Here is a 57,671-nt window from a genome sequence, read left to right as displayed (position 1 = left end):
CCATCCACCCAGCTGCTGCTCACAGAATCAGGAGCATTGCCCGTGAACATCACCGAGGTAAGGGCGGTGCAGTCGCGGAACATACTGCTGCCGATGCTGGTGACATTGTTTCCTACGGTAACCGAGGTCAGAGCGCTGCAGTCACGGAACACACTGCTGCCGATGCTGGTGACGCTGTCCGGGATGATCACCGAAGTAAGGGTGGTGCAGTCGCGGAACGCATGGCTGCCGATTTCGGTGACACTGTTCGGGATGGTTACCGAGGTCAGAACGCTGCAGTCCTGAAACGCACTACTGCCGACGCTGGTGACATTGTTTCCGATGGTCACCGAGGTAAGATAGGTGCAGCCATAGAACGCATAGGTGCCGATGCTGGTGACGCTGTCCGGGATGGTCACCGAAGTAAGGGCGGTGCAGCCGCGGAACGCATAGGTGCCGATGGTGGTGACATTGTTTCCTATGGTCACCGAGGTCAGGGCGTTGCAGCCGTAGAACGCGCTGTCGCCGATGCTGGTGACTCCGCTGCCGATGGTCACTGTTGTCAGTCCGGAGCAGCTTTGGAACGCGTTGTCACCTATGCTGGTGACGCTGTCCGGTGTGGTCGCCGAGGTGATGTTGGTATTGCTCTTAAACGCACTGGCGCTGATGGTTGTAACAGGCATGCCCTTGATCGTGCTCGGTATGACGACATCGCCGACCGGACCAGTGTAACCGGTTATGGTCACCGAGGTGCCGTCGGAGATATAGGTAAAGTTATCGACCGGTTCGACTATGGTGATGTAGTCGGTCTTGACCTCACTGTCGCTGCCCCAGGGGTTGCTGACATTCAGCCTGACCGAGTAGGTACCGGGTACATTATAGGTATAACCGGGGTTCCTCGCCGTGCTGTCCACCGTGCCGTCATTGCCGAAGTCCCAGGCGAACGTGTTCGCTCCCACGCCCGTATAGGTGAACTCTACCGTGAGCGGTGCGCTGCCATAGACGATGTTCGAGCTGAAATTGCCGGTCGCGGCGACGAGAGCAGGGTAGCACGGAACACCATTCCACAGCGGGGTTGTGAAGCCGGTAGCCCCTTCGTAGTAGTAGACTGCTATATTAGGGCAATTATAATTCCAGTACGTGGCTACCGTCGGCGCGTTGCCCTCGAACACCATGACAATCGGGGCACTGCAGTCGAGGAACGCAAGTCTCCCGATACTGGTGACGCTGTCCGGGATGGTTACAGAACCTGTCTGTCCAGAGGGACATTGTATCAGCGTTGTGATGGCCTTGTTGTACAGGATACCATCGATGCTGGCGTACACACTGTTATCGGTATCGACATCGATTGCGGCCAGAGCAGAGCAACCAGAGAACGCATTCTCACCTATGCTGGTGACTCCGCTGCCGATGGTTACTGCTGTCAGTCCGGAGCAGCCACTGAACGCATAGCTTGGGATGCTGGTGACGCTGTCCGGGATGGTCACTGTTGTCAGTCCGGAGCAGTCGCGGAACGCATAGTAGCCGATGCTGGTTACATTGTTTCCGATGGTCACAGAGGCAAGGGCGGTGCAGTCACGGAACGCACTGGCATCAATGGTGGTGACGCTGTCCGGGATGGTCACGGTTGCCAGTCCGGAGCAGCCGTAGAACGCATAGGTGCCGATGCTGGTGACACCGTCCGGAATGGTCACAGAGGTAAGACCGGTGCAGCCAGAGAACGCAGAGACATCAATGGTGGTGACGCTGTCCGGGATGGTTACAGGATCGGTCTTTCCTGGCGGACATCGTATCAAAGTTGTGATGTCCTTGTTGTACAGGATTCCGTCGATGCTGGCGTACACACTGTTATCGGTATCGACATCGATCGCGGTCAGAGCAGAGCAAGAACTGAACGCATAATCGCCTATGCTGGTGATGCTGTCCGGAATAGCCACAGAGGTAAGACCGGTGCAGCCAGAGAACGCAACCCTTTCAATGGTTGTGACGCTGTTCGGGACGGATACTGGACCGGTCTTTCCTAATGGACATCGTATCAAAGTTGTGGCGTCTTTGCTGTACAAGATTCCGTCGATGCTGGCATACGCACTGTTATCGGTATCAACATCGATCGCAATCAGAGTAGGGCAATCAGAGAACACAAAACTGCTGCTGCTCGTAACCCCGCCGATGCTCGTAACACCGCTGCCGATGGTAACTATTGTCAGTCCGGAGCAGCCGCCGAACGCGCTGTCGCCGATGGTTGTGACGCTGTCCGGGATGGTTACAGTTGTCAGAGCGGAGCAATCCTGGAACGCGCTGGTACCGATAGTAGTGACGCCGCTACCGATTGTCACTGTTGCCAGAGCGGAGCAATCCTGGAACGCGCTGGTGCCGATGGTAGTGACGCCACTACCGATTGTCACTGTTGTCAGAGCGGAGCAATCCTGGAATGCATAATTGCCAATGGTTGTGACGCTGTCGGGGATGTTCACAGTTGTCAGAGCGGAGCAGCTCATGAATGCATTATCGCCAATGGTTGTGACGCTGTCGGGGATGCTCACTGTTGTCAGAGCGGAGCAATCTTGGAACGCGCTGTCGCCGATGGTTGTGACGCTGTTCGGGATGGTTACAGTTGTCGGGGCAGAGCAGCCGTAGAACGCGCTGGCACCGATAGTAGTGACAGGCAGTCCCTCGATCTCCGCGGGTATGATGACAATACCATCCGACCCCGTGTATTCAGTGATGGTGATAGAGCTGCCGTCACTGGTATATGTAAAATCACTGGCATGAGAGGCCTGCTCTTTCACGACGATGTAGTCAGTCTTGACTTCGTCACCGCTTCCTGCAGGATTGCTCACCGTCAGATTGACGGTGTATGTTCCCGCGGTCGTATATGTGTAGCTCGGATTCTGCATCGTACTGTCAATTGTACCGTCATTGTTGAAGTCCCACTGCCAGGAGGTCGGAGAGTTCGTAGACAGGTCAGTGAACTGCACGCTGCATCCTATTAAAGTGGCCACAGGATCAGCTGAGAAATCAGCCATCGGTGGCAAATTTTCCACGGAGGTCAGATTGACCCTGGTGACAGTATCCGAAGCCACCAGGTTAGTGGCTGTCATAGTCACTGTATAGTTACCAGCGGCATTATATGTCCAGGAGGGATTCTGCTCGTACGAGTCGATTATGCCATCGGACTCAAAGTCCCAGGCCCAGCTGACCGGTCCGTTGGTGGTAAGGTCAGTGAACTGCACGGTCAGGGGAGCGGAGCCACTGGTCACATCAACGGAGAAATCGGCTACCGGTGAGTCCGGCAGGGCGGCGACGATGTAATCGGCCTTGGTTTCGGTGCTCGATCCGCCTGTGTTGGATACCGTCAGTGAGACAGTGTATGTGCCGGGGGCCTCGTAGGTGAACGAGGGGTTCTGTAAGGTTGAGTCCACAATCCCATCGTTATTGAAGTCCCAGGCATAGTCAAATATTACGCCAGTGCTCTCGTCATTGAAATGTACCGTAAGCGGTGCGGTCCCGGAGGTCACATCGGGGGTGAAGTTCGCCACTGGTGCACTAACCACACCAACGTTTATGACGCCAACCGCCTCCAGGTCCAATCCGCCTGAACCCCAGGTCACCCAGGCATCATAAATGGGATTGCCCCGGGAGTCCTTGAAGTCCCCGCTGCCCGGAATATCCACGATGCGGACGTAGTTGATGGAGTTAAGGTTCACGCTCCCATTCAGCACTTCGGGTGCCTGCGCAAGGGTGCTCAGGTCGAAGGGCGTACCCCAGGAATCTCCATAAGCATTGACGTGCTTCCCTGCCAGGTTGTATACATCGGTGGGATCTATACTTCCATATCCGCCTACCTCTCCGGAAGTCAGGAATATCGAGGGGAAGCGCGCGAAGACGATGCCGTCAGTGGATACCTCCACATAAGCGAGCTCGGCGAATATTTTCTCCGTGCCTGTGGCGATGAAACCATTTTCAAAAACCGCCAGGTCCGGTCCTTCGCCGTTAGCTATGGGTAAATCGAACCCGAGAGTTACGGATCCAGGTAGTTCGCCTGCATTTATCTGATCTTGATCGAGATCTCCCAGGCTGACGATGTTGAAGTTATCGCCGGTCACCGGACCGAGGGCGAGGCTCGGATTAGAAAATCCTGCCGTGATGCTCTGGTTGGCTGGAGAGTAGTCCACGACCGTGCTGGCCCAGGTTATAAATATAGGGTTCACGGTGCCGCAGTCGGTCTTGCCGTCACCGTTCGGACCTACGAAACCTGGTATTCCCGGATCTGGCGCCCCAGGATTGGTGTTCTCCAGTGCAGTAGAATAAATGTTGAGGATGGTCCCGTTGACGGTCACAGTGTTATCACCTATGGTATTTTCCGTCCATGCAAATTCCTCCTCACTTGCAGATTCACCGGCAACATAGCTTGGTCCGTAGTCATAGGTACCGGATACTGTTCCGTCGGGCACTGTGACACTGTAGGTTATGGTGTCAGTGACGCCGGTGAGGTTGGCTGTGCCGTAAAAATCCAGAAATGTATAATCTTCCTCGGAAGTGTTCCAGATGTAACGTCCACTGTCAACTTCAGTAAGATTCCAGTCTGCAGGAAGGGCTTCATGTATTGCGATGGAATCCTCATCGATGTTGAAAGAAACTGTAAGGGTTACATTGTAGGTATCTCCGTCAGATACTTCTGAGGGAGTGATCGTTCTTGTTATTGTTGCTTCACCGATAGCAACAGCTGGCATGGCCAGCATGGCTATGGAAAGTAAAAGCATTATTGTTGTCAGAACAAAAAACCTTTTTTTTTGCATTTCTATTCCTCTTTTTTCATAGGGTTTCAGCCTGCCTGCGCGGAAATGTCCGGACCCCCGAAGATTTGGTATACGGTTTGCTCGGACAGAATATTGTTTTTGGTTCAAGGATTTTCGGACCTTTGAAGAAAGCAGGAAGCGACTGAATTTTGTTATTCTGTTTTTTTATTCTCACGGATTCTGAGGATTCTGGGATCAGCCGGTTTTGGACTATTTAGCTGTAGAAAGTTCCGGTGGCCTAACAGATAATGATAGCATTTCAAAATCCGGAAAAATGCTGAATATGAAAAACACAGCTCAAATTAAAATTCGTCCTCTAGGCAAAAATGCTTCAATACTTGTCACTATTTTTGATGAAGGGCATACCTGACTTTCAGTTCGTTTAAAACAAATTTCAGGCAGAGCCGTGTATAAAAACAAGTGTTTTTTAGTTTCTTTTTTTGAGATCCTCCTATGTTTTTATGGGGTTGGCGGTTGTTCTGGGCGAAAGAATTGGGCCGCATTTTGTGTATTGTGGGGCTGCCAAATCAGGTTTCGGACCTTTTTGAAGCGTCAGATCAACCGAATTATTAAGGAATTTTCGTATCTTAGCTGGTATCTTAGCTGGATACAATTCCAATATATAGAATAACTTTGTCTAAATATTCCAAGTTTTCCTGAAATATTTTATTTAACTATATTAGATACAATTAAACAGATTGATATTTGTTGCTTCTGAAAATAAAAAACTTTGGCTAATTATTCTTACTCTTATGGGTAACATGCTCTTTCAGAACCCTGAAGAAATGAAGAAAATTTTTCAGATTCTATTCCAGATTTTTTTCACTGGGTACCCGTTTCCCTGTTATTGAGCATGCTCCGGTTTCTGCTGTTGTGGGAAAAAATAAATTATAAAAGTTTTCCGTGCGCTCGTGCAGTTAAATGGGCACTAAGTTTTTGCAGGTTGGAATTCAATTCTTTGTTCCGTACTTCTGTTTCAGCTCAACTTACAGGAGTTTTTCATCGATCTTGGAGATGTTATATCAGCAAGGGCAGCAACAGATCAAAATATTGGAATTGTCACATGCATAAAAAAATACTAATGAATATTGTGTAAAAAGAAAATTAGTTGGATAAAAAATCTATGTGGGCACAAATTGTTAATGCTTAATGACATGGCTTTCAGTTCACCTGCATAAGTCCTCAGATACACAATATTCTGATTTATGCAATAATTGAATCGTTCTCGGTCAGGTTGCCTTTTCTCCGATAAAAAGTCCTGAACTTTCATTCAAAAAAGAAAGGAGGAAACAGCTATATTCTGCTGTCTCCACCGGAAGGTTATTGTCTTTTTTGTTTCCGGAACCAGCATAATCAGCTGGTTATGAGAAGGTTATTCTCTATTTAGTCTTCTTTAATTCTTTTTTCTCTACTTCATTATTTTTTTCTTTCTCTTATATCATTCCAAACATGTCCACAACATCATCAAAGTCTATCCTCCCATTCCCGTTGAAGTCGAAGTACTCCACCGGCATATTTTCCTCTATCCAGTCCATGTTATGGAAGTATGCCACTATATCTACGAAACTGAACTCCCCGTTTCCTGTGAGGTCTTCGTAGAGGCCATCTCCGTCAAGGTCCTTAGGGGCATATTCCTGATCAGGCAGGGGCGACAGAAGGGTCACCTCAATTGTCCCTGCCAGGAGAGCTGGTTCGATAGAGTCTCCGGAATCTTCTTCCAGACGTTTAACCCCTATCGAAAGGTTCGCAGATCCTTTCTCCTTTCCAGAAACCGTGAGAGTAGCAAGCACAACATTTGCTGCTCCTTCCTGAACGGCATCTTCCAGGTCAACAGTCTTCATGTAGATAGAAGAGCCTGGAAGGGTAGAGTTCTGAGTAATCAGAGCCCAGGTCGGGTACTCTATATCAACTATCTCGGCAACAGCCGGGTCGTCGATAGCAACAGTCAGGTTGTAGCCTGAAAGACCTGCAGGGAAATTACTGGCAACGATATTTATTTCAGTAAATTCGTTTTCTGAAACTGAGGAACTTTCCGGATCGAAATAGAGAGTAACGGTTGACCCGGAAGCTTCGGAAACTTCTATGTAATCCGATTTTAACTCAAAGTCAGTCCCTGCAGCATTTTCCACAGTCAGATTTACGGTGTAATTTCCGGCTGCATTATAAGTGTAGCCCGGGTTCTGTTCGCTTGAGTCCACGTTTCCGTCGTTGTCAAAGTCCCATGCCCAGGCAGTAGGTGTACCTGAGGACTGGTCGGTAAAGTTAACTGTTAGAGGAGCAGTGCCGCTAGTTACATCCGCAGTGAAAGCAGCAACCGGTTCTGCAGGCGTAGATGGTTCGGATACTGTGATATAATCGGTCTTTACCTCGGAATCTCTTCCTTCTGCATTTGTAACCGTAAGGTTGGCAGTGTAAGTACCGGCTGAAGTATATGTATACGAGGGGTTCTTCTCAGTTGAGTCCACAGTTCCGTCGTTATCAAAGTCCCACGAATAGGACGAAACAGTGCCTGTTGACTGGTCGGTGAAGTTGACTGTCAACGGTGCATTGCCTGATGTTATGTCTGCAGAGAAGTTGGCAATAGGTGAAGAGAGTGAGTCCTTGAAGGCATAGACTTTCTGGTCCGCTCCTATGCTGAAAAGCATACCGTCCGAAAGTGCCGGGGTCGATCCTGCATGGGGGATGTGCCAGACCACTTCTCCCGTAAAGGCGTCCAGGGCATAGAGGTCATTGTAACTGAAATATCCGCCGCCTTCGGTCCCGACGTAGGCAAGCCCGTCAGCTACCGCAACCGAACATGTCCAGCCTCCTATTCCTCCTTCCTCTCCTGTCAGGGAAGGGGTTTCCCAGACTTTTTCTCCCGTACTTGCGTTGAAACAGTAGGTCTGCACATTGGAAAAGCCTTCGCAGCCTCCGCAAACGTAGACATTTCCATAGGCAAAAGCAGGAGTTGAATCCGTACTTTCGATAGTCTGCTGCCAGATTACGCTGCCGTCAGTGGCGTCCAGGGCAAGAAAGTCACTCGTCCCGTAGAAGTTGTAGGTTGTCAGGTAGAGGACGCCGTCTCTGTAGGCAGGAGACCCGCAGAAGTTCTGTTCGAGATTGATATGCCAGATCGGATCCCCTGTTATTGCATCCACGCAGTAAGCATGTCCCTGATTTAAATCCCCATATTCCCAGCTTGCCAGGTAGAACTTTCCGTCCTCGTATGCCGGTACTGACTGCGCATATCCTTCTGCTTCAAAACTCCAGAGCAGGTATCCTGTGTCCTCGTCAAGACAGTAATAATGGCTTCCGTCCCAGTCGCTGAAGACCACCATACCATCTGCGATAGCCGGTCCACTATTAACCGCCCCCTTGCTTCCAACCGTGTTGTTAAAGCTCCAGAGTTTCTCTCCGGTTTCCGCATTGTAACATCCGAGTTCCGGTCCCGTTGCTGTAAATACCATGCCGTTATCGTAAGCAGGGGAGGCCCACGAACCGTATACTGTTGCCGGGATGGTGGCGTTCCATACCAGTTCCCCTGTAAATTCGTCTAGGGCTGCTAACCGGGAAGTGCTGTCCGTACTGTCCTCCATTCCTGAGCCACCACATATCACGAAGACTTTCCCTTCAGCAATTACGCTAGAAGAACTGCTGATAGCGTCAATATCCTCACTTATCCACTCGGTCCGGTTTGTTTTTGGCCCGCTTTCGGAGTAGCCAAGGTGGTCAATCTTTCCGTGGAACTGGTACCAGGAATCTTCAGGAATGGACTCGTTTTGCTCTTCAACATAATTTGAGTACGGCATCACAAGCGGGTACTGATCGGTTCCTGCACCTGCAGCGTAAGCCGTATCCCCTATTCCGTCTCCATCAGAGTCATTTCCTGTGTAGTCATCGTAGTAATTACCCATGTACCCTGTCAGTTTTTCTCCTTCCCAGAGGTATTCTACGGGTTCGGGGCTCTGGAAGGAGGAACCTGAACCTCCTGAAATATGGCTGCTTGATCCTTCATATTCTCCATTGTTATTGAGGAAGGTGTTCTGGTAGATCCGGTTTCCTCCTGCAGCGTCAAGCACGGCTGCAAAGTCCCAGCAGTTAGAGATGTTATTCTGCCGGAGAGTGTTTTCAGTCCCCTGTAACCATACCCCTTCGGCACAGTCATCTATAAGGTTGTCCTCTATCAGTGCGTTCTTTGCATTGACGTTAATTGCAAAGCACATCTCTTCGGTCCCTGTAATTTCAAAGCCGCTGATCTCGACATCGTCAGCGCTTATGGTTATTCCTGAAGAGCCTGTGAAACCCGAAGCATTCAGGACAGGGTCCCTGATGCCTTTTAGGGTCAGATTCTTGTCGATGGTCAGGACTTCGTGGTACTCCCCGGGATAGACCTTGATGATATCTCCTGAATCGGCTGAATTAATAGCTGCCTGGATAGACCCTCCGCTTTTAACCGGCCAGATGGTTGGGACTTTGACTGCGTAAATGTAATCTTCTACAACTTTGGTGTCCTCTCCATGGTTGTTTTCAACGGTAAGGGTTACGGTGTAGCTGCCCGCGGCAGTATATGTGTGGACCGGGTTTACCTCAGTTGAAGTGTTTCCGTCCCCGAAGTCCCAGAGGAATTTGTTTGCATTAAAGGACATATCTTTGAAGGAAACAGTCAGAGGGAAAGACCCTGTCTGTTTGTCCGAACTGAAGTCTGCCGTTGGGGGAAGGGCTTCTCCCTGCCCGATGCAGTATAGGTACCCGTTATCTGTTCCGTAATAGACCTTTTCGTCGGAAAGAGCTGCACCCTGCAGAGTGTATGCGGAATCCTCAGGAGGGTTGTAGTGCCAGGCAAGGGTCCCGTCAGGGTTCAGACAGTAAATCGAGCCATCCACTATGGCTTCTGTGAAATAGATGTACGGGTTGCCATCTTCGACCGAAATAACAGGTGAAGACTTTATTCCTCCGCTGATCGGAGTCTCCCAGATGATTGCCCCGTCGGAATCGTTCAGGCAGAACATTGACCCGGTCTCGCCGTGTTCTCCATGTCCCACATAGACCCTTCCGTTATACACTACGGGAGTCGAGGTTGAAAACCCTATTGAAGCTGTCCAGCCGGTATCCAGGAACTGGCCTGTATCAGGGTTGAACCCTACTTTGAAGCAGTATCCTGTTTCCTGGCCTCTTTCCGAGGATGTATACAATGCACCATCAGCATAGGTTACCGAACTTCTGAACATCCCGGGGTCGGAAAGTGCAAAAGAGACATCCGAACTCTTACTGAAATCAACCTCATCTACAAAGGTTCCGGTATCTTTTTCGAGACAAACCATCTTGCCTTCGAAGACAGGGTAGACCAGGTAATTTCCGACAACTACCGAGCCGCTCCATATAAAGCCGGAACTGTTTGTGTTTTCGTGTTTCCAGATGAAACTACCGTTGTCGTCGTAGCAATAGTAGTATTTGGTTCCGTTTCCTCCTTTAAGGCCGTCTCCGATGTAGAGCTTATGGTCGTAATAGGTAAGGGGACATTCCAGGCTTCCGTCAGTTATGTGTGTGTTCCAGAGCTCGTTTCCGGTTTCCGGGTCAAGGGCGTAGAGGTCTCCTCCAAGGGTCGGGACAAAGAGTTTTCCGTCTCCCAGGGCAGGAGTTGCTGTCTGTGTTAAACTGCCGCCCATTTCTTTTGACCAGATCAGGTCTCCCGTATCTTTATCAAAGGCCCAGACCGAGGCATTTCCGGCAGTTACGAAAACAGTATTTCCTGAAACCACTGGCGGGGCATTTATGCCTCCGCTCCCGCAGGGTTCCTGCTCCGAAGAAGTAAGGTTCTGCCAGAGGACTTCCGGGTCCCGGGTTGGGGCAGAACTGAAGCCGTACCCGGTGTTGGAGCTGTCTTTCTGGAACTGGGACCAGTCGGAATCAGGGATTTTGAGGCCTGCTTCCATAGTCCTGAGTGTCACGGGGTTTTCAGAATCGTCTTTAAAACTCTCCACGCTTACTGTGAGATTCGAAGTCCCGTAGCCCAGGGATTCGAGGCCTATGGTTGCAAGGGTCACGTTCGAAGCCCCGGCTTCTACCTGCTGGTTAAGGTCGGAAGCTTTGATCTCCACAGACGCTGCCGGAATTTCAGTTGAACTGGTTGTGTCCGCCCATGCAGGGAAGGAAACTCCCGAAATCCGGGCGATCTCGGGATCGGTTACACTTATATTCAGTACGTAAGTAGAGAAACCTTCGGGCAGTTCGTCAGCAAGAAGTTCTATTTCAGCAGTATCTCCAGGGCCTGCCATCACGGTATCCGAAGGTTCAAAAAAGAGTTCAGAGGGAGATTCGGTTATTGTATAATTTTCAAAAGGAGCCATGAGAGGATAGTCGTCCTGGCCGCAATCACCGAGGTCATAGGGAGTATCCCCGATCCCGTCTCCATTGGCATCAACTCCCGTATACTTATCCCAGTAATTTCCCATGTAGCCTGTAAAGGTCTTGCCTTTGTAAGTATACGCCAGGGGTTCGGGAGAATGCCAGTAAACGGGATTAGGCATATTTTCCATTCCTTTTTCATAAACATCTTGTGTATTATTCTGGAAATTGTTTAGGTAGATCCTATTATCAGCTATTCCATTGTAAACACCAGCGCTTCCATTGTAGAAACGAATGCCTCTGTCTGCATTATCTTTAATTTGATTGAATACTAAAGTATTGTTCGAACCACCATTATAAAAATCAATAAAAGGACGTGTTTGTTTCCCACTAAATTCACAGTTTTTGATAATGCAATCAGAAGAGTAACGCAGGTTCAGGTCTGCTTTTTTGTCAGCATTCGGTATAAAAGTAATATTACTTATTGTAGAATTATTTGTTATACTTCCGGCAGTCCCCATATAAAATGTATCTCCCAGATCAAAAGTCACAGTAGAGTAATTTTCTCCTTCTAAGACAATATCATCATATCGAAAAGAACAGAAATAAATTCCCAATTCATTCCGTGTATAAGTTCCGGCATGGAAAAAGAGCGTATCTCCAGACTGAGTCTGATTCTGCAGGATATCGTATGCTGTTCCGGAAGGATCATCCGGGTAGAGATCATATGTCGTTGCGGATGCAGGCATAATGAGCAGAAAGCCTGCAAAAAAAAGGAGCAGAAGGTATTTTGTCAAATTCATAGTGTATACCTCAAAAAATAAAAGAAGGGAGTATTAAAGTAAATACAACCCCTGGAAATTTATGCAGTATATACTTCATACAAATAGCCATTGTCATTTCCAAAGAACGCAGAACCACCTGAAATTGCAGGACCCTGCAATGTGTATGTCGCGTCGTCAGGTGTAAAGGTCCACTGGAGATCCGCAGATGTTTGTCCAGTTTCATCTCTCAGACAGTATAAGCTACCGCTTGGTCCGTTATTTGTGAAATAAATATAAACCTCACCATCTCCATTATCATAGTATGTGGAAATTGCGGGAGAACCCTGTATTCCACCTGTGGAGCCGGTATATACCCAGATTTGATCCAGGGTGTCGGCGTTCAGACAGTAGAGTTTGGCTCCTTGCGCCCAGCCTCCGGCTCCGACATATACTCTTCCGTTATAGACCGCCGGGGTGGAGGTGTAGCCTATATTGTTGTAATCTTTATCATCGGGAACGAAGTTACCTGTGGTTGCGTTAAAGCCAACATAACAGGTATGGCTTCCTGATCTTGTTGCGAAGTAGATACGACCTTCTTCTTCGGAGTAGCAGATGGAAGACCTGATTTTACCACTGACACCGTATAAGCCAGAAACGTTTATCTCATCTTGTTTCCAGACAACTCCGTCGGTTACATTGTTCCACTCCACGGAAACTACATGGCCTGCGTCATCACCGTAGATCACATAGTTGCCTGCAACAGCCGCTCCTGCCCAGTAATAACCTGAAGAGGTCTCGCTGGGGCGCTTCCATATAAATTGACCTGTACTTGCATCGAAGCAATAGTAGTCACCTGCGTTAGTAGTGGAGATAGTATCCACGTTGGCGGTTCCGAAGAAGATCCTGTCATTGGAATATGTTATTGGGGTATTTGTCTGGTAGGTCCCGAGACTGGTGTTTGACCATTTTACGGAACCATTACAGGTGTAAAGGGCATGGGTCTCAGTATGCGTGCTTGCATTCCCTCTTGAGAGTGCCACGTAAAGCGTCCCATCGTTGTAAGCTGGAGTTGAAAGTTCAAAGCCCCCGGTTCCTTGAATCTCTTCGTTCTTCCAGGCTAGTGTCCAGTTGTTCAGGTAATAAGCGGAGACGTCCCCGCTTGCGGCGACTTCATAAACCTTTCCATCTCCTGTCACCGGAGCGGCATCAAGTGCCGCATTAATATCAACTGACCGGTTGGCGAGATCCTCTTCTTCAATAGGTGCCGTATCGGCTGTAACCCCACTATTATTTTTATCATTCTGGAACTGTGCCCAGTCCGAGCCCAGCGCCGGCTGAGCAGCCGCCACCAGGAGCAAGGTTAGACAAATCATGAATATTGTCAGTGTGTATTTATTCATATTTTCGTATCTCCTATTTTTCATAAAGATTCGACCGGCCTGCGCGGAAATGTGTGATCCCCTGAAGATTTGAAAAGTTATTTTTATCGAAAGAGGATTTTTTAGTTGAGGATTTTTCGGCCTTTTGAAGAGAGCAGGACCCGGCGAATTTTGTTTTTCTTTTTTATTCATCTGGATTTTAGAGGTCAGCCGGTTTTGAAGCCCATTTTCGGGTGCTTCCGGCGACCAGGTGGAAGATTATAGCATTTCAAAATCCAAAAAATGCCGAATCTGAAAAACACGGCTCTAATTAAAAATTCAAAATATAGTCTTCAAACAAAAGTCTGGCAGTGTACCAATTTTTCTAAATAATTACAAATTTTAGAATTTCATTAAGTCAAAAATTCAAGACCCGTAGATTAGTTCTACATACCGTGTCCAAAAAATCGACTTTAAATTACAGCAAATTCGCGATACTGCCAAAATCTAATAGGACTTACGCAATTGAATTAAAAACCACGAGCGAGAAAGACTTAACTGTATAAACTCAAATAATATTGACGAGTTTGCTTGTGCCTGATTTTGCATTTCAAGTCGTAAGTCCTATCTAATATATTCATCTAGATTTTTGCTGAAAGACATGCCTGACTTTCCGGAATTCAGGAATAAATTCAGGCATAGAACCGTGTAAAGAAAAATAAGTGCTCAGTTTCTGATCTTTTTGAAGACCTCCTGTGTTTTTATAGGGGTTTGTCGGTTGGTCTGAGCGAAAGAGTCTGTCTGCATTTCGAATTCTATATTGCAGTGAGGATAAGGTTTCGGACCTTTTTGAAGTGTCAGAACAACTGGGGTTTTAAAAGTTTATCCGGAACATATGCTGCGGAAATTTTGATATTTCCTGAAATAATTGATTGAACTAATTGTATCTGATTGAACTAATTGATTATTTTGCCTTTTACAGATAAAAATCTTTGGCTAATTATTATTGACCCTTTGGATAACAACTTCCTATTTGAATATTTTTATATAAATCCCGAATTTTAATTCAAAAAAGAAGGGAGGAAAACAGCCCTATTCGGCTGCCTCCGCCCAGAAGGTTATTGTCCCTTTTTTGTTTCCGGAACCGCATAATCAGCTGGTTATGAGAAAGTTTTTCTCTATTTTGCCTTCTTTCATTCCTTTTTCTCTACTTCATTATTTTTTTCTTTTTCTTATATCATTGCAAACATATCCACAACATCATCAAAGTCTATCCTTCCGTTACCATTGAAGTCGAAATACTCCACCGGCATATTTGCCTCTATCCAGTCCATGTTGTGGAAGTACGCCACTATGTCTACGAAACTGAACTCCCCTTTTCCGGTGAGGTCTTCATAGAGTCCGTCTCCGTCAAGGTCTTTTGGAGCATATTCCTGATCTGGCAGGGGCGACAGAAGGGTCACTTCAATTTTTCCGGTCAATAACTCTGGCTCTATAGCTTCTCCCAAATCGTCATCCAGGCGGTCAACTCCTATAGAAAGGTTCGCTGATCCTGATTCTTTTCCAGAAACCGTGAGAGTTGCAAGTACAACATCTGCTGTCCCTTCCTTAACGACGTCTTCCAGGTCAACAGCCTTCAGGTAGATCGAAGTCCCTGGAAGGGTGGAGTTCCCAGTGATCAGAGTCCAGGAGGGATACTCGATATCAATTATCTCGGCAACAGCCGGGTCGTCAAAAGCAACGGTCAGGTTGTAGCCTGAGAACCCTGCAGGGAAATTACTGGCAAGGACACTTATTTCAGTAGATTCGTTTTCTGAAACTGAGGAACTTTCAGGGTCGAAATAGAGAGTAATCGTTGACCCGGAAGCTTCGGAAACTTCTATGTAATCCGTTTTTAACTCAAAGTCAGAACCAGCTTCACTTTCCACAGTCAGATTTACGGTGTAATTTCCGGCTGCATTATAAGTGTAGCTCGGGTTCTGCTCTGTAGAGTCCACGTTTCCGTCGTTGTCAAAGTCCCATGCCCAGGCAGTAGGTGAACCTGTGGACTGGTCCGTGAAATTCACAGTGAGAGGAGCAGTTCCGGCAATTATATTAGCAGTAAAAGCAGCAACGGGTTCTGTAGGCGTGGATGATTCGGATACAGTGATATAGTCTGTTTTTACCTCGGAATCGGTCCCGTTTGCATTTGCAACCGTAAGGTTGACAGTGTAATTTCCGGCTGAAGCATAGGTATGCGAGGGATTCTGCTCTGTTGAATCCACAGTTCCGTCGTTATTAAAGTCCCATTCCCACGTATCCGGCGATCTGGTGGACAGGTCGGTGAAATTCACAATCATAGGTCCGATTCCTGATGTCACGTCGGCCTCGAAGTCCGCCACCGGGGCCGCTGTCAGCGGGTAACAGGCGACGCCGTTCCACGTCGGTGTGGTGAAGCCGGTAGCGCCTTCGTAGTAGTACACCACCAGGTCGGTGCATCCATTTGCCCAGTTGAGGCCGACCGTCGGCGCATTGCCCATGAACTTCATCGAGGTCAGAGCAGTGCAGCCGTAGAACGCACTGGCACCAATGTTGGTGACACTGTCCGGGATGGTCACAGAGGTCAGAGCAGTGCAGCCGTAGAACATACTGGCACTGATGTAGGTAGCGCCGTCCGGAATGGTCACAGAGGTCAGGGCGGTGCAGCCTTTGAAAGCATACGGCTGGATGACTGTCACGTTGCCCATATCGATCGAGGTAAGGGCGCTGCAGTCTTGGAATGCGTACATTCCGATCCTGCGGACGCCGTCGCTGAGGGTGACCGAGTTCAGATTAGTGCAGCCTTCGAAAGCGTTGTTACCTATGGAGTCTACACTGCCCGGTATGGTCACAGAAGTAAGGGAGGTGCATCTGCGGAACGCGTACGCACCGATATTGGTGACGTTGCCCATATCGACTGATGCCAGGTTGGGGCAGTCGTCGAATGCGGATGAGCCTATGGCGATCACACTGTTCGGTATCGTGATCGAGGTCAGGCCATCACATGCATAGAACGCACTGCCGCCTATGCTGGTGACACCGTCGCCGATGGTTACCGAAGTCAGATTGGTGCAGCAGTAGAACGCTTGAAAGCCTATGCTGGTTGCGCCGTTGCCCGATATGTTCACCGAGGTAAGGGCGCTACAGCCACTGAACGAGTTGCTGCCCCAACTGGTCACGCTGTTTGGTATCGTGACCGAAGTCAGGCCGCTGTGCTCGAAGGCGTTGAGTCCGATACTTGTCACGCTGTCCGGTATGGTGACCGATGTCAGGGCGGTGCAGCCGTAGAACGCGTATGCGCCTATGCTGGTTACGCTGTCCGGAATGACGAACGAACCGCTCTTTCCTTCCGGGCAGAACACGAGAGTTGTTCCGGCCTTATCGTACACGACACCGTCTATGCTGGAGTACGCGGTGTTAGTAGCATCGACAGAGACCTCAGTCAGGGCGGTGCAACCGTGGAATGCGATTTTTGCATTGGCGCCGATGCTTGTCACGCCGCTACCGATCATGACCGAGGTCAGGTTGGTGCAGCCGTTGAATGCGCTCTTCCCGATGGTGGTCACGTTATTCGGTATCATGGCGGAGGTCAGATTAGTGCAGCCGTTGAATGCGTTCTCCCCGATGGTGAGGAGCCCGGTTCCGAATGTCGCTGATGTCAGGGCGCTGCAGTCTTGGAAAGCACAGATACCAATTTCGGTGACTCTGTCCGGTATGGTTATAGAGGTCAGGGCAGTGCAGCCGTTGAACGCCTGATCGCCGATGGTGGTGACACTGTTTCCGATGGTCACAGAGGTCAGACCGGCGCAGCCGTAGAACGCATAGCTACTGATGCTGGTTACGCTGTCCGGGATAACCAGTGAACCGGCCTTAGCAGAAGGGAACAGCACCACAGCGGTGACATCTTTATTGTACACAATTCCATCAATGCTGGTATACACAGTATTGTTGGCATCGACGTTTATAGCATTCAAAGCAGTGCAACTCTGGAACACATTGCTGCCTATGCTGGTGAGCCCACTGCCAAATGTCACCGATGTCAGGGCGCTGCAGTCTTGGAACACAAAGTTGCCTATGCTGATCACACTGTTTGGTAGGGTGATCGAAGTCAGATTGGTGCAGCCGGAGAACGCAAAGTCGTTGATGGTGGTGACACTGTCCGGTATGGTCACAGAAGCCAGACCTGTGCAGCCGTTGAACGCACTGCTGCCGATGGTGGTGACATTATTTCCTATGGTCATCGAGGTCAGGTTGGTGCACCAGTGGAATGCGTCGTTGCCGATTTCGGTAACATTGTCCGGTATGGTCACAGAGGCCATGTTGGTGCACTGGTAGAACACACCCACCCCTATGCCGGTGACGCCGCTGCCGATGGTGGCCGAGGTCAGAGCAGTGCAACCGCGGAACGCATACCTGTCTATGCTGGTCACACTGTCCGGTATCGTGATCGAGGTCAGGGCGGTACAGCCTTCGAACGCGTATGCACCTATGCTGGTTATGCTGTCAGGAAGGACCACCGACGTCAGGTTGGTGCAATCGCGGAACGCATACTTGCCTATGCTGGTTACGCTATCAGATATGGTGATCGAGGTCAGGTGATCACACCTGTAGAAGGTCTTGTCAGGGATGCTGCTGGTGCCGTTGCCAATCGTGACCGAAGTCAGACCGGTGCAGTCCTGGAACACGGAGCTGCCCATGCTGGTTACGCTGTCAGGAAGGACCACCGAGGTCAGACCGGTGCTTTGGAACGCACTTGAACCGATTTCGGTGATGCTGTCACCGAAGGTGACCGAGGTCAGATTGGTGCAGCCCTGGAACGCGTTGTTGCCTATGCCGGTCACATTATCGGGTAGGGTGACCGAGGTCATATTGGAATAACCCATGAACACGCTGTCATCGATGGCAGTGACAGGGAGACCTTCAATCTCACCGGGTATGATTACGTCGCCACCAGGCCCGGAATAGCCAGTTATGGTTACGGATGAACCGCTGCCGGTATAGGTATAGTAATTCGCAGCGGGCGTATTCACGGTGATGTATGCTGTCTTGACCCACTCATCGCTTCCTTCACTATATGTGACATTCAGCCTGACAGCATAGGTGCCCGGCGTTTCGTATGTATGCATCGGGTTTTGTTCCGTCGAGTCCACATCTCCGTTGTTATCGAAGTCCCAGGCCCATGAGGTGGTGCCGTCGTTCAGGTCGGTGAACTGCACCGTCAGGGGGGTGTCACCACTCGTAGGAGAGGCGGAGAATCCATCCGACGCTTTCTGCTGGGAGTTGATCACGCCCACGGCATCGAGGTCAAATCCACCGGTACCCCAGGTCAGCCATGCATCATAGATTGGATTGCCCAGAGAGTCCTTGAAGTCCCCGGTGCCGGGGACATCTACTATCCGTACGTAGTTGATGTTATCCAGGTCCACCGCACCGCTGAGCACTTCCGACGACTGGGCAAGGTCGCTCAGGTCGAAGGGGGTGCCCCACATAGCGGCATGCTTCCCCGCCAGATTATATATGTCAGTGGAATAAAAAGTTCCATAACCTCCCGTTGCTTCGCTGGTCAGGGAGACGGACGGGAAGCGTGCGAAGGTGACGCCGTTGGTTGACACTTCAACGTACCCGAGTTCGCCAAAAATCCCGTCGTTTGTACCGAACCCGTTCTCGAAGACTGCAAAGTCGTGACCGTCGCCGTTAACAATCGTCACGTTGAAGCCCAGAGTTATAGAGCCGGGATCAATACCTGAATCTATCATCTCTTGACTAAGATCACCCAGGCATACAACTGCGAAAGTGCCCTCGGGGATGCCGAGGGATGAATTAGGATTGGCGAAACCACCATCAATCTCCTGAGGGCTCGGTGAGTAATCGATCACCTTGGAAGCCCATGTGGTGAACCGGGTGGAATTGGCCGGTATGGCAGGATCAGGCGCCCCGGGATTGGTATTTTCCATTGCTGTAGAATAAATGCTGAGGATGGTCGCGTCGATGGTCACAGTGCCATCACCTGTGGTATTTACCGTCCATGCAAATTCCTCCTCACTTGCAGATTCGCCTGCAACATAGCTTGGTCCGTAGTCATAGGTACCGGATACTGTTCCTTCGGGCACTGTGACACTGTAGGTTATGGTGTCAGTGACTCCGGTGAGGTTGACTGTGCCGTAAAAATCCAGGAATGTATAATCTTCCTCGGAAGTGTTCCAGATGTAGCGTCCACTGTCAACTTCAGTAAGATTCCAGTCTGCAGGAAGGGCTTCACGTATTACGATGGAATCCTCGTCAGTATTGAAGGAAACTGTAAGGGTTACATTGTAGGTATCTCCGTCAGATACTTCTGAGGGAGTAATCGTTCTTGTTATTGTTGCTTCACCGGTAGCAACAGCTGGCATGGCCAGCATTGCTATGGAAAGTAAAAGCATTACTGTTGTCAGAACAAAAAACCTTTTTTTTTGCATTTCTATTCCTCTTTTTTCATAGGGTTTCAGCCTGCCTGCGCGGAAATATCCGGACCCCCGAAGATTTGATCATCGGTTTGCTCGGACAGAAAATTGTTTTTGGTTCAAGGATTTTCGGACCTTTGAAGAAAGCAGGAAATGACTGAATTTTGTTATTCTGTTTTTTTATTCTCCCGGATTTTGAGGATTCTGGGATCAGCCGGTTTTGAACTACTTAGAGCCTATCCGAAAAGTCGATAATGGCATGTTGCAAAGATTACGAGAAGGATATACTATCTGGGTTCCGTTCCGGTTGCTTATTGCCCAATGTAAAAGTTATAGCAAACTGCAGCACTTTTCGGATAGGTTCTTAGTTGTAGAAAGTTCCGGTGACCTAACAGATAATGATAGCATTTCAAAATCCGGAAAAATGCCGAATATGAAAAACACGGCTCGAACCAAAATTCGCCCTTTAAGTAAAAATGCTTCAATACTTGTCAAGATCTTTGATGAAGGGCACACCTAATGGTGAAGGGCATACCTGACTTTCAGTTCGTTTAAAACAAATTTCAGGCAGAGCCGTGTATAAAAACAAGTGTTTTTAGTCTCTTTTTTTGAGATCCTCCTATGTTTTTATGGGGTTGGCGGTTGTTCTGGGCGAAAGAATCGGACCATATTTGGTGTATGGTGGGGTTACCGGATCAGGTTTCGGACCTTTTTGAAGCGTCAGACCAACCGAATTATTAAGGAATTTTCGTATCTTAGCTGGATACAAATTCGCAATATATGGAATGATTTTGTCTAAATGTTCCAAGTTTTTCAGAAATATTTGACTTAACTAATTAGATACAGTTAAACAGATTGATATTTGTTGCTTCTACAAATAAAAATCTTTGGCTAATTATTCTTAGTCAGTTGACTAACAATTCCCCCGTCACCTCTTTTAATATAAATCCTTGATTTTTTTGTCCTGAACTTTATTTCAAAAAACGAAAGGAGGAAAACAGCTCTATTCGGCTTTCTCCTCCCAGAATGTCATTGTCCTTTTTTTTATTCCCACAACCAGCATAATCAGCTGGATATGAGAAAGTTTTTCTCTATTTAGTCTTTTTAATTCCTTTTTCTCTACTTCATTATTTTTTTTCTTTTTTTCTTTTTTTCTTTTTCTTCAGATCATTGCAAACATATCCACCACATCATCAAAGTCTATCCTTCCATTTCCGTTGAAGTCGAAGTACTCCACCGGCATATTTTCCTCTATCCAGTCCATGTTATGGAAGTATGCCACTATATCTACGAAACTGAACTCCCCGTTTCCGGTGAGGTCTTCATAGAGGCCATCTCCGTTAAGGTCCTTAGGGGCATATTCCTGATCAGGCAGGGGCGACAGAAGGGTCACCTCAATTGTCCCTGCCAGGAGAGCTGGTTCGATAGAGTCTCCGGAATCTTCCTCCAGACGTTTAACCCCTATCGAAAGGTTCGCAGATCCTTTCTCCTTTCCAGAAACAGTGAGAGTAGCAAGCACAACATCTGCTGCTCCTTCCTGAATGGCATCTTCCAAGTCAACAGTCTTCATGTAGATAGAAGTCGCTGGCAGGGAAGAGTTTTCAGTAATAAGAGCCCAGGTCGGGTACTCGATATCGACTATCTCGGCAACATCCGGATCGTCGAGAGCAACGGTCAGGTTGTAGCCTGAAAGACCTGCAGGGAAATTACTGGCAACGAGATTTATTTCAGTGGATTCGTTTTCTGCCACAGAGGCACTTTCCGGGTCGAAATAGAGAGTAACGGTTGACCCGGAAGCTTCGGAAACTTCTATGTAATCCGACTTCAACTCAAAGTCAGTCCCGCCAGCATTTTCCACAGTCAGGTTTACGGTGTAAGTACCTGGTGCATTATAGATATGCGAGGGGTTCTGCTCGGTAGAGTTTCCTCCATCCCCGAATTCCCAGAACCACGAGGTCGGTGTGCCTGTGGACTGGTCGGTAAAGTTAACCGTAAGCGGAGTGACACCGGAAGTGATATCTGCGGAAAAGTCTGCAACAGGCATACCCGACTCTTCATCTTTGAAAGCATACAAATATGCCACATCTTCCTGGTCAAGCCCTATCGAAAATACCGTATCATCTGCTATTGCAGGCGAATCACCCGCAGAATCTGAATACCAGATTTCATCGCCGGTTTCAGCATTCAATGCATAGAGGCCTTTATGACCGAAGGAAGAACCTGCGGACTTCCCAACAAAGACTTTGCCGTCAGCAACTGCAATAGAACAAGTCCAGTCTCCTATTCCCTGATCTGCTTTGGGGGTACTCCAGATGAGAGTGCCGTTTAAGGCGTCAAAGCAGTAGGTCTGGCTTTCAGAATAACCTGTACATCCACCGCATACGTATAGATAGCCGTCTGCAATGGCAGGGGTGGAATCGGTTCTCTGGATGGTAGCATTCCATATCTCAGTGCCGTTTTCGAGGTCAAAGGCGAATAGGGCAGGTTTGTCGTCACTGCCAAAATCATATGTTGTCAAGTAGAACATGTCCCCTGCAATCGAAGGAGAACCACAAATGCTTCCAGAAGACGAAGGGTTGGGTTTAGCCCACAGAAGGTTTCCGTCCATGTCGAGGCAGTAGATGTCATCCCAGCTTGTGAGGATTATCGTCCCGTTGCTGACAGCCGGGGTTCCCTGGGTGTAACTGTCACTGCTGTCAACCGTATAGTTCCACAGTTCGGTACCTGTGGTTTCGTCCAGGCAGTAGTAGTGCAGGCCGTCCCAGTCACTGCACAGGACTTTACCCTCTGCAATTACCGGCCCGCCATTGCAGGAAGCACGGCCTGATGGATTTGTGAATGTCCATTCGATGGCACCTGTGGTCGCATTGATACAGGTGGTGTTCGCACCCGTGGAGGTGAAGACAAAACCATTGTCATAGGCAGGAGAAGACCAGGAACCCCATTCGGGTACTGCAATGGTGGTGTTCCAGTATTTTCGGCCATTGTACATGCTGAAAGCAACGAGCTGGCCGATGGCACCTTCTTCCGGATTACCTTCTTCGTCTACCGAGCCGATGATGGCATTGGCAAAGACTTTGCCGTCTGCTATAGCGACAGAAGAGGAGGGTACGAGGGTGAAATCGTCGGTGAGTCTGGCGCTTCTCCAGAGGAGGGTGTTGGTGTCGGGTGCATCCGAGGTGGTGTACCCGGTGTGTTCGGCAGTCTTCCTGAACTGGTACCAGGTGTCTTCATCTGCCGAGGAAGAAGCCGGGGCTTCAAGCACGTTGATGTAGTCTTCTTTGATTACGGCGTCACTGCCACCGGTATTGCTTACGGTGAGGGTGACGGTGTAATTGCCTGGACTGATGTAGGTATACGTCGGGCTCTGCTCAGTGGAGTCTACAACTCCATCACTGTCAAAGTCCCAGGCCCAGCTTTCGGCACGTTCGGAGGTGTCGGTGAAGCTTACGGACAGCGGGACTTCGTCGGAGGTGGTGTCCGAGGTGAAGCTGGCGACGGGGAGATCGGCGGGGTCGCGGAAGGCGTAGAGGACACCGCCAGCGAGGAAATCTCCATGGGTATCGTAAACCGTATCGGTTCCAATGTAAAGAGTCCCGTCGGATCCGATTGCAGGAGTGCAGCCTACCGAAGCTTCCGTAGTGTAGGTCCACTTAATCGTTCCGTTCGGATTTATGGCAGATACTTTCTTGTCGTTGCTGCCAATATAGATGGTACCATCAGCACCCATGACCGGAGAACCGCTAAAACTGGAACCAATGTCACTGCTGCTCCATTTGAGGGTTCCGTTCGGATTCAGAGCGAAGAAATCATTCCATCCGTAAGTTCCGATATAGACCGTACCGTCAGTTCCAACAATGGGGGAACTGTAATCGAACATATAAAAGAACGATAAAGATCCTCCTGCAGTGTAGTTCCACTTCTCAGTCCCATCAGGATTTATTGCAAATACTTTAGCTCCCCTGGTTCCAATATACAGGACATCCTCCGAATCCAGCACGGCACTGCTGTAGATCTGACTACCGGTGCTGAAATTCCACTTCTCGGTCCCGTCGGGATTCAGGGCATATACTGTACCGTCCTGGAAAGGTACATATATGGTTTCATCAGAACCGATGGCAGGACTAACAGAAGCGATAGCAGCATCGCTGTCAGTGTACGACCATTTGAGTGTCCCGTCGGGATTCATGGCATATACGGTCCCGTCGGTGCCATGGCCACTTTGCCCTCCGAAATATATCGTGCCGTCGGAACCTATGGCTGGAGAGGCAGCGAGAGTGCTATCTGTGGTGTACGACCATTTGAGTGTCCCGTCAGGGTTCAGGGCATAGCAATTCTTGTCACTGCTTCCGAAATATATCGTGCCGTCGGAACTGATCGTCGGAGTACCGTAGATCGACTTCCCGACAGTGTAATTCCACTTAAGCGTCCCGTCGGGATTCAGGGCATAGACATTGTAGTCTGAATAGCCGCCACCGAAATATATTGTGCCGTCGGAACCTATCGAAAAAGAACTTGAGGAACTGAATGATGCGTCCGTGGTAATGTTCCATATCGTATTATTGGTCTGGGGGCCTGTGTAGGGCGATATCCCCGAGTTCCTTGCATCCATACGGAATTTTGGCCAGGGTGTATCCGCAAGGATGCCATAAGGCTCGATATAATCCGTTTTCACCAGATATGAGCTGCCGAATTCATTCGTGGCTGTAAGCTTTACCGTGTACTTTCCGCTGTCTGCATATACATGCACTGGGTTTTGCTCCGTTGAAGTGTTGCCGTCGCCAAAGTCCCAGAACCAGCCTGTCGGATTCCCGGTTGAAGCATCGGTGAAATTAACTGTCAGCGGGAAGGCACCGGAAACCGGATCAGCGGTGAAGTCCACAACCGGGCTTCGGGGGTCTTTATATTCCACAGTTATGTACCCTTCCCTCACTTCCGAATCATTGCCGAATTCATTTATGGCTTTCAGGCTGACCGTATAGGTGCCATTGGTAGTGTACTCATGTACCGGGTTTTGCTCCGTTGAAGTGTTGCCGTCGCCGAAGTCCCAGAACCAGGAAGTGGGTCCGCCGGTAGAAGTGTCATTGAACTGCACAGTAAGCGACCCGGAGCCTGTGGTCTCATCCGCTGTGAAATTGGCAGCCGGACGACAATGGATTATATCAACCCCTCCGAACTCAAGACCTCCCGTCCCGTATGTGGGCCATGCATCATATATCGGATTGCCGAGGGAGTCCTTGTAGTACCCGGTTCCCGGAATATCAACTATCTTGACATAATTTATCTCATTCAGGTCGACAGAACCGTTGAGAACGCCGGGGTCGTCTGCAAGGTCGTCCAGGTTAAACGGAGTCCCCCAATAATCACCATACATGTGAACATGCTTTCCGACAAGGTTGTATACGTTTCTTGCATCGACACCTCCATAACCGCCGACCGCTTCAGGAGTATAGGATACACTCGGGAACCGGACAAAGTGTTCACCGTCCGTGGAGACCTCCAGATACCCGAGTTCTGCGAATATTAGGTTAGTGTCGGAGATTATGAAGCCATTTTCATAGGCGGCAAAATCAGCTCCTTCGCCATTACATATCGGGGCTTCAAACCAGACAGTGATCTCCCCGGGAGATGCACCGGCATCGATCTCTTCCTGATACAGGTCACCAAGGGAACGATATGAATTCTGTTCTCTACCTGTTGAGGGTGAATAGTCGACGATTGAAGTATAGGATGCAACGAAGATCGGATTCTTATAATTATTGGGATAATTGGTAGCATCATGCTTCCCGTCTCCGTCTGGGCCTATATATTGGGGTATTCCCGGATCGGGAGCCCCGGGATTCTCATTGGCCACAGCTGTGGAGTACGGCCCGATAACCCAGATATAGTCTTCTTTACTTTCGGTGTCAGAACCAGCCGAGTTGTTTACCGCAAGATTGACGGTATAGTTTCCGGGATAGTATGTATATTGTGGATTCTGCTCTGTGGAGTCCACAATTCCATCACCATTAAAATCCCAAGCCCAGCTTTCAGCATTTGTGGATTGATCTGTGAAATTGATCGTAAGTGGAGCAACGCCACTCGTGACGTTTGCCGTGAAGTCTGCAACAGGAGCATCGCCTCCTGAACTGCCGTCGGTGACTGTGATGTGGTCGGTCTTCACCTCGAAGTCAGAACCGTTAGCATTTTCCACAGTCAGATTTACAGTGTAATTTCCGGCTGGTGTGTACGTATGTGAGGGGTTCTGCTCAGTGCTATCAACAATTCCGTCGTTGTTAAAGTCCCAGGCCCAGACATTTATTCCATCTCCTGTGGAAAGGTCAGTGAACTGGACTGTTAGCGGAGAATCCCCGGAAAGCGGATTTGCACTGAAGTTAGCTACGGGAATTGAGGGGGTTTGTTCTTTCTCGGTTGTAAACCCGAAAAGGTACCTCTTGTCAGTCCCGTAGTATATCCACCCATCCGAGATTACGGCTCCTGCAAGGGTATAAGCTGTTTTGCTGGCATCTGCATAACTCCAGGCAAGCTCAGGGTTCGTACAGCCTGTGTAGTCTTTGAGACAGAACACGCCACCTGTAGCACTGTTTACCGTGAAGTAGATATAGGCCTCTCCATCCCCATCGTCGTAGTATGTAGAGATTGCAGGGGAAGACTGAACCGCCCCTGCCGCGTAGTGCCAGATCTCGTCAGTAAGGTTTTCATCAAGGCAGGAAATTCCGCTTCCCCCTCCGTACATCCCGCCTGCACCAACGTAAACTCGCCCATTATAATAAGCGGGAGTTGAGGTCGAATATCCGATATTTGCTATGTACTTTTCAGATGTGTTAAAAGTCCCATCTTCCACGTTGAAACCAAGAGCATAGCAGTATCCGCCTTTGGATGTGAAGTATATCCTGTTCAGTTCTTCTACATAGAGTACCGAGGATCTTATTTCTTTACAGGTTATCCCGAACTCTTCAGAAACATCTATTTCGGCAATGTCAGTTCCAGTATCCTTATTCACGGAAACCAGGTGCCCGTCATCATCTCCGTATACTAGGCTGTCCCCGATTACGGCAGCTCCTGCCCAGTAGTAGGACCCCTGCCCACTGTTCTGGGTTGTTGCAGTCCGGTTCCAGACTTCGTTGCCGGTCTCATCCAGGCAGTAATACTTGCGTCCGCCCATCGCTTCCCCAAAGTAGATTTTGCCGTCATAATAAAGAATAGGAGTGTCAAGCTGTTTACTGCTTAATGTTTTATTCCACTTCGGACTCCCTGTTTCTGCGTCAAAAGCAAAGATCTTCCCGTCGACGGTTGGCACAAAGACGATGCCATTTCCAACCGCCAGATTTCCCAGCAGGAATCCTCCCCCACTTGTGGATTCTTCCCATAACAGAGTACCTGTAGTTCTGTTAAAGGCACAGAGGTGGTTGTTACTCGCCACAACATACGTCATATCCCCGGCTACTACCGGAGTCACATCGATATTTCCTCCCATGCTGTAATTCCATGAAAGCGAGCAGTTCGTCGGGTCAGTTATAGGGGCTCTGTCTGCAGTTACACCCGTGTTGTGGATATCTTTCTGGAACTGAGCCCAGTCGGAACCCAGTACCGGCTGAGCAGCCGCCACCAGGAACAATATTACACAAATCAGAAATATTTTCAGTGTATGTTTGTTCATATTTTCGTTTCTCCTATTTTTCATAGGGTTTCAGCCTGCCTGCGCGGAAATGTCCGGACCCCCGAATATTTGATAATCGGTTTTCTCGGGCAGGAAATTTTTTTGGTTTAAGGATTTTCGGACCTTTGAAGAAAGCAGGAAATGACTGAATTTTGTTATTCTGTTTTTTATTCTCACGGATTTTGAGGATTCTGGGATCAGCCGGTTTTGAACTACTTAGCTGTAGAAAGTTCCGGTGACCTAACAGATAATGATAGCATTTCAAAATCCGGAAAAATGCCGAATATGAAAAACACGGCTCGAACCAAAATTCGCCCTTTAAGTAAAAATGCTTCAATACTTGTCAAGATCTTTGATGATGGGCATACCTAATGGTGAAGGGCATACCTGACTTTCAGTTCGTTTGAAACAAATTTCAGGCAGAGCCGTGTATAAAAACAAGTGTTTTTAGTCCCTTTTTTTTGAGATCCTCCTATGTTTTTATGGGGTTGGCGGTTGTTCTGGGCGAAAGAATCGGACCATATTTGGTGTATGGTGGGGTTATCGGATCAGGTTTCGGACCTTTTTGAAGCGTCAGACCAACCGAATTATTAAGGAATTTTCGTATCTTAGCTGGATACAAATTCGCAATATATGGAATGATTTTGTCTAAATGTTCCAAGTTTTTCAGAAATATTTGACTTAACTAATTAGATACAGTTAAACAGATTGATATTTGTTGCTTCTACAAATAAAAATCTTTGGCTAATTATTCTTAGTCAGTTGACTAACAATTCCCCCGTCACCTCTTTTAATATAAATCCTTGATTTTTTTGTCCTGAACTTTATTTCAAAAAACGAAAGGAGGAAAACAGCTCTATTCGGCTTTCTCCTCCCAGAATGTCATTGTCCTTTTTTTTATTCCCACAACCAGCATAATCAGCTGGATATGAGAAAGTTTTTCTCTATTTAGTCTTTTTAATTCCTTTTTCTCTACTTCATTATTTTTTTTCTTTTTTCTTTTTCTTCAGATCATTGCAAACATATCCACCACATCATCAAAGTCTATCCTTCCATTTCCGTTGAAGTCGAAGTACTCCACCGGCATATTTTCCTCTATCCAGTCCATGTTATGGAAGTATGCCACTATATCTACGAAACTGAACTCCCCGTTTCCTGTGAGGTCTTCGTAGAGGCCATCTCCGTCAAGGTCCTTAGGGGCATATTCCTGATCAGGCAGGGGCGACAGAGGGGTCACCTCAATTGTCCCTGCCAGGAGAGCTGGTTCGATAGAGTCTCCGGAATCTTCTTCCAGACGTTTAACCCCTATCGAAAGGTTCGCAGATCCTTTCTCCTTTCCAGAAACCGTGAGAGTAGCAAGCACAACATTTGCTGCTCCTTCCTGAACGGCATCTTCCAGGTCAACAGTCTTCATGTAGATAGAAGAGCCTGGAAGGGTAGAGTTCTGAGTAATCAGAGCCCAGGTCGGGTACTCTATATCAACTATCTCGGCAACAGCCGGGTCGTCGATAGCAACAGTCAGGTTGTAGCCTGAAAGACCTGCAGGGAAATTACTGGCAAGGATATTTATTTCAGTAAATTCGTTTTCTGAAACTGAGGAACTTTCCGGATCGAAATAGAGAGTAACGGTTGACCCGGAAGCTTCGGAAACTTCTATGTAATCCGATTTTAACTCAAAGTCAGTCCCTGCAGCATTTTCCACAGTCAGATTTACGGTGTAATTTCCGGCTGCATTATAAGTGTAGCCCGGGTTCTGTTCGCTTGAGTCCACGTTTCCGTCGTTGTCAAAGTCCCATGCCCAGGCAGTAGGTGTACCTGAGGACTGGTCGGTAAAGTTAACTGTTAGAGGAGCAGTGCCGCTAGTTACATCCGCAGTGAAAGCAGCAACCGGTTCTGCAGGCGTAGATGGTTCGGATACTGTGATATAATCGGTCTTTACCTCGGAATCGGTCCCGTTTGCATTTGCAACCGTAAGGTTGACAGTGAAAGTACCGGCTGAAATATATGTATACGATGGGTTCTGCTCAGTTGAGTCCACAGTTCCGTCGGAATCAAAGTCCCATGCATAGGATGAAACAATGCCTGTTGACTGGTCGGTGAAATTCACAATCATAGGTCCGATTCCTGATGTCACGTCGGCCTCGAAGTCCGCCACCGGTGCCGCTGTCAGCGGGTAACAGGCGACGCCGTTCCAAGTCGGCGTGGTGAAACCGGTAGCGTCTTCGTAGTAGTACGCCACCAGGTCGGGACATCCATCCACCCAGCTGCTGCTCACCGAAGAAGGAGCATCGCCCGTGAACACCATCGAGGTAAGAGCGGTGCAGTCGCGGAACGCACTGCTGCCAATGGTTGTGACATTGTTTCCTATGGTCACCGAGGTCAGGGCGGTTTTGCGGAACGCATTGATACCTATCTCGGTGACGTTGTCCGGTATGGTTACTGATGTCAGGGCGCTGCAGCCGTAGAACATATAAGAGGGGATCTCATCGAGGCCAATCCCTATGGTCACCGAGGTCAGGCCGGTGCAGCCGTAGAACAGCCTTGATTCGACGTTAGTGACACTGTCAGGTATAGTTACCGAGGTCAGTGCAGTGCAGTCACGGAACGCATAGCTGTCGATGGTGGTGACGCTGTCAGGTATGGTCACCGAAGCCAGGTTACTGCACTGGTAGAACGCGCTGTCGCCGATGCTGGTGACGCTGTCAGGAATGACCACCGAGATCAGGGCGGTGCAGCCGTAGAACACTCTATCGTCAATTTTAGTGACATTATTTCCTATGGTCACCGAGGTCAGGCCGGTGCAGCCGTTGAACGCATTGTTGCCGATGGTAGTCACGCTGTTCGGTATGGTCACCGAGGTCAGGCCGGTGCAGCCGTAGAAAGCACTGGAGCCGATGGTGGTGACGCTGTCAGGTATGGTTACCGAGTTGATGTTGGTATTGCTCTTGAACACACTGCCGCTGATAGCGGTGACCGGCAGGTCCCCTATCGTGCTCGGTATGACGACATCGCCGCCCGGCCCGGAGTAACCGGTTATGGTCACCGAGGTGCCATCGGAGGTATAGGTAAAGTTATCGACCTGTTCGGCTACGGTGACATAGGCTGTCTTTACTTCACTGTCACTGCCCCAGGGGTTGCTGACATTCAGTTTGATCGAGTAGGTACCCGGCACATCATAGGTGTAACCGGGGTTCCTCGCCGTGCTGTCCACAGTTCCGTCGTTGCCAAAGTCCCAGGCCATCGCGTTAGCGCCCACGCCCGTATAGGTGAACTGTACCGTGAGCGGTGCGCTGCCATAGACGCTGTTCGAAGTGAACTCGGCGGTCGCGGCGGTGAGTGCTGGGTAGCACGGGACTTCGTTCCATTCAGGGGTTGTGAAGTTAGTAGCGCCTTCGGAGTAATATGCCACCAGGTTGGTGCCCGATGCCCAGTTGCTGCCGACCGTCGTCGGCGCATTGCCATTGAACATCATGACAGTAAGGTTGGTGCAGCCATAGAATGCACTGGTGTCGATGGTGGTGACGCTGTTCGGTATGGTCACCGAGGTCAGGCCGGTGCAGCCGTAGAACGCACTGGAGCCGATGGTGGTGACGCCATTGCCAATGGTGAGGGAATCCAGACCGGTGCAGCCACGGAACGCGCTGTTGTCGATATTGGTGACACTGTCCGGTATGGTCACCGAGATCAGGCCGGTGCAGCCGTAGAACGCACTGGAGCCGATATTGGTGACGCTGTCCGGTATAGTCACCGAGGTCAGGTTGGTGCAGCCGTAGAACGCACTGGCGTCGATATTGGTGACACTGTCCGGTATGGTCACCGAGGTCAGGGAGGTGAGGGCCTTGCACGCGCTGGCACCGATAGTGGTCACCGGCAGGCCATCGATCTCACCGGGTATGGTCACGTCGCTGTCCGATCCGGAGTAGCCGGTTACGGTCACCGAGGTGCCGTCGCTGGTGTAAGCCCAACCGTCAGCGCGGGCCTCGGTCACGGTAATATAGTTTGTACTGAGCTTACTGTCGCTTCCCCAGGGGTTGCTGACATACAGAGTGGCCGAGTAGGTACCCGGTGTATCGTAGGTATAACTGGGGTTCCTCGCCGTGCTGTCCACAGTAGCGTCGCCGTCGAAGTACCAGGACAGCGCGTTCGCACCCACACCCGAATAGGTGAACTGTACCGTGAGCGGTGCGCTGCCGGAAATGGCGTTGGTCGAAAAGTCAGCGGTTGGAGAGCCTATTGGATAACACGGCTTGCCAGCCCAACTCGGTGTGGTGAAGCTGGTAGCGTTCTCACAGTAGTACACCACCAGATTGGGACAATTATAGTTCCAGTTGCCACTGGCACTCGGTGCGTCGCCCTCGGCCTCAAACACCATGGCGTCCAGGGAGGGGCAGTCACGGATCGAGTAGCTGGTAATAGAAGAAAGCCTGTGGCCAACAGTTATCGTTTCTAAGGAGGGGCAGTTCCGGATATTGTTCGTTGAAATAGATGGTACTCCGCCCGTGTAGATCGAGATAAGGTCCTCGCAGTTCTGGAACTGGTAGAGTCCAATGTTGGTGACGCTGTCAGGGATGACCACCGATGTCAATGGTGTTCCTTGAAACACCCTGTCGGCGATTTTTGTGACAGGAAGACCATCTATCTCATCCGGTATGACCAGATCGCCGGCAGGGCCGGTGTAGCCGGTGATTGTTATCGAACTGCTATCGCTGGTATATGTCAAATAATCTTCCAGAGGCTTCGCTTCGATCACGGTGATGTAGTCGGTCTTGAGTTCCTGAACGCTGCCTGTCGACTTGTTAATCGTCAGATTGACGGAGTAGTTACCTGCCGCACTGTACGTATATATGGGGTTCCGCTCCGTGCTGTCCACGTTCCCGTCGTTGTCAAAGTCCCACTGCCATGCGGTCGATCCGACGCTATAGTCGGTGAACTGAACCGTCAGCGGCGCGGAGCCGTATGTCGTGTTGGCAGTGAAGTGTATTTCAGGATCCGCAAGAGCGAACAGGTAACCTGCATCATTGCCATAGTAGACCATGCCGTCGGAGATCGCCGCACCCTGCAGGCTATACTGCTTCATACTGCCCGGCGGGAAGAACTCGAACCGCACGATGGGTTCGGTGTTGCCCGGTATGTCCTTGAGGCAGTACATACCGCAAGAGGCATCGTTTGTTGTGAAATAGATGTAAATCTCCCCGTTGCCATCATCATAGTAGGTCGAGATGGCAGGAGATGATTGCACCTGGGCGCCTACAGTATAAAACCATATTGTTTCCAGGGTATCGGCGTCAAGGCAGTACAGAGACCCTCCGCAGCCCACATATGCACGGTCGTTGTACACGGCTGGGGTGGAGGTAGAGGAACCCGTCATCGTCCCGGAGCCCTTCACGCTCTTCACGAATGTGCCGGTGCCGGAGTCGAACCCAACATAGTAGCAGGAGGAACCGGCAGCGAAGTACAGCCTCCCGGTTGATTGGTCATAGCTCATGGAGGAACGGATATTGCCGGTGCCGGAGCTGAAGATGGTGCCGGTGCTCACATCTTCCATGGTCATCCCGGTGTACTTGTTGACCGAGACCAGGTGGCCGTCATCGCCACCGTATACGAGATAGTCGCCTACCACGCAAGCACCGGCCCAGTAGTATCCCGCACTGCTGGTGCAGGCCCGCTCCCATACGAACGAGCCGTCAGTGGCGTTCAGGCAGTAGTATGAGCCGGGATTGCCGGAGGAAAACCAGGTTCCGAAGTAGATGTTACCGGCGTCGTAGACTATAGGTGTGTTCACCTGCGCCTTCTCGCCGCCTAGCCCGGTAGAGTTGATCCAAACCTCTGCGCCGGTAGAGATGTTGAGTGCGGCGATGATGCCGTTGTTGGAGCCGGCGAAGAGCTTGCCGTCGGCGACCACAGGCGTGGCCAGAGTGAACCCGCCACCTACAGAGTGATTCCATATTTGATCCCCTGTGGTCTTGTTGAAGGCTAAAGCTACACCCTGAGCGACGGTGTAAACGACATCGTCGACGACCACAGGCGTTGTATCTATCCCGCTCATTCCACTGGATTTTGTAAGGACAGCGAAAGCATAACTGCCGTTATTGCTTATCGGGCCAGCCTCATTGGTTATTCCGGAGTTGTATGTGTCTTTCTGGAACTGAGCCCAGTCGGAACCCAGTACCGGCTGAGCAGCCGCCACCAGGAGCAATGTTACACAAATTAGAAATATTTTCAGTGTATGTTTGTTCATATTTTCGTTTCTCCTATTTTTTCATAGGGTTTCAGCCTACCTGCGCGGAAATGTCCGGATCCCCGAATATTTGATAATCGGTTTGCTCGGGCAGGAAATTTTTTTGGTTAAAGGATTTTCGGACCTTTGAAGAAAGCAGGAAGCGACTGAATTTTGTTAATCTGTTTTTTTATTCTCACGGATTTTGAGTTCCTGGGATCAGCCGGTTTTGAACTACTTAGCTGTAGAAAGTTCCGGTGACCTAACAGATAATGATAGTATTTCAAAATCCGGAAAAATGCTGAATATGAAAAACACAGCTCAAATTAAAATTCGCCCTTTAGGCAAAAATGCTTCAATACTTGTCAAGATCTTTGATGAAAGGCATACCTGATGGTGAAGGGCATACCTGACTTTCAGTTCGTTTAAAACAAATTTCAAGCAAGAGCCGTGTATAAAAACAAGTGTTTTTAGTCTCTTTTTTTGAGTTCCTCCTATGTTTTTATGGGGTTGGCGGTTGTTCTGGGCGAAAGAATCGGACCATATTTTGTGTATGGTGGGGCTACCGACTCAGGTTTCGGACCTTTTTGAAGCGTCAGACCAACCAAGTTATTCAGGAATTTTCGTATCTTAGCTGGATACAAATTAGCAATATATGGAATGATTTTGTCTAAATGTTCCAAGTTTTTCAGAAATATTTGACTTAACTAATATAGATACAATTAAACAGATTGATATTTGTAGCTTCTACAAATAAAAATCTTTGGCTAATTATTCTTACTCTTATGGGTAACACGCTCCTTCAGGACCCTGAAAAAATGAAGAAAATTTTTCAGATTCTATTCCAGATTTTTTTCACTGGGTACCCGTTTCCCTGTTATTGAGCATGCTCCGGTTTCTGCTGTTGTGGGAAGAAATAAATTATAAAAGTTTTCCGTGTGCTCATGCAGTTAAATGAGCACTAAGTTTTTTGCAGGTTGGAATTCAATTCGTTGTTCTGTACTTCTGTTTCAGCTCGACTTTTCAGGAGTTTTTCATCGATATTGGAGGTGTTATATCAGCAGGGGCAGCAATAGAGCAAAATATTTGTATTCTCACATATATTAAAAAATACTACTGAATATTGTGTAAAAAGAAAATAAGTTGGATAAAAAATCTATGTGGGTACAATTGTTAATGCTTAATGACATTGCTTTTAGTTTTCCTTCATAAGTCCTCAGGCACACAATATTCTTATATACACAATAATTGAACTGTTCGTAGGGTTGCCCTTTCTCCAATAAAAAATCTGAGCTTTCATTCAAAAAAGAAAGGAGGATAACAGCCTTATTCGGCTGCCTCCGCCCAGAAGGTTATTGTCCCTTTTTTGTTTCCGGAACCGGCATAATCAGCCGGAACCTGCAGAGCTACTGAAGTGTTTTCCTGACTGTTCTTTCCTACTACTTTCCAGTAATTATTCCATAGCTGAGAGTCCAGTAGCAGTCCCTGGCTGAAAAGCTCATCTTCAGCAGAGCAGTCGCAGACTACGGCTGTAACATTTATGTCACAGCTCCCTCTGTTTTTGAGAGTTAGATACTGGAGCTCACTGGTTTTTCCAGGGTACAGTTCCCCGAAATCCAGGGCTGAAGGAGAGACCTCAAGGGAAATCACCGGAACAATGGTTACATTCAGGGACACACTTGATGACCCGTTCTGGCTCCCTGAAGAAGCTTCCTCAACCGTGATATACTCAGTCTTCACTTCGGAATTGCTTCCCTCTGCGTTTGTAACTGTGAGGTTCACGGTGTAGCTGCCTGCATCGGAATAAGTGTAGCTCGGGTTCTGCTCTGTGGAATCCACATTTCCGTCGTTGTCAAAGTCCCATTCCCATGAAGTAGGTGAACCTGTGGACTGGTCCGTGAAATTAACGGTTAGAGGAGCAGTGCCACTAGTCACATTTGCAATGAAAGCAGCAACTGGTTCAGGCTCTCCAGGTGTTGAGGACTCAGAAACATTGATATAGTCCATCTTTACTTCAGAGTCGATTCCCTCTGCACTGGTCACGGTGAGGTTGACAGTGTAACTGCCTGCATTGTCATAAGTATGGATCGGGTTCTGCTCAGTGGAATCCACGGTTCCGTCGTTGTCAAAGTCCCATTCCCAGGCTGTGATGCCTTCTCCAGTTGATTCGTCGGTGAAGCCGACAGTCAGGGGTGCTTCTCCTGAACTTACATTGGAGCTGAATTTTGCTTCAGGGAGAAGTACTTCTGCTTCCTTGAAAGCGTAAAGTTTTCCGCTTCCTGTACTGAATACCATATCGTCTGCAACTGCCGGTGAGCCTCCACAGCCTTTATAACTCCAGACCACTGCTCCTGTTTCTGCATCAAAAGCATAGAGTGTTGAAGAGCCAGTAAAGAGTCCTTCAGCTGCCCCTCCTGTAAAGACTTTTCCATCCGCAACAGCAGGTGAACATACCCAGTCTCCTATATTCTCAGAAGAATCAGTTACCCATATTGTTTTCCCGTCAGAGGCATTAAGGCAATAGGTATTGAGGTCACTGTATCCCGCCGTACCCGCCGACAAATAGACTTTTCCATTTACCACAGCTGGTGTTGAATCCGTAGGGGGTATATCGGGTCTTCCCCATATTTCATGTCCGTCGGTCAGGTCAAGCTTGTAGAACCCATCCTCTGTCCCGAAACTGTAAATAGAAAGGTAGAGCCCTTCCTCGGTAACTGTTATGGACCCGCACGGGTTGCTTGATAACTCTTCATTTTCCCATATCAGTTCTCCAGTGGTTGCATTTACGCAGTAGACTGCATTTACGGTAGTCCATCCTGAAAGATATACCCTGTCATCTTTGTAAGCAGGAGTAGACTGTGCATAGAGCCCATCTATCTTGAAAGTCCACAGAAGTTCTCCCGTGTTTTCATCAAGACAGTAATAATTTCCTCCGTCCCAGTCGCTGGCAAATACCTTTCCATCTCCTATTGAAGGGCCGCCGTTACATGATGCAAGTTCACTCGGGTTCTGGAATGTCCAGATGATATCTCCGGTAGAAGCATTTACACAGTAAGTGTTTTTCCCTGCAGATGCGAAAACCTTTCCATCATCGTAAGCAGGACATGACCATGAACCCCATTCTGGCGCCATTACGGTTACATTCCAGATTTCTTCTCCTGTTTCCTCGTCAAAGGCAACAAGCTGGCCTTCTGAAGTCAGAGGGTTACCATATTCGTCGACAGGGCCGTTGCAGAGTCCGAAGACCATTCCTTCGGCAATAACCACGCTTGAACTCGGAACAAGGGAATACGTATCATTAAGAGGCTCGGCAATCCAGGCAAGGTTAGCGCTGTCAGGAGCATCAGAGCTACTATATCCGCTGTGCTGTGCGTCTTTGTGGAACTGGTACCAGGCATCCTCGGAAACTACAGTTTCTTTAACTGTGATCATTTCCAGAATTTCCAGGACATCACTACCGTTTTCGTTGCTGACAGTCAGTTTAACGGTATAGATGCCTGCATCGGAATAAGTGTAACTCGGGTTCTGCTCGGTAGAGTCCACATTTCCATCGTTGTCAAAGTCCCATTCCCATGAAGTAGGTGAACCTGTGGACTGGTCCGTGAAATTAACGGTTAGAGGAGCAGTGCCACTAGTTACATCCGCAGCGAAAGCAGCAACCGGTTCAGGTTCTGTAGGTGTGGAAGATTCGGATACTGTAATATAATCAGTTTCCACAGCACTGTTGCTTCCAGCTTCGTTCGTGACTGTTAGGTTTACGGTATAGCTACCTGCATCGGAATAAGTGTAGCTCGGGTTCTGTTCGCTTGAGTCCACGTTTCCGTCGTTGTCAAAGTCCCATGCCCAGGCAATAGGTGAACCTGTGGATTGGTCCGTGAAATTAACGGTCAGAGGAGCAGTGCCGCTAGTTACATCCGCAGCGAAAGCAGCAACCGGTTCTACAGGCGCAGATGATTCGGATACACTGATGTAGTCAGCTTTTTCTTCAGAGTCGCTTCCGCCTTCCCCGGTAACCGTGAGGCTAACGGTGTAGGTTCCTGCATCGGAATAAGTGTAGCTCGGGTTCTGCTCTGTAGAGTCCACATTTCCGTCGTTTTCAAAGTCCCATGCCCAGGTGGTAATTCCATCGCCCGTGGAAAGATCGGCGAAGCTGACAGTTAGAGGTGCGTCTCCAGAAACGGGTGTCGCGCTGAAGTCAGCGGTAGGTGCTTCAGGTACCTGCGAATCAGGAGTTGTGAGTCCGAAGATGTATTTGTTGTCGGTTCCGTAATAGACCCAGCCGTCAGAGATTGCGACTCCCGGAAGAGAAAAGTCTGTTTTGCCACTTTCGACGTAACTCCAGACAAGTTCGGGGCTCGTTGAATCGGGTAAGTCCTTGAGACAGTACACGCCCCCTATGGGTTTTGCGTTTACCGTGAAGTATATGTAGACTTCCCCGTCCCCATCGTCGTAGTATGTGGAGAGTGCCGGGGAGGACTGAACTATCCCTGTGCCGCCCACAGGGTAATTCCAGATCACACCGGTCAAATCGGCATCAAGGCAATAAACCCCATTTCCATTGGCTTTCATTATTTCTCCCGAACCTATGTAGACTCTTCCGTTGTAATAGGCAGGAGTTGTGGTAGAGGCATAGGCGATGTTTGCACTGTGTTTGTCGGAAGTCTTAAAGGTCCCGTCAGCAGGGTTAAAACCAAGAGCAAAGCAGTATCCTCCCGTAGACGTGAAGTAAACTCTTCCCAGGTCTTCAACATAAAGGATTGAGGACCGGATTTCTTTACAGTCTACCCCGAACTCTTCAGAGACATTTATTTCAGCAATGTCAGTTCCAGTATCCTTATTCACGGAAACAATGTATCCATCATTGTCTCCATAAACCAGGTTGTTCCCGATTACTGCAGCTCCTGCCCAATAGTAGGATCCCTGACTGCTTTCCTGGGTTGTTGCGGTCCGGCTCCAGACTTCGTTACCGTCCTCATCCAGGCAGTAATAATTGCGTCCACCCATTGCTTCCCCGAAGTAGATTTTGCCATCTGAATAAACAATAGGAGTATCAAGCTGCTTGCTGCTTACAGTTTTATTCCATTTCAAGTCCCCTGTTTCTGCATCAAAAGCAAAGATCTGCCCGTTAGTGGTCGGCACAAAAACTATCCCGTTTCCGACAGCTGCATTTCCTATCAGGAAGCCGAGACTCCCACTTGTGGATTCTTCCCAGACAAGTTCGCCTGTGATCCTGTTAAAAGCATAGATGTGATTGTTACCCACCAGAGCATACATCATGTCTCCGGCCACTATAGGAGCCGAATCAACGTTTGCTCCCAGTTTATACTCCCAGGAAAGTGTGGAGTTCATAGGGTCCGTTATAGGGGCCCTGTCTGCAGTTACACCTGTGTTATAGACATCTCTCTGGAACTGAGCCCAGTCGGAGCCCAGTACCGGCTGAGCAGCCGTCACCAGGAGCAATGTTAGACAAATCAGAAATATTTTCAATGTATGTTTGTTCATATTTTCGTTTCTCCTCTTTTTTCATAGGGGTTAAGCCTGCCTGCGCGGAAATGCCCGGTCATCTGAAATCTGAATTTTCAGGAGGGGTTTTGATCGGACTGGATTGTTGTCTCAAGAATTTTTCGGACCTTAAGAAGGCAGGAAGCGACTGGATTTAGTTTTTCTGTTTTTTATTCTCACGGATTTTTGTCTAGGATCAACCGGTTTTGAAGTATTTGCTCTGGAAGTTTCCGGTGATCGAATAGATGATAACAGCATCCAAAAATCCGGAAAAATGCTGAATGAAAAACACGGTTCGAATTGAAAATTAAAAATGAGCCCTTAAGTAAAGATACCTCTATACTCGTCTAAATTTTCGCTGAAGGGCATACCTGAGTTTCCAGTTTTAAGGAACAAATTCAGGCATCGAACCGTGTAAAGAAAAACAAGTGCTGTCAGTACCTACTGTCAGTGTCTAATATTTTTTATAACCTCCTGTGTTTTCATAGGGCTGAAGGTTGATCTGGGCGGAATCTGACCTTATTTTGAGTTCTACTAAGTGGGCAGATCATATTTTGGACCTTTTTGAAGCGCCGGATCAAACGAATTAATTTGACAAACTAAATTAAAATTTTTGCAGTTCCTAAGGTTTTACCTTATAACTATAGCATTTATCCTCTTCCTAGTATTTTTACACACAATTTTGAATTACAAATTAAGCGATTTTTTAGCTTAAACCTAGTAATTTTTCTTCTAAAAAGTTCCAGGATTTCTCTGGAAAATTTGGTTAGACCAACTAACTTTTAAACACCTCTACAAATAAAAATCTTTGGCTTATCATTCTTACCCTGCAGGGTAACAAAACCCCCACCTTATTATGAAAAAAATCGATAAGTTTTTTAATTCTATCTTGTATTTTTCCTTTTCAACCACTTTGGAACATTAGGCTTATTTTTGGATTGAGTTATCCTGAATTAAATGAAAAATCAATCAAAAATTGTTACTATCCTATATTCGGCAGGTCGACATTAGATTTTAAGTATTTTTAATGATGGTGTTTTTCAAACATTATGTACATATATATCGGGTTCGAAACTGGTTAACATATGGCCCAAATCTCACGACATATATAAACAATGAGCCGTTTTTGCAATAATGTCTAGTATCAGGAATAATGTATTTTCTAGCAAAGACGCTATCAGTAAAAATATTACGAGAAAAACAAGTTACCTTCCGAAAGCAGGTTACTATCCATCCTTGGAAAATAATATCAATGACAAACCTGATTAATACTAATGGGTAAGTTTTTTGAGTCCTTTTTCGGCAAAGTCTCATCTTTGCTGTGAATTGGAAGTAAAGTTATTATGTACTGTATGTTTTTTGTCCTGATTATATGTAAATTTCTACCTACTAACTTTTTAATATTTATTATTTTCATGAACAAAATTAACACGCTAACCTTTTTCTTTAAATTATTTACTTTGCTCCTGTTTTTTCAGTGCTCGAGGATTAGCAATTATATGTCTATTTAATATCAAAATTGTTTATTATCTAACTGATTTTTGATATGTTAAAACATTAGCAAAAATATTATATAGAATTGCTCCATAATATAAGTATCCTATGTTTTCATAGGGGGTTTGGTTAGCCTGTGTGGAATCTCGGGCACGTCCAGATATAGAGTGTGTCCGGGAAGGGAATTCGGACCTCCTTGAAGCGCCAGGCTAACCGTTATTCTGGAAAAAAGTTGAAGTTAAGGAGGATTTTGGACCTCAGCAAAGGAACTCTTACTTTGCCTGAATGAAGTTTTTACGATTTTTCGATACTGAAAAGAAAATTCATGGAATTTTTTTTCGGTGAATTTTTGGCTTATGAATTAGATACCGATTTTTTAGGGTCTCCCACATAAGCTATAGACGTGTTATTTGTCCCCTATATTTTTTAGCTGATGTTTAATCAATTGATTTCTAAATTAATTTTTTCAGGGGGTGCTCAGGAAGAAATACTTCTAATAATATGCTGTTTTAACTCTTATTCCCACTTTTTTTGTTGGTCGCAAAGAGTTAAGTTATCTGACACTTTAACTTCCAAAATCCAATACCTTAACTTCAAACTGTCAATAGTTATCGGAGTAAGAAAATATAAATCTAACAAAAATGATAACAAGTTTGAATCTTAAAGCTAATAGCTTGTTTCAAAATTTTTCCTGCATCTTTTCCCAATGAATAAAGAACGTTGATATCAGTATTAACACCCTGAATATTCTGTTTAACTTTTTCTATCCTATGATAATTTTTCTAAATCTCATTCATGCATCAGCGGTTAAGCAATGAATACTCTCTCATGTACTTGTTTTTATAATAGTTTTTTATAATGAGATCTGGATCCCTTTACCTTATGTCTCCTTGTTCCTAAGCTACTCTTAAAGGTCACTCTTCAAGAAACATTTCCGGAGAGTGGTTAAGGCAAACTGCGCTAAAGAAACCGGCCTTATAATACATGAACGTAAACTTGATCCTATCATACTCTTTTGGATTTTAACTCTCAGTTTCGGTGTACGTTTGCATCGTACACTTACCAGTTTGAAAAGAAAATATGAAACTCTATCCAGTAAAAACATAAGTTATAGCATCTGGTATTATTGATCCACTCCCTAACTTGTTGAGTTTCTTCCTCAATGTGTAATTCATGACATCTAAGAGGCTGTCTTAAAATTCAAATCATTTCTACATTTGGGTAGTAAGCATTGTTGATCTTAAGTTTACTCCGTAAATTAATTAGATCTGACTTATTCGCTCGATACATAATATCAAATGCATTAGACATCATGGTTAATATTTAAACTTTAGACATTTAACGGTTCAATTATACCGTTTTTCAATCCAAATACATGAGTCCTATCCCAATTGTATAATCAAATTGAATTTTAAGACACGCTTTAAGAGCTTGCAAAAGAGCCTTGTAGAAAACTTAGAAAGAACTTCGAAAACTTCCAAGATGTTTTCATTCAAAACTGAAATCAAAACATTAAAAATAGGTTCATGGATCAAAGATGGTGTTCTTCTTGTTGATCCTGGATTCTACAAAACTCAAATGTTTGCAAGAATTGAGGAATATTGACAGTAATTCAGAGATGTGGAACTCAAAAATTTTTTGAAACTGTGTAAAGTGAATATAAAAGTCAAGCATTGGACCCACATGCAAAAAGAGAAAGATTAGAGATGAATTGTTTGAATAAGAATTAAAGTAATTGGATCCAAAAAGAGTAAGATGGGAAGGAATGAAATACTTAATCGGTGATCAATGGAAGCCACTATTCTCATTTCTGTTGTACTTCCTGACTATGGAAGCTTAGATACTTTTCGGGATCATCCTGAAACCTTTTCATGCAGTCATACGAGCAGAAATAATAAGTTCTGCCTCTGTAATCGCTTTTGTATTCTACATCCCTTTCCATAACCTCCATATCGCATACGGGATCTTTTCGTGTCCCGGACCCTTTCATTTGCATAATTTTCCTCCTCCAATATCAAAGTGTTAACTTTTACTCTGATCTCGATTACGGGCTAAAGTTTGCAACTCGGGAATTGTGACAGGAAGGGAGAAGAGTTATACCAGTGTACAATGGTGTAAATGAAGATTTTTTCATTTCATAACTGCGAAGCTATTTTTTACAGACTTTGAAAACCTGCGGTTTTCAGCAACTTCTATCTCCCGGAACCGCACTTTTCCCAATCGATGCAGTTAAACCCCATATAATTGATTATCATTCTATTATTTATCGATTTTTATATAAGATTTTCTATTCAGTTGCTTACGTTCTTCCTGTTCTTCCCTGGAACTAATTTTCTAAATTCGTTTTCGTGGAGATTTTAAGGTCATATTTGCGTAGTTTCTAAAAAATTGATTATACTTTTTAATGGTCTCTAAATTTCAATAAATATTTATACCGCTTTCCAGTAAACGATTAACTTATATTGAAATTTTTCATGTTCGGTGCTTGAAAAACTTGTCTTCCATTAAATTTCTTCTCAACATTTTCATGAAATTGAACTAAAGATGGAGCTAAATTCCTTTGGTAGACGATAAGTCGAATTTAACTTCTTGCTATATGTGTAGTGACACTGCAACAGGAAAGGACTCGCTCGGATTCAAACCTTACTTCGAGGCTATCGCAGAATTTCTTACCGCCGAGGAGACTTTAGCTCCGATTACTCTTTCTATTGAGGGGCAGTGGGGGTGCGGGAAATCTTTTTTCATGAAACAACTGGAAGAGAAAATCGAAAAGGGAAATATATGCGATATATCTATTAGAGAATTTTTGAAGTATCTATTTTTGAATCAGAAAAAAGCAGAGCTTCCTGGATTAAAATCCCTTACTTCTAAACTAAAAACCCTTTTTCTTCCATTGAGGAAATATTCTCACAAAATAATGGGGGCAAGTCAAGTAATCAACATGAGATTTTTGATCCATATTCCTTCGAAAATAAAATAAGATCAATTCTTATATATATTCCTTCAAAAATGAAAAGAAGAAAGTATTTTGCAGTACGGTTCAACTGCTGGAAATATGAGAAAGAAGATGAGTTATGGGCTGCTTTTGCCCTTAATTTCATGGAGCAGTTGTCAGAACAGCTTTCCTGGGATGGCGGCAGTGGGCAAAGATAAAATTAGTTTGGCGAAGGCTTGAAAATTCAAATGGAAAAGCGGTAGTTCCATTCTTTTCCACCTTTTTCTTCGCGTTATTTATATTGTGGGAATTGTTTTATTCTGGGCTGCAGTTCTCCATTACAGCCCACGTTTAATTGAGTGGCTATTCTCCTATTCTACAGATGATAATTCAGTCAGGGTGATTAGCAATATACTGGTTGTTTTGACTGCTTCCGTGGGTTTTGTGCATTATTTATTCTCTTTTGGAAAGGACTTTTTTAAACTGCTGGGAAACCCTTTTGATTTCAGCATGTTTGTACAAAATTCAAATTATGGGGAGCACATATCTTTCATAGAGCATTTTCATTCTGATTTCTACAAAACAGTTGAGTCGTATGCTGGAAACTCAAGGGTCTATGTATTTGTAGACGACCCCGACCGCCGCATCTACTACCTCGGTTTCCGTGTTCTGAGGGATCTGTAACCACTTACTACTTTACCACTTTACGTCGAAAGTAAAAAGCCCGGTGAAGCCCGAAGGTTCGAAGCATGCGAAGCCGCCGAACCCGAGGTGCTGAGCCATTGCTGGAGTCTTGCATTAGAAATGCTGATCTGGAAAACAATGTAAAAATTATCTTACTCCCAACCGTTCAGAAAACGTTCAGAAAAATTTGCAATATCTATACTCATGCCGGTTTTTAAGTCCTCTTAAGGGAGCATAGCGATCGAAAAGGCCCACGTACTCCCGAGGTGTAAATCGGGAAGCTCAACTCGTGAAGTGCAACTCGGGGACCTGAGAGTCTGTACACTGGTTGCCCGGGTGAAAGCCGGGCAAATATAAAAAAAATTATGGAACCCGCTTTATCCCGGCGACTTATTCAATTCTTTATGAGAACTCGATCGGAACATTTCTTCTGTCAAAAAGCATTGGCAGGTTTAAATATATGCAATTGCATAATTCTATGCAAATGGAGGATTTTATGAAAAGGTTCACAATTTCTGTTCCCGATGAGCTGAAAAAGGAGCTTGATTCTATGCCTGACATTAACTGGGCAGAAGTAGCCCGCAAGGGAATTGAAGAGAAACTTCAGTGTCTTGAGAAGTTTGAAGTTCTTGAAAAAAGTGGGGAGTTATGATGGCAACGATCACATTACCTGTTCCGGATGAACTTTACATGAGGATGGAGCATTTTTCCTGGGTGAAATGGTCTGAGGTCGCAAGAAACTCCATCCGGAAAAGGGAGATCTTTGAGAAGTATTTACGATCCGGGGAACTTTCTGATGAAGATGCGGAATTCTGCGATAAAACGGACTGGCACCCTGCGGACGAATTACCTTTGAGGGAAGATTATGTTCAAAGGTTGGAGGATTTGAAAAAGGAAACTCCCCTGAAAGTCAGGGACGTTTCTGACATTTTCGAATGAAAATTTAGAGTGGTTCGGATGCCATATGATCTTTTTATACTTCCATCATGTAAAAAAGAGATCGATAAGGCGTGTAAGAATAATACACTCTTAAAAGAGTCTTTGAGCAAAAAAATTCAAGAGATATGTGAAAGCCCTTTTCATTATAAACCTTTGAGAAATGAACTTCATGGAATGCGCAGGGTGCATATCCTGAAAAGTTTCGTCCTGATCTTTAATGTAGATGAAAACAAAAAGTCCGTGACCCTTGTAAGTTTTTCACACTATGATACTGCTTACTCTCGCTAAGTCCTTTTCCGCCTTCTGAGCTCGCCGCCATGCCAGAAGCCGCAGTGTTTACGGATGCTACGCCCGTGCATTGATGGCGACCGGACCGTAAGTCCTGTGCCGGTATCCGCAGGACGAAATCTTATTTTCAGTCTTCGTTACGAGAAAGCCGTTTGCAAGCAAACGTGACAAGACACGTTTGATACGGTATTCCAGTTGCCCTTTTTTTCGCTCCCTAAACTTCTCCCCACACCGGTTTTAAGTCATCTTGAGGAAGCGTAGCAACCGAAAAGGACGGTGGGCTCCCGAATCGCAATTCGGGCGTTACATCCACTCGTAATGCATCAAAACTTCCGGGTTAAACCCCTGCATCAAACTATTCTCCGTATACCCAAAAAAGAGGCAGCCTTCACAGTTCTCTACAATTTCCTTCCTGCGCTCTGCAGAATTATTCCACACCTTCTCAAACCCGTCCTTCATTACGTTTCCGAGCGGCTCATGCTGCACCCGGCAGGTCTCGGCTGTGCCGTCGTGAGTTAAGTTGATGATTACGCTACTTGCCCGGCATTTGTAGTCCATGTTTCCATCCCTTACCATGCTGAGGTAGGTCTTTGAGTTGATTATGGGGTAGCCTTCTTTTTTAAGCTCGATTATCCTGTCAACGACCCTGCGGAATTTTTCTTTGTCGCGGATTCCGATCTCGCTCCAGATTTCCTCGTCGATGCCCGGAAACTCGTGGACTGGTTCGAATGAAATTTTTACGCCCAGTTTTTTTGCAAGCAGAATAAGGGTTTCAATGTCGTCAAGATTTTTTCCGGTGAGGACGCAGTTCATCAGGATAGGGTTTTTCTGTTTCTGGAGTTTTCTGACTTCAATAGCTTTTTTCAGGCCTTTCAGCAGGGTTTCGAAATCCATCCGCCGGATTTCTTTGTAGCTTTCAACCCCGTCCACGGAAACCGACAGGAAGTCCACGTCCTCAAGCTCTTCCACTCTCTCGTAAAGCAGCTTTCCGTTCGTGACCATGGAGGTGACCAGCCCGAGCTTCTTTGCGTGAGCCATTATAAGGGGGAGGTCTTTTCTGAGAAGGGGTTCGGTCGTCCAGGCGTTATAAACGCCGATCCCGAATTTTTTTGCATCATCGAGCAGCCTGAAGACCTCGTCTCTTGAGGGTTCTTTTCCGGTCTCTTTCCAGTATTCGCAGAACTTGCAGCGCATATTGCAGTTAGCATTTACGCCGTGAGAAAGGACAAACGGACGCTTCTTGATTCTTATCTGCCAGAGGGCTTTTGAAGCAAAGACGGGGTCAAATCGGGTCATGACAATCTCATTTTGTTTTTCTAAAAAGGAAATTAAAATAAAAATGGAAATTAAGCCTCGATTTCAATTTTCTGAATTCCCTGTAATTTAATGGGCGGCAAAGACTCGTTTTTTGATTTTAAGAGTTCCAGATGGGCTAATATGGCTTCCCGGATATTCTCCCTTAACTCGCCGAGTGTATCTCCATAGCTGTAGCACCCTTTCAGTTCGGGAACAGTTCCTATCTAGTACATCGATTCCAAATTATGGGAAGAATTGGACTTTGAAATCAGCACTGGTCAATGTTTTTTCTATGAGAAAACCACAAGCGGACAAGAATAAACACGAATTGAAAATATTTGTGTTCACTTGTTTTTATTCATGGTTTATTGAGGATATATGGAATCGATGTACTAGATCCTATCTTCGTCTTTTTCGATTAGTACGACAAATTTTTGTTTTGTCATATTGACCACTCCATACTCTCTAGTTTCTTCTATAAATAGGTAGACATGTTTTTGAAGAAGAGTCTGGAATCTGCGGGAACTATAAATTCGGAACTATAATTTATCATAACTTCTACAACTGCCATTATTGACTTTTCGGATACTCTTAAACTAAATTATCTCCTGCCTGAGTTATCCTTTTACAAAATACTAAGTAATCAAATTCTGCTTCAGTTTAAAATTCTTATGGTACTTCCACATCAAATTTGAACGTCGCAGAAGAAACAAAAAATCCAAAAGAAAAAAGAACAATATTTGGCAGGAGTCAGGAGAAGAGCAGTATCAGAATACGTAGACTGTAATGATGCCTGCCACCGATCCGGTTGCAGTAAGGTGGTATGCCAGCATCTGTACTCTCTTTTTCGTTATTTTTTGCAATTACATATATTTCATTCATTATTTTAATTCGTTCATCAACTGAAAATATCCTAGCCTCAACAATCTTCCTTTTTTGAATTTTTGAGGAACCAGCATCTTCAGATTATTTTCTGTTGTGCTTGAGTTTGTTTAAAAATACATTTCTAATTAAAAATGAATATCCCTTTATATTAACAAACAAGAATAACTTTTATCTTCCTCAGGAAACAAAATTGTAATTTCAGTTGAGATATATAAATTCTGGACTCTTTAATTGTGATCAGGCTTGAGACCAGATATGTAATTCAGAGGATCAAACTCATTGACCGAAGCATGAGATACCACCGGGGCCTGGTATTGAGATTGCTAACCCGGGCTGAAACCTGAATTTTTCAATGGTGTTATGTATGTTTGAAAGAATAAGTAAAAGAGCATTCATTGCTGTACTAGTTATTCTCCTCTTTTGTGGAGTGCAGGGTTGTGCCGAACTCGAAAAATCAGCAGACGAGTCGGACTATCCAAATTCGATAGGCATGGAATTTGTTAAGATCTCTTCTGGGGAATTCATGATGGGCTCACCTTCAGATGAAAGGGGTATATCTAATAGTGAAAAACCTATTCATAAGGTTACTATAGAAAATTCATATTACCTTGGTAAGTATGAAGTAACTCAGGAGCAGTGGAAATCTGTAATGGGAAATAACCCTTCACACTTCAAGGGTGATGATCTGCCCGTGGAAAATGTCTCCTGGTACGATGTTCAGGAGTTCATCAATAAGCTCAATGAAATGGAGGGAACAGATAAATATCGTTTACCTTCTGAAGCTGAATGGGAATATGCCTGCAGAGCGGGCACCACAACCAGATATTTCTTCGGGGATGACGAATCGAAACTCGGTGATTATGCTTGGTATTGGAATAACTCTGATAGAAAGACTCATCCGGTTGGTCAGAAGAAGCCCAATTCCTGGGGCCTTTATGGTATGTCTGGGAATGTGTTGGAATGGTGTCAGGACAAATGGCATGATAATTATGATGGTGCTCCTTCTGATGGTAGTGCCTGGGAAGAGGGTAATAGCTCCTACCGCGTTATCCGGAACGGCAGCTGGAACGCCTCCCCCATGGTCTGTCGGTCAGCATACCGTTTCCGTTTCGTCCCCGACACTCACGTCCATTTCATTGGCTTTCGCTTGCTGAGGAGCTTGTAACTACTCAGTACTTTCCAACTTTGTATCTTTGTACTGTAAGTAAGGAATAACTCCGACGAAGTCTGAAGATCCGAAGAGTGCATAAGCCGCCGAAACTAAGGTGCTGAGCCAGTTCACGCCTCAATTTCTTAATTTTTCCATTTTTTTTCGAAGCGTGCTCAGGATTTAATGAAGTCCCATGTCAAGTTCGAGAAGCCTCTTTTCGAGGGCTTCTGATGATCCCATAAGAGTCAATTTGTCCTATGCGTTTATCTTCAAAGGCTGGAGGATTTTTACAAAGAAAAGCCGTTTGCTCCACAAACCAGGTTGAACCGTAAGATTGTTTGAAGATCTGATAGGGTATTTAGATCTGATAGGGTTTTTGAAGATCTGAAAGGGTTGAGAAAGCCAGAATAGGTTTAGAAACAATTTCTATGTAATAAAATTATTGCAAAGTTCCAAAATCCAAAAAAAAAGTTGCCCGCCGTGAGGCGAGCTGTTGGTATTGCAATTATCCGAAGAGGGCGCCGAGACCGGCCATTCCGTCTTCTTCGGAGGTGTCTTCTTCTTCCTCTTCTTCTTCCTCAGCAGGAGCTTCTGCTTCTGCGGGTGCGGCGGCTGCGGGTGCGGCGGCTGCGGCAGGAGCTGCGAATGCTGCCTTTGCGATTGCGTCTTCGATGTCCACGCCTTCAAGGGCTGCGACAAGGGCTTTTGCCCTGGCTTCGTTCACTTCGATACCGGCTGCCTGAAGAACGGCAGTGATTGCTTCTTCGGTAATTGCTTTACCAGCGTTGTGCAATAAGAGAGCTGCATATATGTATTCCATCGTTAATCACCTAACTTTGTATTAGCGTAAATTGTAAATCTGTTTATCCGAAAAGGGCACCGAGGCCGGCCATCCCGTCTTCTTCGGCATGGTCCTCTTCTTCCTCTTCAGGTTCTTCTTCCTTCTTTACTTCTTCTTCTGCTGGAGCTGCTGCGGCTGCTGCTGCGGCTGCACTTGCGGCTGCTCCGAGAACTTCCCTCAGGTCGTCATCCACGGCATTTGCGTCTTTGTCTGCGGCTTCGGATGCAACGGATGTCATCTGGACATGTGCTTTTGCCAGCAGGGTATCCATAACTCCCGGCTCAAGGATAACAGCATTGACACCAAGGTTCTTTGCTTCTGAACTGGCTTTTGCCAGCAAGGTGCTGATTGTTGCACTTGTCGGGAATGCGGTGTTGACCGAGAGATTGAAAGCATTCTGAGCTGCCCTGATAATGTCAGAGAAGTACTTGCTTTCATCAACTGCAAGGAGTTCCGGCTCATAAATCGTTCCGTCATCATAGGCGGCTCTAAGGTCAAGCCCTACTATGAGCGGGTAAATTTCCAGCTTTGAAAGCATTGTGGCGAGCTTTTGCGGGACTACCTCACCTGCTTTACAGACAACCTTTGTTTCCTTAACTGCGACTTTTCCGGCATCGATAGAAGCGGGAATGCCTGCGCTCTGGAGTTCACCCAGAATCGGACCGGGTGGGAAACTGGTGGGCCCCTTCTGGACAGTAATGTCCGCAGGAGCTATTGCACCTCCTCTGATCGGGGAAGGTGTTTTTGTCTGTTCGAGAAGTTTGTAAAGCTTGAAGGGACTTTCATTAGTAAATATCAGAGCGGTCTGCTTGTCAAGGTATTCTTTCATCCCGGGAATAGTTTCCCCAAGCTGGTTTAAAGCCCGCTCTGTGAGGGTGTTCCTGGAGACTTTGAGCACCGCAACGTCCTTAAGGTCCCGGCGGATCTTCTGCATCTTGGTTGCGAGGATGCCTTCGATCCCGACCATCCCGAATACCTTATGGGACTGGATGAGTTCCTTAATGTTTTCGATTTCATCCTTTTTCCACTGCGGGATATGCTCGGTGTGATGCCTTTCTTCTGCCATTTACACCACCCTCTCTGATTTTCCCATGGTTGTCGTGACATAGACCGTTCTGAGGTTGTGCTTGCCCTTATCAAGGACACGCTCAAGCCTGGACATAATGGTCTCAATGTTCTCTGCGAGGTCTTCGGGATTCATATCCCTTCTACCGACAGCCACGTGGAAGGTAAGTCTGTCTTTTGACCTGAGCTTGACTGCATTCTGCTTGCTCTGGATCAGTTCACCGACATCCTTGTTCGGCATGAGCGGGATAGGCATCTTACCTCTGGGTCCCAGCACAATACCAAGGTTCTTACCGATGATCGGCATGAACTGAGTTTCTGCGATAAAAAGGTCACATTCGTTTGCAAGAACTCTGGCTCTGTTTTTGTCAGCTGCCAGCTCTTCAAGCTCAACGTCAGAAATAACATACGCAGCACCGGCAGCCTTTGCCTTCAGGCCAACATCACCTTTTGCAAAAACGCCGATCTTCAGCTCTTTTCCGAGCCCGTGCGGAAGAATTACTTCTTCATCGACTCTGTTCTTCGGTTGGTTCATGTCAAGGTTCTTTAAGTTAATCGCCAGATCCACACTTTCCGAGAAATTGCGTTTTGGCGACTCCTCAACGACTTTCTTGACAGCTTCCAGTATAGTTTTTTCTACCATCTTGTTCCTCCCCGTAGTGTTTGAACTTGATGTCCAGACAGCCGTTCCGGCTTACTACGGTGGTCGTAGGGGCTCCCCTCCGGGTCTGTTACTTCTAACAGTAAGCCACCAATAACTTGAGCTATTCTAGTAGAACACTGTTCAAGGCTCTTGTGCTATTAGTGGTATCCAATTTAAAACTATTGGTGTGTTGACAGATCACGGATTGAAAAGTAAGGGAGAGGAAGGCTTTTACCATGCCTCGCCTGCAAGCAAATCGTCAAATTTGCCTTCATCGAGTGCCTTCTGGCAGTCCTTAGCTTTCATTCCCTCTACGTTCACGCCCATCGGGACACAGGAGCCCATTACTTCTTTCATTGCAGCTTTGAGGTCATAAGATAGCACGTCTTCCTTTTTCATACGGGCGACTTTTGCTACCTGCGAGATTGTAAGGTTTCCAACTACCTCGCTTCCCGCATTTCCTGACCCTTTCTGGATCCCCAGCTCTTTCATGACCAGAGATGCGGTCGGAGGGGTGCCTACTTCGATCTCGACATTTTTCTTGTCGTCAACAATTACTTTCACAGGGACCTGCATTCCATTGTAGTCCCTTGTTTTTTCGTTGATCTTTTCGACCACTTCTTTTATGTTGACCCCGAGCGGACCAAGTGCCGGACCTAATGGTGGTCCGGGATTCGCTTTGCCTCCGGGGACAAGTGCTTCAACAATACTTGTCATCTGAGTCTCACCGGTTTTAATAAGTATGAATTTTGCAGATTTGTTTCAATCCACTCTGAGTACTGGTGATTTTTGTTATTAATAAGCTGGAATTTTCCCATTCTGATTTCTGGCTTATTCGTTCTCTTTTTTGAGTATCCTTACGGTATCGCCACGAATCGTAATGGGGATCGGAACCACAGCATCGAAGAGTTCCACAGTAATTTCCTCATGCCCTTCGTCAACCCTTTTAACCCTGGCTTTTTCTCCCTTAAAGGGTCCAGAGGTGACCTCAATTATAGCTCCTTCCTTGATACCGGTCACTATTGGCTTGGGCTTAAGGAAGTGTTCGATTTCAGCTATTGAAGAACTCCCTTTCACAAGGGCTCTTGCATGTGGAATTGTCTGGATTGCCAGCTCCACGATTCCGGATTTGGGGGCCTCGACAAGGACATATCCTTTGAGCTCGTCAGGAGCCAGGATTGCCCTTATGTCCAGTTTCTCCTTCTTTGCGATCCTGGCAAGGGCCATTGCAACTGACCTTTCCTGGTTTGCCGTGGTTTTGATTACGAATATCTGGGAATCCTCACTCATTGGGACACCCACTGGGGCAACATTGTCAGCAGTACGTAAATAATAAATCCAATTGCTCCCACAGCCAGGATGCCGGCACCTGCAACTTTGGCAATGGTCAAGAACTCTTCCCTGGACGGTTTTTTCGTAAGTTTCAGGACCCTCAGGTGTGCCCGGATTGCCTGACCAACGCTTTTTGTGGTTATATTCGGTTCAAATGTGGATTCTACCAATTAATTCACATCCAGGTTTTTATATACATCTTTATTTTTATCTGGAATTTCGCCTGTATCTCTTCCTTTGTATGTTGCATCTCCGACATTTGCTTCTCGACCGCATAATATCGGATTCACTACTCAGAAAGGACGGGCGGATTATATTATTAATTCCTATTATATGAAGATATCACTGGCACGGCCTTTAACACATCCTGAAATTTAGATTCAGGATTCTCACTCACATAAAAACCCTAATCGTGTCAGTAAAAATTTTTCATTTTTGATGCCGAATTGTATCGGCATCATACTGCATTTACCATAAAAATAGTTTTCGATTGGATTTATATTCCTACGTTCCTTCTTTTTCCTGTAAGCAGAGGAAAACAGTATTTTTCTCCAACCGAACGTTTTTGTCCATTCTTACCGTTCATTCCTGATTGATCACTCTACGAAGTCAATTCCGTATTTGTATGTAATGTTCTTGTCGCTTCCGTGACCGTAAATCTGGGCAGAGGTAACGCCTGTGACCACGATCATGGTACGTACGGTCTGTTCCAGGTCAGGGTCAACCTGGGCTCCCCAGATCAGGCGGGCATTGCTGTCTATGCGGTTGTAGACTTCCTGCACCACACATTCGGCTTCCGAAATGGTCATGTCAGGACCTCCAACTACGTTAACAAGGGCAGATGTCGCACCCGAGATATCCACGTCAAGGAGCGGGCTGCGCAGAGCTTTCTGGACGGATTCGACAGCTTTGTTCTCACCATCGGATTCTCCAAGCCCTATCATAGCAACGCCTCCGTTTTGCATGACAGTTCTTATATCGGCAAAGTCGAGGTTGACAAGTCCGGGTTTTGTAATCAGTTCGGTTATGCCTTTTACAGCTCTCATAAGGACTTCGTCCGAGACTTTAAAGGCAGCCTGAAGCGGAAGTCTCGGGACAACTTCGATCAGCTTGTCATTGGGAACAACAATAACCGTGTCGGCAACATCTCTAAGCCTTTCGAGCCCAGCCTCGGCATTTGTCCTCCTTACGTGCCCTTCCACACTGAACGGGAGGGTTACGACTGCAATCGTAAGGGCTCCTGCATCCCTGGCTGCCTCAGCCACGATAGGGGCAGATCCGGTTCCGGTTCCTCCTCCAAGGCCTGCGGTGATAAAAACCATATCCGAGCCCTGGACGATCTTGTTTATCTCATCGATACTCTCAATTGCTGCATCTTCTCCTATCTGGGGGAGGCTACCGGCTCCAAGTCCCCGGGTCTTCTTTTTCCCTATGAGAATTTTTTTGCCGGAGCGTATATGAAGAAGGTGCTGGGCATCAGTGTTCAGAGCAACAAGGTCTGCTCCCTGGATGCCTTCGCCCATCATACGCTGGATGCTGTTCGAACCGCCGCCTCCGCAACCTATCACTTTGATGGTTGTTTTAAGGCTCCGGAGTATTTCTTCAAGTTCAGCATCCACTTCTAAGTTTTCATTAGAGTAATCTGAGTCTGAATACTCTCCCTGCACGGCACGTCCTTCCAGGGCAGATCGAGCAAGGGCTTCTTCCACAATGGATCTCATACTACTGTTTTCCTCCATCCTGCTGGGGTGATCATTTAACGGATCGTTATAAATAATTACTGTAACAAGGAACAAATTATTTTAATCATCACATATACAGTTACCAATTTAATAGTTTTTCTTTTCCAGTTTTTGAATTTATGCTGTATATGTTTAATAATTTTATTAATGTTACTCTATTCCCCCTGTCTGATGTATTATATTCTTTGCTCTCGGGGGCTATCCGGTCGATTTCTAATTTTTTTTCGCCATCTTCTTTAATTTCTTTGCCTCAAATGTATATTTTTTTATTTTTTATATTTTTTTGAGGCGGGTTCCTGTATTTTTATCTTTCCCTTTTTTCCTGATTTTTTTCTTCTTTTTCTCTCGATCTCATATCCTGTCCGGAGCCTCTGTATGTTCCCTGGATTTTCGGTGTGACGGGGGGCTCTAGTGCGTGATTCTGCTGGCTTTCTGCCGGGGCCTACTTCCTGATTTTCTCCTGGAGTACTGGAAAAATCGGTTATGTTTTCAGTCATGCTCTTCCTCTTGACTCACCGAAGATAATGCCCGTTGCAATTAGATGGGCAACCCTGAGAGGCTCCGGAATATTACTTCTTATCGAAGTGAGACGGACTATCTTTTCTGCGCTTTTTAACCCTATCCCGGCTTTCTGGATATATATCGGAGTGCCGTTTTTTTCCGTGACCAATTTTTCTATTTTGCCGGCTTTTTTTATTATCTCCCAGCGCAGTTCTCCATCGGAGAAGTGCCTGAGGGCAGCCCGGATCTTTTCGAAATCCGGGTAAGCCCGCATGACCACAATAACAGGAAGCCCTGTCTCCCTGTAAAGCTCCTCTATGTCGACCACATTAAAGCCTCCGTAAGTGACCCCATCAAGCATGACAATCCTTAGCTGGGCGTAGTGCCTGCTATTCTTTATCATCGTGCTTATCACTTCGGTGGCATCAAGCCCGTCTCTGGTGATCTCCGAGCGCAGGACTCCGTCCATCCAGTCTCCCCCTCTGAAAACAGTTCCCACTATCATTACCTTCTCATTAAGAAGCGCAGAGTCGTCTATGCCCAGAACTCGGATCTCGGGTTTGATATGAAAATCTAAATCCACAGGTATCTTTATGCAGGAATTCCAAAAATAGTTTACCGGTTTCCCATGAGACCTTTTTCCACAGAACTCAACGGGAAACAGGAATTTTTTCCGGTAAAAATAGTGCCCTTAAAAGGGCAAACTACCGAATTTCTTTACACGAACATTGTTGTCTCTGGAAGGTTGCCAGGCATCATCTTCTGCGTATCCGCAGCCATAGATACCTTCTCTACTGCTTCGAGGAAATCTTCCATTTCAACAAGGGCCTTATCTTTTCTGACCGCGAACATGCCTGCTTCTGTGGCAATTGCCTTCAGGTCTGCCCCGCTCATCCCTTCGGTAACTTTTGCAAGCTTTTTAAAGTCGATATCTCCCGCAAGAGTCATCTTTCCACAATGGATTTTGAGGATTTTTCCTCTGGCCTCTATTCCGGGCATCGGGACATGGACAAGCCTGTCAAAACGGCCCGGCCTGAGAATTGCAGGGTCAAGGACATCCGGTCTGTTTGTGGCTGCAATGATCCGAATGTTTTTCCTCTTGTCAAAACCATCCATTTCTGCAAGAAGCTGCATCAAAGTTCTCTGAACTTCCCTATCTGCGCCAGTCGTCTCGTTTAAGCGCCTTGCAGCTATCGAATCCAGTTCATCGATAAATATGATGCTGGGAGCTTTTTTCCTCGCCATCTCGAAGATTTCTCTTACCAGTTTGGAACCGTCCCCTATGTATTTCTGTACAAGTTCGGAACCAACAACTCTGATAAATGTCGCATTGGTCCTGTGGGCTACGGCTTTTGCGAGCAGGGTTTTACCTGTTCCCGGGAGCCCATAGAGTAATACTCCTTTGGGGGGCTCAATTCCTATCCTGGCAAAGCGCTCAGGTTCGATTAGCGGAAGTTCGACTGCTTCCTGAAGTTCCTGAATCTGCTCATCGAGACCGCCGATCTGGTCGTAATCAACTTCAATACTTTCAATTACTTCCATTGCAGCAACAAAAGGCTCTTCTGTTGAAGGAATAACCTCTGCAATGGCAAGTGTATGCTGGTTCAAGGCGACCTTTGCCCCTGGCAGCAGTTTTTTCTCGTCAATATATTGTGAGACGTTAACCAGAAACTGAGGGCCATTGCTGCTACGGACGATTATACGATCATTCTTGATCACATCAATAACCGTACCAATGATCAGCGGAGAGGTCTTCATGCGATCGAGTTCCGACTGAAGCTTTCGTATTTCTCTCTCATACTTGATCTTCTGGTTCTCCAAATAGCGTTTTTCGGACTCTATCTGGCTGCACTGCTCTTCCAGAAAACTGTTGCGGCTTTCGAGTTGCCTCACTCGGTCCTGGACGCTTTCAGTTGACTCCCCCAGCTCTCCAGGCTCGATTCCGTCATACACAGATCCGGGCTTCACAAGGTGACTGCGCATGCTTTCATCCTTACTTTTGGTAATTTCCGTCATGGAGCTCCGAATAATATTTAAGTTCATACCGTATATAGCGTTTTCGAAGTGATCAACATGCAGTGCGAAATATGTGGTGCAGAGATCCGTGGAAAGCCCATATGCGTCAAAATTGATAACAGCGAACTCCAGGTCTGCCAGAAATGTGCACCTTATGGTCAGCCCGTTGACAAACGTACTCCCGTGTCAAGAAAAGTCTCTCCGGTAGTTCGTGCGGTCCCGCGAACTGAAAAGAGGCCAAGGAAGGATTTCTTCGATATTTTAAAAGATGAACTTCTGGACAACTACGATCAGATTATCCGGGACGCGAGGGAGGCCAAAGGCTGGTCTCAGGAGGATCTTGCTGAAAAAATCAAGGAAAAGGCATCTCTGATCAAAAAGATAGAGCGCAGCGAGATTGTGCCCGAAGATTCCGTTAGAAAGAAGCTGGAACACACCCTTAACATCAAACTCACAGAGCGCGTGGATGACGCAGGGCAGGAAGTCTCTCACATGAGGAAAGACACAACTCTCGGTGATATCGTAAAAATAAAGCGCAAATAAACTGTAATGTCTGACTGTAAAGCTTTAAATTGAAGTTTGTTCCAGTAGCGAAAACTGTTTCCGGCAGGGTTTTTTCCTTCCGGAAACAGCTCTGACGGAAATTTCTAACTCCTGACGAAAATTTCCAACTCCTATTTCTAACTCCTATTTCTAACTCCTATTTCTAACTCCTATTTCTAACTCCTATTTCTAACTCCTATTTCTAACTCCTATTTCTAACTCCTATTTCTAACTCCTATTTCCAACTCCTATT

The 57,671-nt window shown here is 46.7% G+C and carries 30 protein-coding genes and 1 pseudogene (1 of these 31 cut by a window edge); 11 read left to right on the top strand and 20 right to left on the bottom strand.

Annotation, left to right across the window (positions count from 1 at the left end; genetic code table 11):
- Positions 1–4,778, bottom strand: partial view of a leucine-rich repeat protein gene (locus MA_RS22400; RefSeq protein WP_157860391.1) — the 5' portion only. 1,246 nt of this gene lie to the left of the window's left edge; the window shows 4,778 of its 6,024 coding nt (coding positions 1–4,778); the start codon lies at positions 4,776–4,778; its stop codon lies off the left edge, out of view.
- Between the two features lie 205 nt (positions 4,779–4,983).
- Between MA_RS22400 and MA_RS27730 the strand changes: the two genes are divergently transcribed.
- Positions 4,984–5,148, top strand: a complete 165-nt coding sequence (locus MA_RS27730) for a hypothetical protein (protein ID WP_157860390.1) — start codon at positions 4,984–4,986, stop codon at positions 5,146–5,148.
- A gap of 1,063 nt (positions 5,149–6,211) precedes the next feature.
- Here MA_RS27730 and MA_RS22395 read toward each other — a convergent pair.
- The 6 genes from MA_RS22395 to MA_RS22365 form a co-directional block, all read right to left on the bottom strand.
- Positions 6,212–11,908, bottom strand: coding sequence for a PQQ-binding-like beta-propeller repeat protein (locus tag MA_RS22395; RefSeq protein ID WP_011024172.1), 5,697 nt, complete (start codon positions 11,906–11,908; stop codon positions 6,212–6,214).
- A gap of 59 nt (positions 11,909–11,967) precedes the next feature.
- Positions 11,968–13,269 carry a PQQ-binding-like beta-propeller repeat protein gene (locus tag MA_RS22390; RefSeq protein WP_157860389.1) on the bottom strand — a complete coding sequence of 434 codons (1,302 nt, stop codon included), beginning with the start codon at positions 13,267–13,269 and terminating at the stop codon, positions 11,968–11,970.
- 1,190 nt (positions 13,270–14,459) lie between these two features.
- Entirely contained in the window at positions 14,460–19,664 is a 5,205-nt protein-coding gene (locus MA_RS22385) for a leucine-rich repeat protein (protein WP_011024170.1), read from the bottom strand.
- 1,183 nt (positions 19,665–20,847) lie between these two features.
- Positions 20,848–27,345 carry a PKD domain-containing protein gene (locus tag MA_RS29590; protein WP_011024168.1) on the bottom strand — a complete coding sequence of 2,166 codons (6,498 nt, stop codon included), beginning with the start codon at positions 27,343–27,345 and terminating at the stop codon, positions 20,848–20,850.
- Between the two features lie 1,006 nt (positions 27,346–28,351).
- Entirely contained in the window at positions 28,352–33,583 is a 5,232-nt protein-coding gene (locus MA_RS22370) for a leucine-rich repeat protein (RefSeq protein WP_011024166.1), read from the bottom strand.
- A 1,305-nt stretch (positions 33,584–34,888) separates the two neighbouring features.
- Entirely contained in the window at positions 34,889–39,064 is a 4,176-nt protein-coding gene (locus tag MA_RS22365) for a PKD domain-containing protein (protein ID WP_048065948.1), read from the bottom strand.
- A 2,376-nt stretch (positions 39,065–41,440) separates the two neighbouring features.
- Between MA_RS22365 and MA_RS27705 the strand changes: the two are divergent.
- Together MA_RS27705 and MA_RS27700 are read left to right on the top strand one after the other, a co-directional pair.
- Positions 41,441–41,685: pseudogene (locus tag MA_RS27705) on the top strand (IS4 family transposase); the annotation flags it as partial.
- Between the two features lie 355 nt (positions 41,686–42,040).
- The gene (locus MA_RS27700) at positions 42,041–42,163 is read left to right on the top strand and encodes a hypothetical protein (protein WP_394296000.1); all 123 of its coding nucleotides are present in this window, start codon (positions 42,041–42,043) and stop codon (positions 42,161–42,163) included.
- A 199-nt stretch (positions 42,164–42,362) separates the two neighbouring features.
- Here MA_RS27700 and MA_RS22360 read toward each other — a convergent pair whose 3' ends face one another.
- Positions 42,363–42,554 (bottom strand): YHS domain-containing protein, encoded by a 192-nt coding sequence (locus MA_RS22360; protein ID WP_083755969.1) that lies wholly within the window; start codon positions 42,552–42,554, stop codon positions 42,363–42,365.
- A gap of 600 nt (positions 42,555–43,154) precedes the next feature.
- On the opposite strand from MA_RS22360, the gene MA_RS29585 reads away from it, so the two are divergent.
- The 6 genes from MA_RS29585 to MA_RS26105 all read left to right on the top strand — a co-directional run bounded on the left by MA_RS29585 (position 43,155) and on the right by MA_RS26105 (position 45,404).
- The gene (locus tag MA_RS29585) at positions 43,155–43,538 is read left to right on the top strand and encodes a P-loop NTPase fold protein (protein ID WP_083756004.1); all 384 of its coding nucleotides are present in this window, start codon (positions 43,155–43,157) and stop codon (positions 43,536–43,538) included.
- Between the two features lie 29 nt (positions 43,539–43,567).
- Positions 43,568–43,711, top strand: coding sequence for a hypothetical protein (locus MA_RS27695; protein ID WP_157860388.1), 144 nt, complete (start codon positions 43,568–43,570; stop codon positions 43,709–43,711).
- Between the two features lie 292 nt (positions 43,712–44,003).
- Positions 44,004–44,177: a hypothetical protein gene (locus tag MA_RS22350; RefSeq protein WP_157860387.1), complete on the top strand. Its 174-nt coding sequence runs from the start codon at positions 44,004–44,006 to the stop codon at positions 44,175–44,177.
- A 496-nt stretch (positions 44,178–44,673) separates the two neighbouring features.
- The gene (locus MA_RS28110) at positions 44,674–44,829 is read left to right on the top strand and encodes a hypothetical protein (RefSeq protein WP_162829686.1); all 156 of its coding nucleotides are present in this window, start codon (positions 44,674–44,676) and stop codon (positions 44,827–44,829) included.
- The gene (locus MA_RS22345) at positions 44,829–45,116 is read left to right on the top strand and encodes a hypothetical protein (RefSeq protein ID WP_048065946.1); all 288 of its coding nucleotides are present in this window, start codon (positions 44,829–44,831) and stop codon (positions 45,114–45,116) included. The genes MA_RS28110 and MA_RS22345 overlap by 1 nt, the downstream gene beginning before the upstream one ends.
- Positions 45,117–45,134: 18 nt before the next feature.
- Complete coding sequence (locus MA_RS26105) at positions 45,135–45,404, top strand: type II toxin-antitoxin system RelE family toxin (RefSeq protein ID WP_157860386.1); 270 nt, start codon at positions 45,135–45,137, stop codon at positions 45,402–45,404.
- Positions 45,405–45,707: 303 nt separating this feature from the next.
- Here MA_RS26105 and MA_RS22340 read toward each other — a convergent pair whose 3' ends face one another.
- Positions 45,708–46,700 carry a radical SAM protein gene (locus tag MA_RS22340; RefSeq protein WP_011024160.1) on the bottom strand — a complete coding sequence of 331 codons (993 nt, stop codon included), beginning with the start codon at positions 46,698–46,700 and terminating at the stop codon, positions 45,708–45,710.
- 50 nt (positions 46,701–46,750) lie between these two features.
- On the bottom strand, positions 46,751–46,906 hold the full coding sequence (locus tag MA_RS29870) for a type II toxin-antitoxin system HicB family antitoxin (protein ID WP_226990911.1): 156 nt from the start codon (positions 46,904–46,906) through the stop codon (positions 46,751–46,753).
- Between the two features lie 1,043 nt (positions 46,907–47,949).
- On the opposite strand from MA_RS29870, the gene MA_RS22335 reads away from it, so the two are divergent.
- The gene (locus MA_RS22335; protein ID WP_226990687.1) at positions 47,950–48,750 is read left to right on the top strand and encodes a formylglycine-generating enzyme family protein; all 801 of its coding nucleotides are present in this window, start codon (positions 47,950–47,952) and stop codon (positions 48,748–48,750) included.
- Between the two features lie 490 nt (positions 48,751–49,240).
- Here MA_RS22335 and rpl12p read toward each other — a convergent pair whose 3' ends face one another.
- From rpl12p to MA_RS22285, 10 genes are all read right to left on the bottom strand, one after another.
- Complete coding sequence (gene rpl12p / locus MA_RS22330) at positions 49,241–49,555, bottom strand: 50S ribosomal protein P1 (RefSeq protein WP_011024158.1); 315 nt, start codon at positions 49,553–49,555, stop codon at positions 49,241–49,243.
- Between the two features lie 43 nt (positions 49,556–49,598).
- Complete coding sequence (locus MA_RS22325) at positions 49,599–50,642, bottom strand: 50S ribosomal protein L10 (RefSeq protein ID WP_011024157.1); 1,044 nt, start codon at positions 50,640–50,642, stop codon at positions 49,599–49,601.
- Complete coding sequence (locus MA_RS22320; protein WP_011024156.1) at positions 50,643–51,284, bottom strand: 50S ribosomal protein L1; 642 nt, start codon at positions 51,282–51,284, stop codon at positions 50,643–50,645.
- A gap of 231 nt (positions 51,285–51,515) precedes the next feature.
- A complete protein-coding gene (locus MA_RS22315; RefSeq protein ID WP_011024155.1) occupies positions 51,516–52,001 on the bottom strand; it encodes a 50S ribosomal protein L11 in 486 nt (161 codons plus the stop codon).
- Between the two features lie 114 nt (positions 52,002–52,115).
- Positions 52,116–52,574, bottom strand: a complete 459-nt coding sequence (locus MA_RS22310) for a transcription elongation factor Spt5 (protein WP_048065945.1) — start codon at positions 52,572–52,574, stop codon at positions 52,116–52,118.
- Complete coding sequence (locus MA_RS22305; protein WP_011024153.1) at positions 52,571–52,786, bottom strand: protein translocase SEC61 complex subunit gamma; 216 nt, start codon at positions 52,784–52,786, stop codon at positions 52,571–52,573. Before MA_RS22305 ends, MA_RS22310 begins: the two co-directional genes overlap by 4 nt.
- A gap of 426 nt (positions 52,787–53,212) precedes the next feature.
- Complete coding sequence (gene ftsZ, locus MA_RS22300) at positions 53,213–54,337, bottom strand: cell division protein FtsZ (RefSeq protein WP_011024152.1); 1,125 nt, start codon at positions 54,335–54,337, stop codon at positions 53,213–53,215.
- 287 nt (positions 54,338–54,624) lie between these two features.
- A complete protein-coding gene (locus tag MA_RS22295; RefSeq protein WP_011024151.1) occupies positions 54,625–54,855 on the bottom strand; it encodes a hypothetical protein in 231 nt (76 codons plus the stop codon).
- A complete protein-coding gene (locus tag MA_RS22290) occupies positions 54,852–55,442 on the bottom strand; it encodes a DUF99 family protein (RefSeq protein WP_011024150.1) in 591 nt (196 codons plus the stop codon). The genes MA_RS22295 and MA_RS22290 overlap by 4 nt, the downstream gene beginning before the upstream one ends.
- Positions 55,443–55,576: 134 nt before the next feature.
- Positions 55,577–56,902, bottom strand: a complete 1,326-nt coding sequence (locus MA_RS22285) for a proteasome-activating nucleotidase (RefSeq protein WP_011024149.1) — start codon at positions 56,900–56,902, stop codon at positions 55,577–55,579.
- Between the two features lie 30 nt (positions 56,903–56,932).
- On the opposite strand from MA_RS22285, the gene MA_RS22280 reads away from it, so the two are divergent.
- On the top strand, positions 56,933–57,418 hold the full coding sequence (locus MA_RS22280) for a multiprotein bridging factor aMBF1 (protein ID WP_048065943.1): 486 nt from the start codon (positions 56,933–56,935) through the stop codon (positions 57,416–57,418).
- Positions 57,419–57,671 lie beyond the last annotated feature (253 nt).

Source organism: Methanosarcina acetivorans C2A, assembly GCF_000007345.1.
Taxonomy (GTDB): domain Archaea; phylum Halobacteriota; class Methanosarcinia; order Methanosarcinales; family Methanosarcinaceae; genus Methanosarcina; species Methanosarcina acetivorans.
This window is presented reverse-complemented; position numbering and strand designations above follow the sequence as displayed.

What these genes read in the sequence shown, in the direction of transcription:
- MA_RS27695 (WP_157860388.1), top strand. Translation starts at nt 43,568, where the DNA reads ATGAAAAGAAGAAAGTATTTTGCAGTACGGTTCAACTGCTGGAAATAT.
- ftsZ (WP_011024152.1), bottom strand. Translation starts at nt 54,337, where the DNA reads ATGAGATCCATTGTGGAAGAAGCCCTTGCTCGATCTGCCCTGGAAGGA.
- MA_RS22285 (WP_011024149.1), bottom strand. Translation starts at nt 56,902, where the DNA reads ATGAACTTAAATATTATTCGGAGCTCCATGACGGAAATTACCAAAAGT.
- MA_RS22280 (WP_048065943.1), top strand. Translation starts at nt 56,933, where the DNA reads ATGCAGTGCGAAATATGTGGTGCAGAGATCCGTGGAAAGCCCATATGC.
- MA_RS27700 (WP_394296000.1), top strand. Translation starts at nt 42,041, where the DNA reads ATGTTTTCATTCAAAACTGAAATCAAAACATTAAAAATAGGTTCATGG.
- MA_RS22365 (WP_048065948.1), bottom strand. Translation starts at nt 39,064, where the DNA reads ATGAACAAACATACATTGAAAATATTTCTGATTTGTCTAACATTGCTC.
- MA_RS28110 (WP_162829686.1), top strand. Translation starts at nt 44,674, where the DNA reads ATGAAAAGGTTCACAATTTCTGTTCCCGATGAGCTGAAAAAGGAGCTT.
- MA_RS22325 (WP_011024157.1), bottom strand. Translation starts at nt 50,642, where the DNA reads ATGGCAGAAGAAAGGCATCACACCGAGCATATCCCGCAGTGGAAAAAG.
- MA_RS22360 (WP_083755969.1), bottom strand. Translation starts at nt 42,554, where the DNA reads ATGCAAATGAAAGGGTCCGGGACACGAAAAGATCCCGTATGCGATATG.
- rpl12p (WP_011024158.1), bottom strand. Translation starts at nt 49,555, where the DNA reads ATGGAATACATATATGCAGCTCTCTTATTGCACAACGCTGGTAAAGCA.
- MA_RS26105 (WP_157860386.1), top strand. Translation starts at nt 45,135, where the DNA reads ATGCCATATGATCTTTTTATACTTCCATCATGTAAAAAAGAGATCGAT.
- MA_RS22370 (WP_011024166.1), bottom strand. Translation starts at nt 33,583, where the DNA reads ATGAACAAACATACACTGAAAATATTTCTAATTTGTGTAACATTGCTC.
- MA_RS22295 (WP_011024151.1), bottom strand. Translation starts at nt 54,855, where the DNA reads ATGACTGAAAACATAACCGATTTTTCCAGTACTCCAGGAGAAAATCAG.
- MA_RS22345 (WP_048065946.1), top strand. Translation starts at nt 44,829, where the DNA reads ATGGCAACGATCACATTACCTGTTCCGGATGAACTTTACATGAGGATG.
- MA_RS22340 (WP_011024160.1), bottom strand. Translation starts at nt 46,700, where the DNA reads ATGACCCGATTTGACCCCGTCTTTGCTTCAAAAGCCCTCTGGCAGATA.
- MA_RS22315 (WP_011024155.1), bottom strand. Translation starts at nt 52,001, where the DNA reads ATGACAAGTATTGTTGAAGCACTTGTCCCCGGAGGCAAAGCGAATCCC.
- MA_RS22350 (WP_157860387.1), top strand. Translation starts at nt 44,004, where the DNA reads ATGTTTGTACAAAATTCAAATTATGGGGAGCACATATCTTTCATAGAG.
- MA_RS22335 (WP_226990687.1), top strand. Translation starts at nt 47,950, where the DNA reads ATGTTTGAAAGAATAAGTAAAAGAGCATTCATTGCTGTACTAGTTATT.
- MA_RS22385 (WP_011024170.1), bottom strand. Translation starts at nt 19,664, where the DNA reads ATGCTTTTACTTTCCATAGCAATGCTGGCCATGCCAGCTGTTGCTACC.
- MA_RS22390 (WP_157860389.1), bottom strand. Translation starts at nt 13,269, where the DNA reads ATGAATAAATACACACTGACAATATTCATGATTTGTCTAACCTTGCTC.
- MA_RS22395 (WP_011024172.1), bottom strand. Translation starts at nt 11,908, where the DNA reads ATGAATTTGACAAAATACCTTCTGCTCCTTTTTTTTGCAGGCTTTCTG.
- MA_RS22310 (WP_048065945.1), bottom strand. Translation starts at nt 52,574, where the DNA reads ATGAGTGAGGATTCCCAGATATTCGTAATCAAAACCACGGCAAACCAG.
- MA_RS22320 (WP_011024156.1), bottom strand. Translation starts at nt 51,284, where the DNA reads ATGGTAGAAAAAACTATACTGGAAGCTGTCAAGAAAGTCGTTGAGGAG.
- MA_RS29590 (WP_011024168.1), bottom strand. Translation starts at nt 27,345, where the DNA reads ATGAACAAACATACACTGAAAATATTTCTGATTTGTGTAATATTGTTC.
- MA_RS29585 (WP_083756004.1), top strand. Translation starts at nt 43,155, where the DNA reads ATGTGTAGTGACACTGCAACAGGAAAGGACTCGCTCGGATTCAAACCT.